This is a genomic window from Porticoccus sp. GXU_MW_L64 (assembly GCF_052983295.1).
Genome location: NZ_JBRKJK010000018.1, coordinates 1 through 55762, shown reverse-complemented (window position 1 = coordinate 55762; position 55762 = coordinate 1). Strand labels below are relative to the sequence as shown.

General features: G+C 54.1%; 49 protein-coding genes, 1 tRNA gene, 1 other RNA gene and 1 riboswitch. Of the genes, 32 read left to right on the top strand and 19 right to left on the bottom strand.

Annotated features, from left to right (window positions below; translation table 11 throughout):
* Positions 1–193: 193 nt before the first annotated feature.
* The 5 genes from gatC (at position 194) to ACVBEJ_RS13165 (ending at position 5352) form a co-directional block, all read left to right on the top strand.
* Positions 194–481: an Asp-tRNA(Asn)/Glu-tRNA(Gln) amidotransferase subunit GatC gene (gene gatC / locus ACVBEJ_RS13185; RefSeq protein WP_447130105.1), complete on the top strand. Its 288-nt coding sequence runs from the start codon at positions 194–196 to the stop codon at positions 479–481.
* 2 nt (positions 482–483) lie between these two features.
* Entirely contained in the window at positions 484–1998 is a 1515-nt protein-coding gene (gatA, locus tag ACVBEJ_RS13180; protein WP_447130104.1) for an Asp-tRNA(Asn)/Glu-tRNA(Gln) amidotransferase subunit GatA, read from the top strand.
* Positions 1995–3443, top strand: coding sequence for an Asp-tRNA(Asn)/Glu-tRNA(Gln) amidotransferase subunit GatB (gene gatB, locus ACVBEJ_RS13175; RefSeq protein WP_447130103.1), 1449 nt, complete (start codon positions 1995–1997; stop codon positions 3441–3443). Before gatA ends, gatB begins: the two co-directional genes overlap by 4 nt.
* Positions 3444–3822: 379 nt before the next feature.
* Positions 3823–4656 carry a class I SAM-dependent methyltransferase gene (locus ACVBEJ_RS13170; RefSeq protein ID WP_447130102.1) on the top strand — a complete coding sequence of 278 codons (834 nt, stop codon included), beginning with the start codon at positions 3823–3825 and terminating at the stop codon, positions 4654–4656.
* 197 nt (positions 4657–4853) lie between these two features.
* A riboswitch (SAM-I-IV-variant riboswitch) is annotated at positions 4854–4983 on the top strand.
* A gap of 27 nt (positions 4984–5010) precedes the next feature.
* Positions 5011–5352 (top strand): hypothetical protein, encoded by a 342-nt coding sequence (locus ACVBEJ_RS13165; protein WP_447130101.1) that lies wholly within the window; start codon positions 5011–5013, stop codon positions 5350–5352.
* A 2-nt stretch (positions 5353–5354) separates the two neighbouring features.
* Here ACVBEJ_RS13165 and ACVBEJ_RS13160 read toward each other — a convergent pair whose 3' ends face one another.
* The 4 genes from ACVBEJ_RS13160 to ACVBEJ_RS13145 are packed head-to-tail and all read right to left on the bottom strand — an operon-like array spanning position 5355 to position 10834.
* Positions 5355–6494, bottom strand: coding sequence for an HD domain-containing phosphohydrolase (locus tag ACVBEJ_RS13160; protein ID WP_447130100.1), 1140 nt, complete (start codon positions 6492–6494; stop codon positions 5355–5357).
* 1 nt (position 6495) lies between these two features.
* Positions 6496–7656: an HDOD domain-containing protein gene (locus ACVBEJ_RS13155; RefSeq protein ID WP_447130099.1), complete on the bottom strand. Its 1161-nt coding sequence runs from the start codon at positions 7654–7656 to the stop codon at positions 6496–6498.
* Positions 7657–7679: 23 nt separating this feature from the next.
* Positions 7680–9878 carry an ATP-binding protein gene (locus tag ACVBEJ_RS13150; RefSeq protein ID WP_447130098.1) on the bottom strand — a complete coding sequence of 733 codons (2199 nt, stop codon included), beginning with the start codon at positions 9876–9878 and terminating at the stop codon, positions 7680–7682.
* Complete coding sequence (locus tag ACVBEJ_RS13145; protein ID WP_447130097.1) at positions 9875–10834, bottom strand: cytochrome-c peroxidase; 960 nt, start codon at positions 10832–10834, stop codon at positions 9875–9877. The genes ACVBEJ_RS13150 and ACVBEJ_RS13145 overlap by 4 nt, the downstream gene beginning before the upstream one ends.
* Positions 10835–11273: 439 nt before the next feature.
* On the opposite strand from ACVBEJ_RS13145, the gene ACVBEJ_RS13140 reads away from it, so the two are divergent.
* Entirely contained in the window at positions 11274–12521 is a 1248-nt protein-coding gene (locus ACVBEJ_RS13140) for a two-component system sensor histidine kinase NtrB (RefSeq protein ID WP_447130096.1), read from the top strand.
* 248 nt (positions 12522–12769) lie between these two features.
* Here the strand turns inward: ACVBEJ_RS13140 and ACVBEJ_RS13135 are convergent, their stop codons facing one another.
* Together ACVBEJ_RS13135 and ACVBEJ_RS13130 are read right to left on the bottom strand one after the other, a co-directional pair.
* Positions 12770–13258: a TlpA family protein disulfide reductase gene (locus ACVBEJ_RS13135; RefSeq protein ID WP_447130095.1), complete on the bottom strand. Its 489-nt coding sequence runs from the start codon at positions 13256–13258 to the stop codon at positions 12770–12772.
* 108 nt (positions 13259–13366) lie between these two features.
* Positions 13367–14722, bottom strand: coding sequence for a sodium-dependent transporter (locus ACVBEJ_RS13130; RefSeq protein ID WP_447130094.1), 1356 nt, complete (start codon positions 14720–14722; stop codon positions 13367–13369).
* A gap of 214 nt (positions 14723–14936) precedes the next feature.
* Here ACVBEJ_RS13130 and ACVBEJ_RS13125 point away from each other — a divergent pair, with 214 nt between their 5' ends.
* Complete coding sequence (locus ACVBEJ_RS13125; RefSeq protein WP_447130093.1) at positions 14937–15992, top strand: thioredoxin family protein; 1056 nt, start codon at positions 14937–14939, stop codon at positions 15990–15992.
* 56 nt (positions 15993–16048) lie between these two features.
* On the opposite strand, the gene hutG is transcribed toward ACVBEJ_RS13125, so the two are convergent.
* From hutG to ACVBEJ_RS13110, 3 genes are all read right to left on the bottom strand, one after another.
* On the bottom strand, positions 16049–16843 hold the full coding sequence (gene hutG / locus ACVBEJ_RS13120) for an N-formylglutamate deformylase (protein WP_447130092.1): 795 nt from the start codon (positions 16841–16843) through the stop codon (positions 16049–16051).
* A 61-nt stretch (positions 16844–16904) separates the two neighbouring features.
* Positions 16905–18431, bottom strand: coding sequence for a histidine ammonia-lyase (hutH, locus tag ACVBEJ_RS13115; RefSeq protein WP_447130091.1), 1527 nt, complete (start codon positions 18429–18431; stop codon positions 16905–16907).
* Between the two features lie 102 nt (positions 18432–18533).
* Positions 18534–19901: a formimidoylglutamate deiminase gene (locus ACVBEJ_RS13110; RefSeq protein WP_447130090.1), complete on the bottom strand. Its 1368-nt coding sequence runs from the start codon at positions 19899–19901 to the stop codon at positions 18534–18536.
* A gap of 73 nt (positions 19902–19974) precedes the next feature.
* Here ACVBEJ_RS13110 and hutI point away from each other — a divergent pair, with 73 nt between their 5' ends.
* The 6 genes from hutI to ACVBEJ_RS13080 all read left to right on the top strand — a co-directional run bounded on the left by hutI (position 19975) and on the right by ACVBEJ_RS13080 (position 26540).
* On the top strand, positions 19975–21228 hold the full coding sequence (hutI, locus tag ACVBEJ_RS13105) for an imidazolonepropionase (RefSeq protein WP_447130089.1): 1254 nt from the start codon (positions 19975–19977) through the stop codon (positions 21226–21228).
* Positions 21225–21971 carry a histidine utilization repressor gene (gene hutC, locus ACVBEJ_RS13100; RefSeq protein WP_447130088.1) on the top strand — a complete coding sequence of 249 codons (747 nt, stop codon included), beginning with the start codon at positions 21225–21227 and terminating at the stop codon, positions 21969–21971. The genes hutI and hutC overlap by 4 nt, the downstream gene beginning before the upstream one ends.
* 240 nt (positions 21972–22211) lie before the next feature.
* Positions 22212–23897, top strand: a complete 1686-nt coding sequence (hutU, locus tag ACVBEJ_RS13095) for a urocanate hydratase (RefSeq protein WP_447130087.1) — start codon at positions 22212–22214, stop codon at positions 23895–23897.
* Positions 23898–24097: 200 nt separating this feature from the next.
* Positions 24098–25147: a 3-deoxy-7-phosphoheptulonate synthase gene (locus ACVBEJ_RS13090; protein WP_447130086.1), complete on the top strand. Its 1050-nt coding sequence runs from the start codon at positions 24098–24100 to the stop codon at positions 25145–25147.
* A 3-nt stretch (positions 25148–25150) separates the two neighbouring features.
* Positions 25151–25744: a tRNA (pseudouridine(54)-N(1))-methyltransferase TrmY gene (gene trmY / locus ACVBEJ_RS13085; RefSeq protein ID WP_447130085.1), complete on the top strand. Its 594-nt coding sequence runs from the start codon at positions 25151–25153 to the stop codon at positions 25742–25744.
* A 103-nt stretch (positions 25745–25847) separates the two neighbouring features.
* Positions 25848–26540 carry a VV20781 family protein gene (locus ACVBEJ_RS13080; RefSeq protein ID WP_447130084.1) on the top strand — a complete coding sequence of 231 codons (693 nt, stop codon included), beginning with the start codon at positions 25848–25850 and terminating at the stop codon, positions 26538–26540.
* A gap of 52 nt (positions 26541–26592) precedes the next feature.
* On the opposite strand, the gene epmA is transcribed toward ACVBEJ_RS13080, so the two are convergent.
* Both epmA and efp read right to left on the bottom strand, forming a co-directional pair.
* The gene (gene epmA, locus ACVBEJ_RS13075) at positions 26593–27537 is read right to left on the bottom strand and encodes an EF-P lysine aminoacylase EpmA (RefSeq protein ID WP_447130083.1); all 945 of its coding nucleotides are present in this window, start codon (positions 27535–27537) and stop codon (positions 26593–26595) included.
* A 145-nt stretch (positions 27538–27682) separates the two neighbouring features.
* The gene (gene efp / locus ACVBEJ_RS13070; RefSeq protein WP_447130082.1) at positions 27683–28255 is read right to left on the bottom strand and encodes an elongation factor P; all 573 of its coding nucleotides are present in this window, start codon (positions 28253–28255) and stop codon (positions 27683–27685) included.
* A 48-nt stretch (positions 28256–28303) separates the two neighbouring features.
* Here efp and epmB point away from each other — a divergent pair, with 48 nt between their 5' ends.
* The 7 genes from epmB (at position 28304) to ACVBEJ_RS13035 (ending at position 37414) form a co-directional block, all read left to right on the top strand.
* Positions 28304–29320, top strand: a complete 1017-nt coding sequence (gene epmB / locus ACVBEJ_RS13065) for an EF-P beta-lysylation protein EpmB (protein ID WP_447130081.1) — start codon at positions 28304–28306, stop codon at positions 29318–29320.
* Positions 29321–29456: 136 nt separating this feature from the next.
* Entirely contained in the window at positions 29457–31178 is a 1722-nt protein-coding gene (locus ACVBEJ_RS13060) for a hypothetical protein (protein ID WP_447130080.1), read from the top strand.
* A gap of 62 nt (positions 31179–31240) precedes the next feature.
* On the top strand, positions 31241–33373 hold the full coding sequence (locus ACVBEJ_RS13055) for an EAL domain-containing response regulator (RefSeq protein WP_447130079.1): 2133 nt from the start codon (positions 31241–31243) through the stop codon (positions 33371–33373).
* A gap of 468 nt (positions 33374–33841) precedes the next feature.
* Positions 33842–36118: a catalase/peroxidase HPI gene (gene katG / locus ACVBEJ_RS13050; RefSeq protein ID WP_447130078.1), complete on the top strand. Its 2277-nt coding sequence runs from the start codon at positions 33842–33844 to the stop codon at positions 36116–36118.
* Positions 36119–36256: 138 nt separating this feature from the next.
* Positions 36257–36607, top strand: coding sequence for a type II toxin-antitoxin system RelE/ParE family toxin (locus ACVBEJ_RS13045; RefSeq protein WP_447130077.1), 351 nt, complete (start codon positions 36257–36259; stop codon positions 36605–36607).
* On the top strand, positions 36604–36891 hold the full coding sequence (locus ACVBEJ_RS13040) for a helix-turn-helix domain-containing protein (protein WP_447130076.1): 288 nt from the start codon (positions 36604–36606) through the stop codon (positions 36889–36891). Before ACVBEJ_RS13045 ends, ACVBEJ_RS13040 begins: the two co-directional genes overlap by 4 nt.
* A gap of 151 nt (positions 36892–37042) precedes the next feature.
* Complete coding sequence (locus tag ACVBEJ_RS13035; protein ID WP_447130075.1) at positions 37043–37414, top strand: VOC family protein; 372 nt, start codon at positions 37043–37045, stop codon at positions 37412–37414.
* A 473-nt stretch (positions 37415–37887) separates the two neighbouring features.
* On the opposite strand, the gene ssrA is transcribed toward ACVBEJ_RS13035, so the two are convergent.
* Positions 37888–38241: a transfer-messenger RNA gene (gene ssrA / locus ACVBEJ_RS13030) on the bottom strand.
* A 308-nt stretch (positions 38242–38549) separates the two neighbouring features.
* Between ssrA and ACVBEJ_RS13025 the strand changes: the two genes are divergently transcribed.
* A complete protein-coding gene (locus ACVBEJ_RS13025; protein ID WP_447130074.1) occupies positions 38550–40094 on the top strand; it encodes an AbgT family transporter in 1545 nt (514 codons plus the stop codon).
* Positions 40095–40202: 108 nt separating this feature from the next.
* The gene (locus tag ACVBEJ_RS13020; RefSeq protein WP_447130073.1) at positions 40203–40994 is read left to right on the top strand and encodes a universal stress protein; all 792 of its coding nucleotides are present in this window, start codon (positions 40203–40205) and stop codon (positions 40992–40994) included.
* Positions 40995–41032: 38 nt separating this feature from the next.
* On the opposite strand, the gene ACVBEJ_RS13015 is transcribed toward ACVBEJ_RS13020, so the two are convergent.
* The gene (locus ACVBEJ_RS13015) at positions 41033–41584 is read right to left on the bottom strand and encodes a GNAT family N-acetyltransferase (protein ID WP_447130072.1); all 552 of its coding nucleotides are present in this window, start codon (positions 41582–41584) and stop codon (positions 41033–41035) included.
* Positions 41585–41650: 66 nt separating this feature from the next.
* Here ACVBEJ_RS13015 and ACVBEJ_RS13010 point away from each other — a divergent pair, with 66 nt between their 5' ends.
* The 8 genes from ACVBEJ_RS13010 to ACVBEJ_RS12975 all read left to right on the top strand — a co-directional run bounded on the left by ACVBEJ_RS13010 (position 41651) and on the right by ACVBEJ_RS12975 (position 50627).
* Positions 41651–42550: a radical SAM protein gene (locus tag ACVBEJ_RS13010; RefSeq protein WP_447130071.1), complete on the top strand. Its 900-nt coding sequence runs from the start codon at positions 41651–41653 to the stop codon at positions 42548–42550.
* Positions 42551–42805: 255 nt separating this feature from the next.
* Complete coding sequence (locus ACVBEJ_RS13005; RefSeq protein WP_447130070.1) at positions 42806–43165, top strand: hypothetical protein; 360 nt, start codon at positions 42806–42808, stop codon at positions 43163–43165.
* Positions 43166–43257: 92 nt separating this feature from the next.
* Positions 43258–45309 carry a TonB-dependent receptor gene (locus tag ACVBEJ_RS13000; RefSeq protein ID WP_447130069.1) on the top strand — a complete coding sequence of 684 codons (2052 nt, stop codon included), beginning with the start codon at positions 43258–43260 and terminating at the stop codon, positions 45307–45309.
* A gap of 183 nt (positions 45310–45492) precedes the next feature.
* Positions 45493–47595 (top strand): AsmA family protein, encoded by a 2103-nt coding sequence (locus ACVBEJ_RS12995; RefSeq protein ID WP_447130068.1) that lies wholly within the window; start codon positions 45493–45495, stop codon positions 47593–47595.
* Positions 47596–47764: 169 nt separating this feature from the next.
* Positions 47765–48817, top strand: a complete 1053-nt coding sequence (gene mutY / locus ACVBEJ_RS12990; protein WP_447130067.1) for an A/G-specific adenine glycosylase — start codon at positions 47765–47767, stop codon at positions 48815–48817.
* Positions 48814–49086: an oxidative damage protection protein gene (locus tag ACVBEJ_RS12985; RefSeq protein ID WP_447130066.1), complete on the top strand. Its 273-nt coding sequence runs from the start codon at positions 48814–48816 to the stop codon at positions 49084–49086. The genes mutY and ACVBEJ_RS12985 overlap by 4 nt, the downstream gene beginning before the upstream one ends.
* Positions 49087–49173: 87 nt before the next feature.
* Positions 49174–49249 (top strand) — tRNA-Phe (locus ACVBEJ_RS12980).
* Between the two features lie 175 nt (positions 49250–49424).
* Positions 49425–50627, top strand: a complete 1203-nt coding sequence (locus ACVBEJ_RS12975) for a tyrosine-type recombinase/integrase (RefSeq protein WP_447130065.1) — start codon at positions 49425–49427, stop codon at positions 50625–50627.
* 6 nt (positions 50628–50633) lie between these two features.
* Here ACVBEJ_RS12975 and ACVBEJ_RS12970 read toward each other — a convergent pair whose 3' ends face one another.
* The gene (locus ACVBEJ_RS12970; RefSeq protein ID WP_447130064.1) at positions 50634–50816 is read right to left on the bottom strand and encodes a helix-turn-helix transcriptional regulator; all 183 of its coding nucleotides are present in this window, start codon (positions 50814–50816) and stop codon (positions 50634–50636) included.
* 400 nt (positions 50817–51216) lie between these two features.
* On the opposite strand from ACVBEJ_RS12970, the gene ACVBEJ_RS12965 reads away from it, so the two are divergent.
* Together ACVBEJ_RS12965 and ACVBEJ_RS12960 are read left to right on the top strand one after the other, a co-directional pair.
* Positions 51217–52296 (top strand): integrase core domain-containing protein, encoded by a 1080-nt coding sequence (locus ACVBEJ_RS12965; protein ID WP_447130063.1) that lies wholly within the window; start codon positions 51217–51219, stop codon positions 52294–52296.
* A gap of 155 nt (positions 52297–52451) precedes the next feature.
* Positions 52452–52751 (top strand): integrase core domain-containing protein, encoded by a 300-nt coding sequence (locus ACVBEJ_RS12960; protein ID WP_447130062.1) that lies wholly within the window; start codon positions 52452–52454, stop codon positions 52749–52751.
* 103 nt (positions 52752–52854) lie between these two features.
* Here the strand turns inward: ACVBEJ_RS12960 and ACVBEJ_RS12955 are convergent, their stop codons facing one another.
* The 5 genes from ACVBEJ_RS12955 to ACVBEJ_RS12935 form a co-directional block, all read right to left on the bottom strand.
* A complete protein-coding gene (locus ACVBEJ_RS12955) occupies positions 52855–53190 on the bottom strand; it encodes a hypothetical protein (protein ID WP_447130061.1) in 336 nt (111 codons plus the stop codon).
* Positions 53190–54278, bottom strand: a complete 1089-nt coding sequence (locus ACVBEJ_RS12950) for an RHS repeat-associated core domain-containing protein (RefSeq protein ID WP_447130060.1) — start codon at positions 54276–54278, stop codon at positions 53190–53192. The genes ACVBEJ_RS12955 and ACVBEJ_RS12950 overlap by 1 nt, the downstream gene beginning before the upstream one ends.
* A gap of 91 nt (positions 54279–54369) precedes the next feature.
* Entirely contained in the window at positions 54370–54966 is a 597-nt protein-coding gene (locus ACVBEJ_RS12945; protein WP_447130059.1) for a hypothetical protein, read from the bottom strand.
* A 6-nt stretch (positions 54967–54972) separates the two neighbouring features.
* Entirely contained in the window at positions 54973–55269 is a 297-nt protein-coding gene (locus ACVBEJ_RS12940; RefSeq protein ID WP_447130058.1) for a hypothetical protein, read from the bottom strand.
* 182 nt (positions 55270–55451) lie between these two features.
* Positions 55452–55628, bottom strand: a complete 177-nt coding sequence (locus ACVBEJ_RS12935) for a tyrosine-type recombinase/integrase (protein WP_447130106.1) — start codon at positions 55626–55628, stop codon at positions 55452–55454.
* Between the last annotated feature and the right edge of the window lie 134 nt (positions 55629–55762).

Below are 55762 nucleotides of genomic sequence, written 5' to 3'. Positions count from 1 at the left end.
ACATCAAAAAACGATTCGAGCTCTGTCGGTAAGGCCATAATGGACGACTCCTCTGCAAAAGTAGCAGACTTATCGTCACAAGTGGCTGATTTGTTAGAAATTTAGATGAGGTGACCCTGGTGCGATTGCCAGTGGATTTGTGATAACTTACGCCGCCTCGATAAACGCACTCCCACAGAGGCATCAGCCCACCATGAGTATTGAGCAGCAAGACATTGCCAAGGTAGCCAACCTGTCCCGCCTGGCGATCTCGCAAACAGAGGTCGCCGATACCACCGAGCGCATCAACAAAGTGTTGAACCTGGTGGACCAACTGCAAGCGGCCAACACCAGCGGCATAGCACCCATGGCTCACCCGCTGGACGCGGTGCAGCGGCTGCGCCCCGACAGCGTCACCGAAACAAACAACCGCGATGCTTTCCAGGCCGTTGCCCCGGCCACCGAAGATGGCCTTTATCTGGTTCCCAAAGTAATTGACTGATTATGCCTAACACGTTCCCTGACAACATAAGTCCTGACAACACAAGTCCTGACACCACCACTATTAGCGAACTGGCGGCGAGCTTGCGCGCCGGAGAGTTCACCAGCGTCGAGTTGACCCAGCACTACCTGGATCGCATTCAACAGCTGGACAACCGCTACAACAGCTACATTACCGTTACCCCGGAGCTGGCTCTGCAACAGGCCGCCGCCGCCGACCAGCGCCTGGCAGCAGGGGACGCACCCCTGCTGTGCGGCATTCCCATCGCCCATAAAGACCTGTTTTGCACTGCGGGTATTAAAACCACCTGTGGCTCGAAAATGCTCGACAACTTTGTGCCCCCCTACAGCGCCACCATTGTGGAAAATTACCAGCGCGACGGCGCGGTGATGCTGGGCAAGCTGAATATGGACGAGTTCGCCATGGGCTCCTCCAACGAGAACAGCTACTACGGCCCGGTGAAAAACCCCTGGGACACCGAGCGCGTGCCCGGCGGCTCCTCTGGCGGTTCCGCCGCTGCGGTGGCCGCTGGATTGGCAGTGGCTACTACCGCCTCGGACACCGGCGGTTCCATTCGCCAGCCGGCATCCCTGTGCGGGCTGACTGGCATCAAACCCACTTACGGCCGGGTGTCCCGCTACGGCATGGTGGCCTTTGCCTCCAGCCTGGATCAGGCGGGAGTGATTACGCGTAGCGCCGAAGACGCAGCGATTATGCTCAACACCCTGGCCAGCCACGACCCCAGGGACTCCACCTCCATCGACCGCGAGGTACCCGAGTATCACAGCACGTTGAATGAGGGTATCAATGGTCTGAAGATCGGCGTACCCAAAGAATACTTTGAAGCAGGTCTGGACGCCGATACAGAAAAAGCCGTGCGCGCCGCCCTGATGGAATACGAGAAACTAGGGGCTGAACTGATAGAAATCACTCTCCCCCACAGCCACCTGGCAGTACCCGCCTACTACGTCATCGCCCCGGCGGAAGCCTCCGCCAACCTGTCCCGCTTTGACGGCGTGCGCTACGGCCACCGCTGTGAAGACCCACAAGACCTGATGGACCTGTACACCCGCAGCCGCGCCGAAGGCTTTGGCCAGGAAGTGAAACAGCGGATCATGGTAGGCGCCTACGCCCTCAGCGCCGGTTACTACGACGCCTACTACAAAAAAGCCCAACAGGTTCGCCGCCTGATCAAGCAGGATTTTGTCGACGCTTTCGAGCAAGTGGATGTGATTATGGGGCCAACCTGCCCCAACCCGGCCTTTAAACTGGGAGAAAAAACGGCTGATCCGGTGGCCATGTACCTGGAAGATATTTACACCATTTCCACCAATCTGGCGGGGCTGCCCGGCATGTCGATACCAGCGGGCTTTAGCAATGGTTTGCCGGTTGGACTGCAAATCACCGGCAATTATTTTGACGAAGCACGCATGCTCAATATCGCCCATCGCTTTCAGCAGGTGACCGATTGGCACAAGTGCTCTCCACAAGGAAAGCCAGCGGAGGTACAGCCATGAGCTGGGAAACCGTTATCGGCCTGGAAGTGCACGTTCAACTGGCCACCCAAAGCAAGATTTTTTCCGCCAGCAGCACCGCCTTTGGTGCTGCCCCCAACACCCAGGCCAGCGCCGTTGACCTGGCCATGCCAGGCACCTTGCCGGTACCCAACGAAGCCGCCTTCAAATACGCGGTGATGTTTGGCCTGGCCATTGACGCGGACATTGGCAAAGAGTCCGTGTTTGAACGCAAAAACTACTTTTACCCGGATTTGCCCAAGGGCTACCAGACCACGCAACTGGAAAAGCCCATTGTCGGCCCCGGCCATGTGGAAATCACCCTGGATAATGGCAACACCAAGAATGTTCGCATTCACCACGCTCATCTGGAAGAAGATGCCGGCAAGTCACTGCACGAATCCTTTGGCCACGGCATGTCGGGGATCGACCTCAACCGCGCCGGCACACCACTGATTGAGGTGGTTACCGAACCGGACATGTCCAACGCCGCCGAAGCGGTGGCCATGGCCAAAAAGCTGCACAGCATTGTCACCTCACTGGGCATTTGCGACGGCAATATGTCTCAGGGTTCCATGCGTTTTGATGTCAATATTTCCGTGCGCCGCCCCGGTGAGCCCTTGGGCACCCGCACCGAAACCAAAAACCTCAACTCGTTCAAATTTATGGAGGAGTGCATCGTTCGCGAAGTGCAACGGCAGATTGACGTGATCGAGGACGGCGGTCAGGTGGTGCAGGAAACCCGCCTCTACGACGGTGCCACAAAACAATCCCGCTCCATGCGTAGCAAGGAAGAAGCCAACGATTACCGCTACTTCCCCTGCCCGGATTTATTGCCGGTAATCATTGAAGACGATTACATCGAAGCGTTGCGCAAAACCCTGCCGGAACTGCCGGATGCTCGCAGCACGCGCTTCCAAAGCGACTATGGTTTGTCCGCCTACGACGCCAACCTGTTGTCGGCAGACGCACAAACTGCCAGTTACTTTGAAAGCGCCGCCCAACAAAGCGATGCCAAACTGGTGGCCAACTGGATGATGGGGGAAATGGCCGCGCGGCTGAATACGGAAGAAAAAGAGTTCGCCGACAACCCTGTTGCCGCAGAGCAACTGGCGGTTCTGGTGGCGCGAATCTCCGATGGCACCCTGTCCAATAAAATGGCGCGCCAGGTCTTTGATCATCTCTGGCAGGGTGAAAGCGGAGTGGACGAAATCATCGAAAAATACGGGCTCAAACAGGTATCCGACAGCGGTGCTATTGAAGCTCTGGTGGACGAAGTTATTGCCAATTCACCGCAACAAGTGGACAACTACATTAAAGCGGACGACGCCAAACGACCGAAGATGTTGGGTTATTTTGTCGGCCAGATTATGAAAGCCTCGAAAGGTCAGGCCAATCCGCAACAGGTGAATGAGGTATTGAATAAAAAGCTCGGCGCACTACTATAGCATTGTTATTTACTACTACTCCTCATACTCAATGCAAACAAGATATTAAGCTGCCGAGCCTGTATCCGGGGTGACTTGCTGTGACACGCAGCAAGTCACCCCGGATACATACTAAGGAGTTCACAAGATAGGCGACATGGGCTTTTCAAGACCGTCAGCGGCAGGGATGCCGCTGCCGAGCGTACAGGGAGGTATTTACAGCGTGTCTTGAAAAGACCATGTTGCCTATCCAGCGTACGATTTAGCATCTTCGATCTTTTCGAAACCGTATTGGTTTTTACATTTTTTTACCCGGCAGAGCCTGATATTTCGCTGCCAATCTCATTAAATAGAAGCCCCGGCCAATTTCGGTTCGGGGCTTTTTATTTTGGAGGGAAATATGAAACTTGCATTCGCACTGACGGTGGCCATGTTGTCACCGGCATTAATGGCAGACGATTCTGCCCTGAGAAAAGCCATTAACGGCGACCACCGGATTGCCGAGCACAGAGCCCGGGACAAATATCGCAATCCAGCGGAAACATTGACATTCTTCCAGGTTGAGCCGGGCCAGACCGTGGTAGAAATTTACCCGGGCTCCTGGCAGTGGTACACCGAAATCCTGGCTCCCTATCTGGGCAAAAAAGGCACACTTTACGCCGCCGCTGCTCGCACAGAAAACCTCGCACCATCGAAGGAACAGCTCGCCCAGTTGACAAAAGAGCAGCGCAAGCAGGCGATTGAGGCAAGCAAACAAAAGCTCCCTATTGTGCAAAAATTTGAAAGATACCCCCGGGTATTCGCCAACACCAAACTGGTGAAGTTCAGCCCCACGGAAAATATCCTCGATGTGCCCGCCGGCGTTGCCGACCGGGTGCTGACCTTTCGCAATGTACACAGCTGGACCCGCCACCCCGGTGGCGGCGAAAACGCCTTTGTGTTGTTTGCCAAAGCCCTCAAGCCCGGCGGCCTGCTGGGTGTGGTTGAGCATCGCGCCGACCGCGAAAGCGGCAAGGGTTATGTGACGGTAAGCGATACCGTAAGGCTGGCAGAGCAAGCCGGCTTGCGCCTGATTGCCACCAGCGAAATCAACGCCAACCCCAAAGACAGCAAAGATTACGAACGGGGTGTATGGGCATTGCCGCCACGACTCTGGGCCAATGACGGCCAAGACGAAAAGTACAAAGCCATCGGTGAAAGTGACCGCATGACGTTGTTGTTTGAGAAGTTGTAAAAGTATCGTCATCGCGAGCGCAGCGCGGCGATCTCCAGCAGCGCACTCCGGTCAGGAGATTGCCGCGGTCGCTACGCTTCCTCGCAATGACGCTGAATCATCACGCCTTCGCAGAGACAACCTGTTGCTCTAAAAGCTTACGTGGACAGCATTGCAGCAAAATGCTCGACTTGTTTGTTATCAACGACTAAAATCCCCACCTTCATCAAGAGATATGGCTGACGCCATCGCCAACCTGCCCGCTTGGGCAAGGTGGCTTCCCGGAAAGCACGGGAGATGAGGCTCAGAGGCTGGCATTGTTAGCTTCGGGCAATCATTCAAGCGAACGTCAGCCTCCTTTACGGAGGTTTTTTTATGTCTGTTATTTGCCGCACAGCCGCTCCGGGAAACCGGGATCGCACCACACACTACAGCACCGAATATCTGGTGTTGCCCCAGGACCCGATTCTGGGCATTCGGGAGCAGCACATTTCACCCGCCATCGATATTCACAACTGGCGCCACAAAGGTTTTGTGGTTCAGCAGGAGGATGAAAAACTGTATGTGTATATCGCCCAGGGAGAAGTGACAAAGCTCAATCGCAAGGTTTTTTGCCCAACCGGGTATTCACCGGGCAGGAAAAGAATCCTCTGGCGTCACCAATTTGCAACGCCAGAGGAGGCGGTTTCCTGGGTCAATGGACAAACACAATTCTGAGATTATGTATTCACCAACACATCCACTTTTTCAGGTGCGGTGCCGTTGCTGCAGAAATTGATCAGGCGGGTAATCATGGACGAAGATATTGCCTGCCCCTTGCCCACCAGCAGGGTGCCGGAAGATGTGACGATATCACTGGCGACAATCATGCCTTCCATCAGTTGGGCAACGTTTATTTCCTTGATCACGGTTTCCGTTGACACACTGACAACCTGCTCCAGAGCTGTCAGCACCTGGGGATCGTAGCGGTGACCTTGCGCTTTGACCCTGGCAAACGCATCTGCGGCGGACAAACCTCTGGCTTCTCCGGCGATCATATCTATTATCGGCTTCAGCAACCGGGCCCCCAGGGGAATCTGCTCTCCGGATACGTCATCGTTGGGCAATCCGCTGCCGTCAAAATGTTTATTCTGGTAGCGAATGGCACGGGATATTCCTTCCAGACGGGGAATATTGTTAATCAGTTTGGCTCCCGCCTCCGGGTACTGGTCGTACACCTGCTGCTCGTCTTCATCCAGTGGCGAGCCCCTGAGCGTACGGTCGACAACACTGTCCGATAGCGTCACCTTGCCCACCTGCCCCAGCAGCGCCGTCGCCTCCAAATCCCAGGTTAGAGTAATGCCCATTTTGCTGGCGCATTTGGCAACGTAGTCGCTGATCACGGAAGCATGACCAAAAATCTTCGGGCTGACCAGTGAAAGAATTTCCACCAGGGCATCGATGCTTCCCTTCACGGTGTTTTCCAACAACTCTTGCTCCATTTTGAGCAATTTGTAGTGGTCGAGAGCAGTATTGATCGCCTCCGCCATTTGGTCGGGCGGGCAGGGTTTGTTCAAAAAACGGTACACATCGCTGGTATTGATGGCGGACACTGCGGTTTGCTGATCGGCATTTCCGGTAAGCATCAGGCGCACGGTATCCGGGTAACGTTCCTTTACCTCACAGAGAAACTCCACACCGTTCATTTCCGGCATATTCATATCCGATACCACTACAGGTATCGGGCCTTCGGCTTCCAGTATCCTGAGTGCCTCTTTTCCCCCCAGCGCCGTCACTACGGTAAAACGTTTTCTCAAAGTGCGTCGGTACGCTTCCAGAATGCTGGACTCGTCGTCAACGAATAATACTTTTTCCGTCATATCAACTGTCTGCCTGATCGCAAAATTCTTCAGTAATACGCAGCCATCGCTGCAGTGTGCCTGCATCAACGACAGATTTCAGGTACTCCATATCCAGTTTGTCGTTATCGAGGTCAATTCCGGCCCCCTCCGCCTGTGCTGTTAACATGGCCCAGGCAAAATGGATCACCGCCAGAGGAGACAGCTCTGCAATTTGGCTGTCCGCCGGATGACGATGCCAGCGCACCGCCTCAACAACCGGGAATGGCATTGCCCATATTCCCAGCAAGTAGCTGCCAACGTGCGGCAGGTCGGATTCACCGCCACTCCAGCTGGCCATTTCAGCAGGATAAACCAAAGCAATCAACTCACCCAAATTGCACATCATTCCCGCTATTTGCCCGTGATCGATACCTCTGGCTGGCAAGCTGCTGGCCTTGCCAATTTTGCCACACAACACCCCCACCCTCTGACTGGTTATATTGAGGCGTTCAATCTGCTCAATGCTGCTTTGGTCAGATTTAAAGCTGGAAAATACACTGGTGGACAGCGCCAGGTTTTTCAGCGTATCCATTCCCAGTATAGAGGCTGCTTGACTGGGTGATTCGATGTGTCTCACCAGAGCAAAAAACGCCGAGTTGACAATTTTAAGCACATTGGCAGAAAGGCCAACATCCCGAGAAATTATTTCCCCCACCTGCTCCAGAGAAGAATCATCGGAACAGGTTTCCCGCATCAGCTCATCGTAAACCGCCGGCAGTGTGGGGAGAGAACCAATAGACCCCATCAAAGCCTTGAGGCCACTTTCCTCCAGTGATTCCTGCAAATGCAATGCGCGATTGATCGACTTGGTAATTTTTTCGCTGTCCGCCGGTTTGGAAATAAACTGATGGGTGGCGTGCAAGCTCTCAAGAATCATTTCTTCGTTGGCGTACCCGGAGAGCACAATCCTCAGCGTGGAAGGTGACAACTCCTTTACTTTGGCAAGCAACTCCCCACCATTCATATGAGGCATGCGCATATCGCTGACAATGATATCGAAGGAATGGTCATCCAGCTCCGACAAAAACTCATCTCCAGACAGATAGAAACTCATGTCCCACTCTTTGCGATTGCAACGCAGCATTCTCCGCAATCCATCCAACACATTTTTATCGTCGTCAACAAAGGCGATCCGTTTCATAACTGCATCCTTTGATAGTGGAATTATTTGGGTTGAGATATTGGCAACAAAATACGGAAAGTAGTGCCCTCGCCGGGCTCACTCTCTACATCTATTTTGCCGTTGTGGTTTTCGGTGATCAGTCGGTAGGCAATACTGAGTCCCTGCCCGGTACCCTTGCCCACCTCTTTGGTGGTAAAAAACTGATCGAATATGCGGCTTTTCACCGACTCTGGCATGCCGGCACCGTTGTCGCTGATTTCGATACTCACTTGCTCATCGAGCGCTCTGGTCCGAACGGTAATAAGGCCGCCCAGGTCATCCGGGTCATCAAATTTGTCGACGATTGCATGAGCGGCATTGACGATGATATTCAGCACCACCTGATTGACATCTCCCACCACACATTCAACCATGGGCAGGTTTTCATCAAAGTCTGTTTCCAGTTTGGAAAAGTATTTCCATTCAGATTTGGAAACGATAATGGTACTTTGCAGCGCTGCGTTGAGATCGGCAAACTCAAAAGAATCGCCGGGGTGGGAGTAATCTTTCATCGCCCGCACAATGGTCGCCACCCGCTCTATTCCTCCGGCCGACTGTTTCAATGCCTGGGGCACTTCGTCGGCCAGGTACTCCACATCCGCTTCGTCCAGAAGTTCTTTCACCGTCTGCTTTGTGGGCTCGTCCGTACTCTTGTCTACTGCTGCCTCAATATCCTTAATCAAATCCAGCAACTCTCCTGCCGACTCTTGCAGGAACACTAGATTATCGGAAATAAATTGGGCGGGGGTATTGATTTCATGGGCCACACCAGCAGCGAGCTGCCCCACGGATTCCATTTTTTGGGCGTGGTGCAGTTCTTCCTGAATGCGCCTGTTGTCTTCGCCCGCCTTTTTGAATTCGTGGATATCCGATACCAGGCAAACAATGGATTTCACGTGATCGTCTTCAATAATGGGTACGCCCACCTCTCTTACCCAGCGTTCATCTCCGGATTTTTGCACCACCCGATATTCTACGTTAATTGGCGAGCGATCCTCTCTGGCTTTATCAAAAACAGCGCAGGTGGATTCCTTGTCTTGTGGGTGAATCTGTCGCCTCAAATCGTCCTGCGTGGACATCTCCCGGTGACTGACACCCCAAATTTCTTTCGCCCCCCGGCTCATGTAGGTCACGGAATCATTGATCACATCGTACTCGTACACACAGCCGTGAAGGTTGTTAATAATGGCATCCAGCATTTCCCTGGAGTCTTTTAATTCCACCAGTGCTTTTTCCCGCTCCTTCTGTTCCGCCTGCAAACTGTCTTTGGCAAGTTCCAGATTTTCAGTGCGCTTGGCAATCATATGCTCAAGGCTTTCATTATGTTTCAGTAGCTGGCTCGCCAAACGGCCTGATTTTCTCGCCTGAAATATTCCAAACAAAAGAATAGCCATAGCCACTGCGCCAAAACCATAACGGTACATGGAGGCATTCTGGCTGTGCTGTTGATAGACGTTATCCAGCTCGTATTCAAAAGCATTCAGCTTTTGCTCAAAATCGCCCGACAGTGCTACTTCTTCTCTGACCAGCTGGCTGATAACTGATTCACGGGTATTGATAATTTTGAAGTGGTCAATAATAAAACCCAGGGAGTCATCAATATCGTCGAAAGACCCTTTGTGACGCTGGCGGATTTCCTCCAGGCTGGCGATAATTTCGTCGTAGTTGTCACCAATCCGATTTTCAATCGCTCTTAGAGCATCGAGCTCCAGAATATCCAGATCCTGATTAAGTCGTTGATGATCCGGGTAAAGCTGCCGGATATCCTCAATAAGTTGAAAAATAATCAGACGGGAATTTCGGAATACCGAAAAGTTGGATTTAAAATCCTCAACCAGCTGCGTACGGCTGGAGATACAACCTTCCAATTGTGTGAAGGAAAGATCAATCTTTTCCTGCCTGGAGAACCAGCCAGAAGATTTTTTCTCTGGCTCACCCACCGACAGTGCAGACAGTAATTGATTGAAGCGCGATACCTTTTTCACCAGGCCGTCGTAGTCCACCACAAACCCGCCGCGCACTTCCAAAAGCCGGGAATGCAGCTGCTGGGAAGACAGTCGGATTTCTGACAATACGTCTTTCTGGTGTTCATAACTGGCACTGTATTTATCGATGCTCAGCAGGGAAAAAGTCACCAGCAGCGCAAAAAAGACACCAATAATTACTTTGGCATAGACAGAAAGAATATTTTTTTCGCTCATCGCAAATCCTCCCTCACCGGAGCAGACAACGAGGTTAAAAACGCTTCCAGCGCTTTAACCTGTTTATCACTGATCCCCCGTCCCAATTGATAGCGCGCCATCACCCGTATGGCCTCCCCCAGGGTTTGCGCGCTGCCATCGTGAAAATAAGGTGCTGTCTGGGCCACATTGCGCAAGCCCGGCACTTTGAAAATATAACGGTCACTCTCCTTTCCGGTAACATTGAAGCGACCATAATCTGCCTCTGTAATCTCGCCCCGGTCGCGAAAATAATCCCCCATAATGCCAAACTGCTGGAACATATTGCCCCCCACGTTTTGCCCCTGATGGCAGGACACACAGCCCATCTGAACAAACAGGCGATAACCCTCTTTGGCCTGATCACCAATGGCGTTTTTCTCGCCTTGCAGATAGCGGTCAAAGGGGGAATTGGGGGTTACCAAGGCGCTTTCGTAAGTGGCAATAGCGCGGGAGATATTGGCGGCGGTAATACCGTCCGGGTAAATTTTCCGGAATGCATCTTGCCAGGATTGGTCTGCCGACAACCTGGCAATCACCTCCTCCCAGGAACTGCCCATTTCCAATGGGTTGTGTATGGGCCCCTCTACCTGTTGTTCCAGTGTACCGGCCCGACCGTCCCAAAACTGAACGGCATTGAGACCACTGTTAAGCACGGTAGGGGAATTAATGGGCCCGACTTGTCCGTCGACACCTATTGAATACCGCAGGCCATCATCACCACCACTGTCTACTGCGTGGCACGACGCACAGGAAATTGTGTTATCCCGCGACAATTCAGTACTGTGAAACAAGCGTTTACCCAACTGAATCTCATTCTCATTCAGGTTATCGGGAAACTGTATTGGGGTGATGGGTTCGCTTTGAGATGGCAGTGAAAACAGAACAAACAAGGCTACCAGCAGCTTTGCGCTGCCGCACTGTACTAGACATTTCATTACTACTCTCCTTGATGTAGTAAACTACACTAGGGCCTGTTAACACTAATTGAATCGTCACTGTTGTGACTAAAAAAGCGCCAATCAAGGCGCGAGGAGTGCGGTTTGGTCATTCCAAATGAGCGACGAGCAACACCGAGTGGCGCTTTTTTAGCCGCAACCCGAAGGGCTGGGGCCATTTTTCCACCCAGCTGCGTTATCAGTCGCTCATGTAGAATGACTACACAGCACTCCTTCTGCCTTGCTGGGCGAAAAAATGGCTCCCAGCAGTGATGACTCAATTAGTGTTAACAGGCCCGAGCACTTCCTATATTTCCGGATTTATCACATTTATTTTTCTACAAGCATATTGATATCGGCATACCACCAATACCCTTTAACTTTTTGCGGGAATTATTTCAAGTAGTTTTTCCCCACAGCTAAAAAAAGCAGGACCGCAGTGAACCAACACACCGACATGCCCGAAGACAAGGACACCCTGTTAGCCATTATTGAAAGCCTTAATGAGGGCTTTGTGGTGTGCGACATGGGAGGCAACTTCACCCATTTCAACAAAGCCGCCGAAAACATCCTTGGTGTCGGCGCTTCCTCCGGCGGACCTGAGAGCTGGAGTGACACATACCGCATATTCAAGACAGACCGCCATACCCGCTTCCCCAGCAAAGACTTGCCCCTGGCCCGCGCCATGGCTGGCGAAACCACCCACAATATCACCATGTACGTCCAGCAGCCCGCACCGCATAAAAAAATGAGGCTTATCGATGTGAGTGGAGCGCCGGTAATATCAAACACAGGGCAGCAAATTGGTGCAGTGGCGGTGTTTCAGGATGTGGAGGACAAATCCCAGCTGCAACAGCAGTTGTTACAGGCTCAAAAACTGGAGGCCATTGGTCAATTGGCGGCGGGCATCGCCCACGAAATCAACACCCCGGTGCAATTTGTTCACAATAATCTGGAATTTCTCCAGCGCTCATTCAATGAACTCATGGAGTTACTGCAAAGAATCCAGTCATTGTTACAAGAGGCCCCAAAACCTCTGGCCGAAAAAATTGCGCAACTGCTGGAAGAAGGTGACATGGATTTTTTGGCGCAAGAAATACCCGACGCACTGCAACAATCTTGTGGCGGCATGAAAAATATCGCAGAGATTGTCTCCGCCATGAAAGGCTTCTCACACCCAGGCACCAACAATAAGCAGCCGGTAGACATCAACTGCGCCATAGAGAGCACGCTTGTTGTCGCGCGCAGTGAATGCAAAGACCGTATTGACTTTGAAACCAGTCTGGATAGCACACTACCCAAAGTAATGGGCTTTCCAGCCGACCTGAATCAGGTATTGATCAATATAATTGTCAACGGGATACAGGCTATTTCAGGTCAACCGAACAGGGCAGAGCCTGTGGAGGGCCTGATTACCATTACCACGGAAAAGAACAGGAAAAATCAGGTTATCATTCGCATATCAGACACAGGGCCGGGGATTCCGAACGATATTCAACACAAAATTTTTGAGCCGTTTTTTACCACCAAGGAGGTGGGCCAGGGAACAGGCCAGGGGCTGGCAATTGCCCATTCAATAATAGTTGGCAAGCACAAGGGCTCTATCGACGTAGACAGCGCTCCCGGCACAGGTGCTACTTTTACCATCAAGCTGCCCATTGAAGAAGCCGATAAAGAGCAGCCGTAACCCCAGTAGTGCAACAGGTTATTAAACCGGCAACCTTATAGGTTGCGTTTGATAACGCGGCACAGGGATGTGCCGCCGCTGGCGCAGCCAGCGCGAGCTCAATAAAATCAAGCACTTCCGCGCAAGTGCGTCACTTTCTTTTATGTGAAAGTTATTGAGCGCGCAACACAAAAGGCAGGACGCCTTTTGTGTTGCCGGGTTAATAGTTTTGCCAGGTGCAGTGAACTCGACAAAATCAAATTGAAAGGCTACTGGTGCGCCGCACCAATATGCTTTTCAACCGTAGTTTTGAAATTACCATCACTGGGCATGGGCAGCTCGCCATCCACCACTTCACCGTTGGGACCAAACAGAACAAAACGGGGAATGGCGTAAATATCGAGTTTGATGGCCAGATCGTGGTCAAAGTTATCTTCACAGATCACCTGCAAGCCCATGGGTTCGTCTTCATCCATGGCATCGACCCAGGCATCGGCGTCGTCATCCATGGAAATTCCCATTAGCACCAGATTGTCATAGTGATTTTCGGTTTCAAAGGTTTTCAGATGCGGGATTTGCTTGCGACAGGGCACACACCAGGACGCCCAAAAATCCACCAGTACATATTTGCCTTTGTGATCGGACAGGCCGTGCATGTCGCCATCCCGATCAGGGAATGAAAACTCAATGGGCTCTGCACTGGAAACCGCCGGCAATAGCAAAGCAAAGGCAACTAAAGGAGCTAACAGCTTTTTCATAACATACCTCCAAAATAGCGGTGGGTAGTTTGCCGCAGCATGCGTACCAGCGCTGCCCATTTCACATTTCTTGACACTGTTACCGCAAAAGACAGCAAACAGCGTTGATTATTCGGTGATGCCTTTAAACAAAATAACCAACACCGCCAGCGGTGCCACAAAGCGAATAAAGAAGAGCCACGCCTGGTAAGCTATCGGGTTCTGAATATCCAGTTCTTCCATACTGGATTTGCGGCTGATAAACCAACCGGCAAACAGGGCGATAAACAACCCGCCCAGTGGCAACAACAAGCGGCTGGAGAACACATCCATTAAATCGCCGAAGGTATGGCCAAACAGCGTCCAGGTCATTTTCCCGCCAAACGCCAGAATAGACAGCACACTAATAGCCGCTGTAATCAAGGTAATAATGACGGCACTTTTTTGGCGGCTGGTATTCTTGCGCTCCTCCGCCCAGGAAATCAGCGGCTCCAGCAAACCGACCATGGAAGTAATCGCTGCCACCGACAGCAGCATAAAGAAGACGATGCTCACCCCGTAACCACCGGGCATTTGTGCGAACGCCACCGGCAGGGTTTTGAAAATCAGGCCGGGACCACCTTGTGGGTCCAGGCCGTTGACAAACACCGCCGGAAAGATGGCAAAACCCGCGAGCAGGGCCACAAAAGTATCCGCCAGAACAATAATCAGAACGGACTTGCCAATAGAGATAGATTTGGGCAGATAGGCGCCAAAGGTCATCATACCCGCCATACCCACACCCACAGAAAAGAACGCCTGACCGATGGCCGCCAGCCACACAGAGCCGGTGATTTTGCTAAAGTCCGCGCTAAACAGGTAGTCCACCGCCTGCGGAAAACCACCGGCAAACATATGGTAAATAACCAGTGCCACCAACAGCAAAAAGAGTGTGGGCATCAGCACCTTGACGGCCTTTTCAATACCGTCCTGCACACCCCTGTAAATAATAAAACCAGTCACAGCAAGGGCGATGGCCGTCCACAACAACATGCCGGGCACATCCTGTACCGTGGCCGTAAACGTTGACTCTGCAACAGAGGCATCTATGCCCACAAAGCCGGTATTCAGGGCTTTCCAAAAGTAACTCAACACCCAGCCGGCAATAACACAGTAAAACACCTGAATAGTCAGGGCGGTCAGCAGGTTCATACCACCGGCCAGGCCCCACACCCGGCTCGACCCTTCCTGCTCGGCAACCACCGTCATAGAACCCGGAGGCGACAGTTTGCCACGGCGACCGATCATTACCTCGGCCATCAAAATCGGCACACCAATGGCAAAGGCACAAACCAGATAAACCAGTACAAAAGCGGCGCCGCCGTTTTCACCGGTCATATAAGGAAAGCGCCAGATATTACCAAGACCGACGGCAAAACCCACCGACGCCATTAAAAAACCGAAACGGGATGACCAGTTTTCGTGTTGCCCGGCAACAGCTGCCATCAGAACCTCCTACCTTGTCTGTTTATGATTGTGTGAACCCACTTGCCGAGCCACTGTATCAGCAATCCCCAAAGGAAACAAAACTGTCAGGCTTTGGAACAAAATTCCACAAATATCGCTATTTTAAAACGTATAAACTTTTTAACAATTCTTTACGGGACATATGAGCAGCCGTCAGACATAATCGCCACCTTAATCAAATCAGGAGGCCACCATGTTGAAAGCTATTTCCAAAACCCTGTGTTCCGTTGCTGTAATGGCTATTGCTGGCAGTGCGCTGGCAGCAAAACCCGAGCCCTGGATCACCAACATGGATCAGGCGCAAAAAACCGCCGCCGCCGAAGGTAAAGACATCTTTGTTTACTTCACCGGCTCCGACTGGTGCGGCTGGTGCATCAAACTGGATGAAGAAGTTCTGTCCAAGCCGGCATTTGTCGACTACGCCAAGGAAAATCTGGTACTGGTGGAGCTGGATTTCCCCAACGACGAAGAACTGATCAGCGAAGAACAGCTGGAACACAACGAAGAATGGCAAGAAACCTTTCAGCCCAAAGGCTTCCCCACTATTTATCTCACAGACGCCAACGCCAAAAGTTATGCAGTTACCGGCTATAAATCCGGCGGCCCTGAAAACTACATCGCCAACCTGAAAGCCATGCGCGAAGGCAAACAGGCCATTGCCAAATTGCAGGCACAAATTGCCAATGCCAGCGGCCTGGAACGCGCACGCCTGTTGGACCAACTGCTCGACACTGACGGAGCCATCATCGAAGACCGCGAAGGCAAGGTAACTGAGATTACCGAGCTGGCCAAAGGCAAAGACGCTGACCTGTACAACAAATACAACGCCATTCTGCTGGGGCAGAAAATTAACAGCGACATGCGCGCCATTGGCCGGGATGTAAGCGGCGACGAAAAGCTGGAAAAAGTACTGGCCGTATTTAACAAGTACAGCCACCTGAAACAAGGCCCCGACCTGGAAACCCTGCTTGCCAAACTGGGCGACTCCTTTATCGGTGCCGACCAGGGCAAAGATGGTGTCGCCTTTATGGATAGCGTGATTACCGACACCACATTCTCTGACAGCATGCGTCAGTCTGCCGCGCTGTTTAAAGGCATTATTAACGCCAACACCACCGGTGGAACCCAGGAAGCATCACTGAAATACTTTGACGCCGCCATCGCCATGGACCCGGACAGCTCACAGGGCCAGCGCGCAAAGAGTTTCAAAAAGAGAACAATGGAAACTGAAGCGGGCGACGACGCTTAAAGCCCCTTACAGCACAGTACAACAAGCCCCGACTTCACTGCGAAGTCGGGGCTTTTTTATGCGGGCTGCCAGCTCAACAGCACAGCAAACAACTGTTGTAACACTGCCGCCAGCTTACCCGCCTTATGCGGACAATAGCGGTTGCTGCTGTCTTCCAGCATATAGGCACTTTGCGCCAGCTCCATCTGTACGGCGTGCACGCCATTGGAGGGTTCGCCATAGTTGCGGGTAATATAGCCACCCACAAAACGGCCATTGGCTACCCAGGAAAATTCACTTTGTTGCTCTAGCAGCGTTTCAAGGCGATTCTGCAAATCACCACTGCAACTCTGCCCTTGTGCGGTTCCTACATTCAGCACCGGCAACTCACCAGCAAACAAGCGGGGAACCTGAGAGCGGATGGAATGGGCATCGTAGAGCAAACAATAACCGTGAATTGCTTTTAGTCGTTGGATTTCCGCCATCAGAACCGAGTGATAAGGCCGCCAGTAAGTCTCGATACGGCCCGCAAGTTCACCGTCGTCAAATTCGCAACCAGGCAGGTACAGCGGCTCACCGGAAAAAGTTGTCTCTGGGCAGGTGCCGGTAGTGGCCTGCCCCGGATACAAACTCTCACCCCCCGCCGGGCGATTCAGGTCTACCACGTAGCGACTGACATTTGCCTTGATAACAGTCGCGCTCAACGACTCAGCAAAATCGTACAACCGGGGAATATGCCAGTCGGTATCCACCAGGTTTTTCGCCACCGGCGTCATGCGTGCGGCAAGGTCGGCGGGTAACTCCAGGCCAGAGTGCGGCATGGAGACGACCAGCGGCGAGGTGCCGCGAGTTAGTTCGTAGATGGGGGGCATGGGTACTCCGCAATTAGTTGTTCTGGACGCACGACGTGCGACCACAGATTATCCTCTTGGCTTACCCCCCTAAATAAGCCCCAATCCGATCCCCAAACAGACCGTCATCTATCAACGCCGTCACCGCATCAATATCCGGCTTGAAGTAGCGATCCTGATCCCATTCCGCCGCTACGTTACGAATTTTTGCGTAGAAACTTTCCAGCTGAGTATTGGACTTCAGCGGGCGGCGCAGGCTGATGCCCTGGGCGGCGGACAGCAATTCGATAGCGACAATATGGCTCACATTGCGGTTCATAATGCCCAGCCGCCGGGCACCGTAGGTGGCCATTGAAACGTGGTCTTCCTGGTTGGCGGAGGTGGGCAGGCTGTCCACGGATGAGGGGTGTGCGTGGGATTTGTTTTCGCTGGCCAGCGCCGCTGCGGTCACATGGGCGATCATAAACCCGGAGTTCAAGCCGGCATCCCTGACCAGAAACGGCGGCAGCTGGCTCATGGCGGCATCGATCAACATCGCCACCCGGCGCTCGGACAGTGCGCCAATTTCGGCGATGGCAATGGCCAGATTATCGGCGGCCATGGCCACCGGTTCGGCGTGGAAGTTACCACCGGAAATCACCCCCACGTCCTCGTCAAACACCAGCGGGTTGTCTGTAACGCCGTTGGCTTCGGTGACCAGAGTGGTGGCGGCAAAGCGCATCTGGTCAAGAATGGCGCCCATCACCTGTGGTTGGCAGCGCAGGCAGTAGGGGTCCTGCACTTTGGCGCAATCGCTGTGAGACTGGTTTATTTCGCTGTCGGTCAACAGCTCGCGGTATTGGCGCGCCGTTTCTATCTGACCTGGCTGGCCACGCACCTTGTGGATTTCCTGTACGTGCGGAGAGCGCGCGGACAAGCTGGCCTCGGTGCTCATGGCCCCGGCGGTAACAGCGGCATTAAAGTTGACTTCCGCTTCAAACAGGCCTTTTAGCGCCAGCGCGGTGGACGTCTGGGTGCCGTTCATCAACGCCAGGCCTTCTTTGGCGGCCAGCTCAACCGGCTGTAAACCGGCATTGGCCAGTGCCTCGGCAGAGGCCATCAGCACACCATCAACAATTACCTCGCCCTCGCCAATCAACGGCATACTCATATGGGCCAGCGGCGCCAGGTCACCGGAAGCACCCACCGAGCCCTGGCTGGGAATGGCAGCGACAATGCCGTTGTTGATCATATTGATCATCAGCTCGACCACTTCCCGGCGAATACCGGAGTAACCCTGCATCAGCGAGCCGATTTTCATTACTGTCATCAGGCGAGCAGTGGCCTCACACAGGTTTTCGCCAACACCGGTGGCGTGGGACAGCACCAGATTGCGTTGCAAAGTGCCCAACTGGTCGCGGCCGATGGTGGTTTGCGCCAGGCGGCCAAAACCGGTGTTGATGCCATACACCGTTTCGCCGCTGTCGATGGTATCGATCACCCGCTGGCGGGATTTTTCAACGATCCCCCAGTGGCTATCTTCCACCACGATAGTGGTTTTATGACGAAAGATATTGCGCAGGTCGGAGAGCGTCAGCTCACCCGGGTTCAGGCATAATTCAAAAAACATGGAACTTTTTCCTCAAATTTTACGACTCCGTCATTGCGAGGAGCGCAGCGACGCGGCAATCCAGCGGCTTGAAAGCCATGGCTTCGGATCGCCACGCTACGCTCAGGATGACATCATTAATTCAGTCATCGCAGACTTAAAACCTTCCTCAACCTGCTGTTCAGAAACGTGCACACCGGCAACAACCACCTGCTCGCCGCCCACAAACACATCCCGCACCGGATTGTGGTCACAGCCGAAAATCCAGCTGTCCAGCAAATCATCACCGCTGCGCCCGAACAGGCGCGGGTGGTTGTTATCCAGCACAAGCAGGTCAGCCCGGCAGCCCACCTCCAGCTTGCCGATGTTGCGCCCGCAAGCCTGGGCACCACCGGCCAAAGCGCCATCAAACAGGGAGCGGCCGGTGCTGGCACCGGAGCCTGTGGCCAGCACATTGCGGCCATTACTGGTCAGGCGCTGAGCGTATTCCAGCCAGCGCAATTCCTCGGCGGGGTTGATGCAAACCTGACTGTCGGAGCCGATACCGAACACACCACCCCGCTGCAAATAACTGGCGGCCGGGAAAATACCATCCCCCAAATTGGCTTCGGTGGTGGGGCAGATACCGGCCACCGCACCGCTGCTGGCAAGATTGTCGATTTCAGGACTGGTCAAGTGAGTGGCGTGAACCAGGCACCAGCGACTGTCCACAGCAAAGTTATCCAGCAGCCATTCAACCGGCCTTTTGCCACTCCACTCCCGGCAGGCATCCACTTCGGGAATCTGCTCGGCGATATGCATATGTACCGGACCCTGCCTGAAGCTGCTTAGCACCTCTTGCACTAACTCCGACGTTACTGCCCGCAGGGAATGGGGCGCGATGCCCACAGTCGCATTGGCATGACCGGCAGTGGCCTTTTGCAACTCGGCGGCAATATTTAAAAACCTATCGGCGTCATTTAAAAAGCGGCTTTGACCCGGCAATGGCTGCTGGCCTCCAAAGCCCGCGTAGCGATACAACACCGGTAACAATGTGGTGCCAATACCCGCATCCTGCGCCGCCTGTAAACAGCGCAGCGACATCTCGGCGGGGTTGGTGTAGGGCTGGCCACTTTGGTCGTGATGCAGGTACTGAAATTCCGCCACATTGGTGTAGCCAAACTTGAGCATCTCCACATACAACTGCGCCGCCACCGCCTGCAATTGTTGCGGCTGCATTTTGCCCAGGTAGGCGTACATGGCCTCGCGCCAGGTCCAGAAGCTGTCTTTCGATGCACCGGCCTTTTCCGCCAACCCCACCATGGCCCGCTGATGAGCGTGGGAGTGCAGATTGGGTATACCGGGCACCGCAACACCGCGCAATTGTTCGGCGCTCGAGGCAACCACACCCCGGCGCAGCGCACTGATGTCACCATTGCTGTCGATATCAATCTCAACATCAGCGGCCCAGCCATCGGGCAAAAGAATCTCGCTGGCAAACAATGTTTTCATCGACAAGCCTTGAATCTGAAAGGCAGAGAGTCTAGCATAGTTTAGACATGTATATACAACCTGACTTTTTGCTATGACAACACCCCAACCAGGCACCCTTTGGAACCACCTCTGGATCAATGCCCGCCTCGCTACCATGAATAACTGTGGCGAATACAGCGGCGAGCCCTACGGCATGATCGACAATGGTGCTGTCGGTATTCAGGGCGACCGCATTGTCTGGTTGGGCGCCATGGCAGACCTGCCCGGCGAACCCGGTGCACTGGCGCAACAGGTAACCGACTGCCACGGCCAGCTGGTGACCCCCGGTCTGATCGATTGCCACACTCACCTGGTGTACGGCGGCGACCGCTCCAGCGAATTTGAAATGCGCCTTAACGGTGCCAGCTACGAGGAGATTGCCCGCGCCGGAGGCGGCATTATCGCCACCGTAACAGCCACCCGCGCCGCCAGCGAAGATCAGCTGTACCAACAGGCACTGCCCCGCCTTGAACGCCTGATGGCGGATGGCGTCACCACCGTGGAAATCAAATCCGGTTACGGCCTGGCGCTGGAGCACGAAGCCAAACAACTGCGGGTTGCCCGCCGCTTTGGTAACGAACTTCCGGTTTCTGTAAAAACCACCTTTCTCGGCGCACACGCCTTGCCCCCCGAGTACAAAGGTCGGGGCGATGACTACATCGATGTGGTGTGCAACGAGATGCTGCCCGCCATTCACACCGCAGGCCTGGCGGATTGCGTGGATGCTTTCTGCGAAGGAATTGGCTTCTCCGTTGAACAAACCGAGCGCGTCTTCAACGCCGCCCAAAAGCACGGCCTGCAGGTAAAACTGCACGCCGAACAACTCTCCGACCTGGGAGGCTCCGGTCTGGCGGCCAAGCACAACGCCCTGTCTGCCGACCATCTGGAATACCTGAACAACGACGATATCGCCGCCATGAAAGCCAGCGGCACCGTCGCCGTATTGCTGCCCGGCGCCTTCTATTGCCTGCGGGAAACCAGGCTGCCCCCCATTCAGGCACTGCGCGATGCCGGCGTGCCCATTGCCCTGGCCACCGACTGCAACCCCGGCTCCTCGCCGGTGCTGTCGTTGTTGTTGATGCTCAGTATGGGCTGCACCCTGTTTCACCTGACCCCGGAAGAAACTCTGGCTGGCGTTACCCGCAATGCCGCCAAAGCGCTGGGAATCCTCAATGAAGTGGGCACGTTGCAAGTGGGCAAGCGCGCCGACCTGGTGTTGTGGCGCGCCAAAAGCCCGGCGCAGTTAAGTTACCTGGTGGCGGACACACCCTGTCAGCAAGTATTGTTTGGGGGGAAAATTCGATGACACAAGCGAGCAATCTGAAAGCCCTGCCCCGCAACAGCGCAGTGCCCTTATATCAGCAAATTCAGGACACCATTGCCGACAAAATCCGCTCCGGCACCTGGGCCAAGGGGGAAAAGATTCCCTCTGAAAATGCCCTGGTAGAAGACCTGAAGGTCAGCCGCATGACCATTAACCGGGCATTGCGGGAACTGACTCAACAGGGCTACCTGGAGCGGGTTCACGGCCTCGGCACCTTTGTGGCGGAGCCACCGCGCCACGCCAGCCTGATTGAAATTCAGGACATCGCCGAAGAAATCCGCGCCCAGGGCAAAACCCACCGCGCCGATATCTGGCATCTGCAGGCAGAACAGGCCGATGCGGAAATTGCACAACGCATGGAAGTGCCCGCAGGCACCACCCTGTTCCATATTGTGATGCTGCATTTCCAGAACGATGTGCCCATTCAATTGGAGGAACGCTGGGTCAACCCGCAACTGGCACCGGAATTTCTGGCCGCAGATTTTGCCGCCATCACCCCCACCCAATACCTGATCAGCCTGTACCGCCCGGAGGAAATGGAACACATCGTGCGCGCCATTTTGCCGGACGAAGAAACTCGCGACATGCTCGCCATCCCCCCTGACGAACCCTGTCTGAAACTCAGCCGCCGCACCTGGAAAAACAGTGCCGTGGTGACGCTGGCGGACTTTACCTACCCAAGTACGAGGTATGACCTGGGAGCGCGGTACGCAACGAATAATTAATTTTTCGGAGTAAATTGCTGATTCGCAGCAGGGTCGCACGTCTGACATTGCACGTTGCACGCTAAACCCAACGAGTATCAGCTGATCTACCGAGAGCGCTGGCTATTTACTGCTCCGAACCGTCAGGGCTTTGCTTGCGCAATCGAAGCTCTGAGCCGCTTTTAGCGTGCAACGTCAGACGTGCGACCGCCCAGAAAACACACCACTGTTTAATGATTAGCACTAATAGAGATGACTACAATGACCAACACCATCGGCACCCGCCACGACCCAAGCCGCACCATCGCCGCCCCCACCGGCACCGAACTGACCTGCAAAAGCTGGCTCACCGAAGCGCCCTTCCGCATGCTGCAAAACAACCTGCACCCGGATGTGGCGGAACGCCCGGAAGACCTGGTGGTGTACGGCGGCATTGGCCGCGCGGCACGCAACTGGGAGTGCTACGACAAGATTATCGAAGCCCTTAAAGAACTGAATGACGACGAATCCCTGCTGGTGCAATCCGGCAAACCGGTGGGGGTTTTCAAAACCCACAAAGACGCCCCCCGGGTGCTGATTGCCAACTCCAATCTGGTGCCGGAGTGGGCCAACTGGAAACACTTTAACGAGCTGGATCGCAAGGGCCTGATGATGTACGGCCAAATGACCGCCGGCTCCTGGATTTATATTGGCTCTCAGGGCATTGTCCAGGGCACTTACGAAACCTTTGTGGAAGCCGGTCGCCAACACTTCGCTGGAAACACCCAAGGAAAATGGATTCTCACCGGCGGTCTCGGCGGCATGGGCGGTGCCCAACCCCTGGCCGGTGCCATGGCGGGCTACTGCATGATTGCCGTGGAGTGCGACGAGACCCGTATCGACTTCCGCCTGCGCACCCGCTACATCGACAAAAAAGCCTACAGCCTGGACGAGGCCATGGACATGCTCAACGACGCATTAGCCAAAGGCGAGGCCATCTCCATCGGCCTGCTGGGTAACGCTGCGGAAATCTTCCCGGAAATGGTCGCCAAAGGCATCAAGCCGGACCTGGTCACCGACCAAACCTCCGCCCACGACCCGGTGAACGGCTATCTGCCCATCGGCTGGACCGTGGCGGAGTGGCGCGAACGCGCCCACAGCCACCCGGAAATGGTGGCCGCCGAAGCGCGCAAATCCATGGCGGTGCAGGTGCAGGCCATGCTGGACTTCTGTCACGCCGGCATTCCCACTGTGGACTACGGCAACAACATCCGCCAGGAAGCCTATAACGAAGGCATTAAAGACGCCTTCGATTTCCCCGGCTTTGTGCCCGCCTACATTCGCCCGCTGTTCTGCCGCGGCGTTGGCCCGTTCCGTTGGGCCGCCCTGTCTGGCGACCCGGAAGATATTTACAAGACGGATCAGAAAGTCAAAGAAATCATCGCCGACGACCCACACCTGCACAACTGGCTGGATATGGCCCGCGAGCGCATCGAATTCCAGGGCCTGCCAGCGCGCATCTGCTGGGTGGGCCTGGGCCTGCGCCACAAGCTGGGCCTGGCGTTCAATGACATGGTGAAAAACGGCGAGCTGAAAGCGCCGGTAGTGATTGGCCGCGACCACCTGGACTCCGGCTCCGTCTCCAGCCCCAACCGGGAAACCGAATCCATGATGGACGGCTCCGATGCGGTATCCGACTGGCCCCTGCTCAACGCCATGCTCAACGTAGCCGGCGGCGCCACCTGGGTATCCCTGCACCACGGCGGCGGCGTTGGCATGGGCTATTCGCAACACTCCGGCGTGGTGATCTGCTGTGACGGCAGCGACGAAGCCGCCGCCCGCATCGAACGGGTACTGTGGAACGACCCGGCCACCGGTGTTATGCGCCACGCGGATGCCGGCTACGTTATCGCCAAGCAGTGTGCCAAGGAACACGGTTTGAATCTGCCGGCTATTGATTTGGGGTAAAATTCACACCCTTCACCATCATCCTGAGCGCAGCGAAGGATCTCATACTTGCAGCAAACACTGAGATCCTTCGCTGCGCTCAGGATGACACTTACGCCCGACCTGCTCGCAGCTCGTAACACGAAGCTCGCAGCCGCTTACAAGCGGCTAAGCCCCAGTGCTACAATCCCCGCCTTTATCCAAACCACCGGATCAGCACCATGCCCACCCGCACCGACGACCTGCGTATCCGCCACAGCCAGCCGCTGTTGGCTCCAGCCATTCTCAACAGCGAGCTGCCATTGCCCGTAGACAGCGCTCACTTTATTGCCGAGTCCCGCACCACCATCGAAAACATCCTCAGCGGCAAAGACAAACGTCTGTTGGTGGTGGTGGGGCCCTGCTCCATTCACGACCCGGCAGCGGCCATGGACTACGCCCGGCAACTTAAAGCAGCTTCGCAAAAATACAGCGACAAGCTGTTTATCGTGCTGCGGGTTTACTTTGAAAAACCCCGCACCGTAGTGGGCTGGAAAGGGCTGATCAACGACCCGGATCTGGACGGCAGTTTCCAGATCAACAAAGGGCTGAAAATTGCCCGCCAACTGCTGCTGGACGTGGCCGAGCTGGGCCTGCCCGCGGCCTCGGAATTTCTCGACACCACCATCGGCCAGTACTACGCCGACCTGGTGAGCTTCGCCGCTATTGGCGCGCGCACGGTGGAAAGCCAGGTGCACCGGGAGCTGGCCTCCGGCCTGTCCATGCCGGTGGGCTTTAAAAACCGCACTGATGGCGATGTGCAAGTGGCGGTAGACGCCATTCGCTCCGCCAGCCACGGCCACTGGTTTCCGTCACTGACCAAAGAGGGCTCTCCGGCGATTCTGGAAACCAGAGGCAATCCCCACTGCTACCTGATCCTGCGCGGCGGCAACGTCAGCGGCCCCAACTACGACGCCAACGCCGTGGCAGCGGCAAAAGCGGTGATGGAAAAAGGTGGCCTGACCCCAAATCTGGTGATTGATTGCAGCCACGGCAACAGCAACAAAGACCCGCAAAACCAACCACTGGTGGCCGATGCCATCGCCAAACAGATCAGCGCAGGCGAAACCGCTGTTCGTGGCCTGATGCTGGAAAGCCATTTGGTGGCCGGCAACCAGAAACAAGTGGCTGGGCAAGCGCTGGTTTATGGACAGAGCATTACCGATGGCTGCTTATCGCTGGCGGATACCCTGCCGGTGCTGGAAAAACTGGCCAACGCAATTTCCAACTAAGCCATGCGTACCTTTGTCCTGCGCGCCCGCGCCGCCCCTACCGACAGCGAAAAATTGCTGGCCGGTGTGGGTGGCGATGCCCACAGCGAGATTCTCGCTCACACCCTGATGAACGCCATCTTTGTGGCCCAGTCACACCGTTCCAATGTGGTGGTGCACCTGGTACTGGAAAGCACTCGCGACTTCTCCCGCACCATTACTTTTGTCGCCGACCAACTGGAAAATATCGGTGGTTTTCACGAACAGGCGTGGCTGGCAAAAATCGCAGCAGCATTGGATGCATCCCAAGGCATGAGTAAAGAACAGAAGAAAAACGTTGAACCGGGTATTACCGTGCGCACCCTCAGTTTTGAAAAACTGGTACAGGCTTTGGCGGAAGATCACCAGCTTTATGTGATGGACAAAAAAGGGCCGGCAGCCAGTGAAACGGAATTAGGCGACAACCCCTGCTTTTTGCTCACCGACCATATCCCCATGCCGAAGAAAAGTTTTAACAGCCTGAAACGCCTGGGGGCGGAAAAAATCAGTTTGGGATCAACCATGTTGTTCGCATCACAGTGCGTGGTGTTGATTCATCATCATCTGGATAACCCGTAAAAATAATCTGTATGTGACCCCAGTCGCATCCTGACACTGGCATCCCTGCTAACGTGAACAGGCTCTGATAAATAGGACAAAAACACATACAGGAATCACAATAATGCATAAGAGTATTCTTTTGGTAGCTGTGCTGGCCCTGGCCGGATGCGGTGCCAGCATCGGTCAAATCAAGGTACCTGACACTCTCGCACAACAGGAAAAAATGATTCTCGAAACCGAGGGCGAATTTTGGGGTCTCGGTCGCAAAGGAACATTTACACTTTCCAACCAATACAGCGGAAGCTACGACCGCGAAGCCTCAGGCATTTCCATATTGGGCGACCTGGTGAAAAGCGATAAAGGTGCGATGGCAGCAGAAGTTGTTAACAATGTCACAGGCGAGCGCTGGAAGCTGGCCTGCCACGGCCGCGATACCAGCGTTAATGTCGGCGTGCTGTCTCTGGGTGGCGACAACCCCTACGGATGCACCATTTTTCAAAATGAAAAAAGCGTGGGTACTTTTGAGCTGAAAAAAAGTGGTGGTGTTCTGGATTTTGGCCCTGCCGGAAAAGTTGAAGGCTCGGTAAAACTGGGGGACACAAACTACACTATTGCCTCAGTACACAAAGCGGAAGGCTCTGTTATTTCACTGGAGCAACCTCTGGGTTATTACGTGTACACCAACAAACAGGAGGTTGCCGCAATACAGGTAAATGGAGTCATCAGCTTGCAACACCTGCCCTTAAAATCCCAACAGGAGCGCGATTTGCTGGCCGTTACAACGGTTGCCAGTGCCCTGAGCTGGAGACAGTAATTCCGTTATCCGTAAACACAGGCCACAAAACCTATTTCCAGGTTTTGTGGCGTCACAAACGGGGAAAAGGAAAGCTCATTACCTCACCAATATCGGTCTTGTCCTGCAACAACATCAGCAATCGATCCACTCCCAGGGCGACACCGGCACAATCTGGCAGGCCGTATTCCAATGCGGCCAGAAATTTTGCATCCACGTCAATATCCACCTTTCCCGCTTGCCCACGCTGCTGACGATCACTTTCAAAACGGTGTGCCTGCTCCTTTGCGCAAGTGAGTTCGCAATAGCCGTTGGCCAATTCCATACCGTTTAAAAAGCCCTCAAAACGGCGAGCGATCTGCTGTCCGTCAGAGTCTGTTTCAATACGAGCCAAAGCGGATTGGCAGGCGGGGTAGTCGTGAACCAATACCAACCCGGCGGGCAGTTTTGGCTCTATGAACAGACTGAAAATCACATCCAGGCAGGTTGAACGAGGCTCGTCAAAATTCCTGGCATTGGCAGTTTCTGCGGCAAGCTGTTGCAGTGTTTTTAGATCAGCGGCGTGGGGATTGAGGCCGGTATGTTGCACAAATAAATCGCCGTAAGCCATTTTGGTAACCGGTGTTTGCGGCAACAATTCCACGACCAATTCTGCCACCTCATCCATCAAACGGTGTTCGCACCAACCCACCCGGTACCATTCCAGCAGGGTAAATTCCGGGTTGTGGCGGGAACCAGTCTCGCCATCCCGAAAGGCCTTGCCCAGGCAATAAATATCACCACTGCCCGCTGCCAGCAGGCGCTTCATAAAATATTCCGGGGACGATTGCAGATACAACTGACCGCTATTGCAGCGGGCTTCTATAGAGTCGATATGCAGATCGGTGACCGCGCTGGCACCCAGCACCGGCACATCTACTTCAAAGGCATTGCGTTGATCAAAAAACTGGCGGACTTGTGCCAGTAACCAAGCGCGAGCGTGCAGAATATCGATGGTTGCCGAGGGTCGCCAATTCATGGAGGACATGTCATCCTGAGCGCAGCGAAGGGCAAATACGAGATTGGCTCGGGCCGTCCTTGCCCTCGGGCTGCGCCCGTCTTCGCTACGCTGCGACGCCCAAATTTGCTGTCCTGCAAATTTGTCACCGGTCCCCGGCTCATATCTAGTCCGCCTTCGCGCGGCCTTGATATTCGCCGGTGCGAGTATCCACTTTCACCACTTCACCAATGTTCAAAAACAGCGGCACTTTTACAACAGCACCGGTGCTGAGGGTGGCGGGTTTGTTGCCGCCCTGGGCGGTATCGCCGCGCAGACCGGGGTCGGTTTCCACAATTTCCAGTTCGACATGGTTGGGGGGGGTTACTGACAAGGGCGAGCCGTTGTACAAGGTAACAATGCAAGTATCCTGCTCTTTCAACCATTGGGCGGCATCGCCCACTGCTTTTTCATCCGCCTGGTGCTGCTCGAAGGTGTTGGGCTCCATAAAGTGCCACATTTCACCGTCGTTATAGAGGTACTGCATATCCGTGTCCATCACGTCAGCACCTTCCAGCTGCTCGCCGGATTTAAAAGTGCGCTCCCACACCCGGCCACTTTTCAGGTTGCGCAGCTTTACCCGATTGAATGCCTGGCCTTTGCCGGGCTTGACGAATTCATTTTCCACGATGGAACAAGGGTCGCCGTCCAACATTACTTTCAGACCGCTGCGGAATTCGTTGGTAGAATAGTTTGCCATTATTGCCTCTAAATTTATTTATCTCTGGAATTACCCCAAAAGGCGCCTATGATACCTCGAACTCTGTCTGTATTGGAGCCTCTTTCCTGGCAACAGGAGCTGTCCAACTGCATCACCGACCCGGAAACACTGTTCGCTGCGCTGCAACTGCCCCCCGAACAGCTGGATGCCGCCCGCGCCGCCTGTCGAGACTTCCCCCTGCGAGTGCCCCACCCGTACCTGCGGCGTATTGCCAAAGGCGACCTCAACGATCCGCTGCTGAAACAAATAATGCCCCTGGGTGACGAGCTACTTGCGGCTCCCGGCTACAGCGGCGACCCGGTGGGCGAAAGTCAAAGCAACCCGGCTCCGGGGTTAATTCACAAATACCGGGGCCGGGTGCTGCTGATCCTCAGCCCCGCCTGTGCCATCAATTGCCGCTACTGCTTTCGCCGCCACTTCCCCTACGAAGACAACAAACCGAGCCGGGCGCAATGGCAACAGGCGCTGGAATACATCGCTGCCGATGCCTCCATAGAAGAAGTCATTTACAGCGGCGGCGACCCTCTGGCGGCGCCTGATCGTCAGTTGGCCTGGCTGACCGGGCAGATCGCCGCTATCCCCCACGTCAAACGCATCCGCGTTCACACCCGCCTGCCAGTGGTGATTCCCCAGCGAATTACCGCAGAATGCCTGGATTGGCTGACCAACCACCGCCTGCAATCGGTGATGGTGATTCACAGCAACCACAGCAACGAGATAGACAGCGCCGTTGCCAGCGCCCTGGCTTGTTTGAAAGAGTCCGGCGTGACCTTGCTCAATCAGGCGGTGCTGCTGAGGGGCATTAACGACAACAGCGACACCCTTGCCGAACTCAGCCAACGCTTGTTCGACGTTGGCGTACTGCCCTACTACCTGCATTTGCTGGACAAAGTGCAAGGCGCCGCCCACTTTGCCGTTGCAGAAGAACACGCCCGCCGGCTGGCAACGGACCTGCTCGCCCGTCTGCCGGGCTACCTGGTGCCGAAACTGGTGCGTGAAGATGCCGGTTGCCTGTCGAAAACACCGTTGTACCCGCACATATAACTATTTCTGTTATATGTGCCCATAGCCGCCACTTACCGCTATACTGGCTGCCTGCTGATCTATCGCACGTTTTACTCGCAACAGGTCACTCGCAACTTTTCACTCGCACTTTTCACTCGCAACAAGGAGCGCGCGTTTGGATACATCACAACAGGATAAATTGCTGATTGCACTGTGTCGGCGTCTGTCTGGCCCTTCGCTGTCGCTGGACCACCTGTCCCTGTGCGATCACAACCCGGACATTATGGCGTTGTTTATAGAGCGCCTGGGTTCTGACGATCCTGCGCGTATCAGCAATACCCTCTACAGCCTGGTGAAAGAGCTATCGGCGCTCAATGTGCCGGCCCTGCAAAAACTGACCCTGCTCAACCTGGTATACCCGTTGGTGTTGCAGTGCTCCGACGCCCTGAGCAAGACCCGCCTGACCCCCAAAACCGCCCAGGCCATCGCCACCTCCCAGGCATTGCTAAAGCACCTGGCAGCGGGTTTTCGCACCGTGGTTTCCGGTATCGGCCAGGAAGAAATATCCCCACTCCCGCAACAGCAATTGGTGCAGGCCATTGCCCACGCCATGGAAGTATCCGGCCTGATGTACCTGCGCGCGCTGCAGTTTTACCTGGCCACACCGCGCCACTTCTGGGCGGATGTTCACCTGCTGTATCGCATTGCCGAGCACTGCGGCATACCGCGCCACAAACACGGCCACCAGAGCGATGGCCAGAGCCTCAGCATTCGCTGCGACTACGTGCGTTTGCTGCTGGTGGCCTGCTGCAACCCGTCACAATTTCCCGCCAGCGATTTGCAACGGCTGTTCAAAGGGCTGCCCCTGTGGGTAGACACGGCGCGTCTGGAGGACAACGACAACAGCAGCCTGTTTGTGATTGACAGCGATGCCGACCTGCCACCCTTTTACCGCTCGCAGCTGGAGCCGGACAAACAGCCCGAGGTGCGCGCCTTCAACCTGGAGCGCCTGGTCAACTACCTGGATGGCAAACTCTATAACAACCCGGACGCCGCCCTGGTGGACAATTTTGCCCGCCGCCTGGTCACCAACCTGTGTCAATCCTGGAGCGTGGAAAGCTCCCGCCAGTCGGAACGCAGCAGCGAACAAAATACTCAGGCAGAGCTGGTGTACGGTCTGTCCTACAGCCACAACGCCCTGGCAGAGACCAACTTCGAGCAATTCCTGAGTTCCATCAGCTCCATGCAAGAGCCCTCCAAAGACAAATTTCAGCTGCAGCAAACCAATGACGCACCCGGCCAGCGGGTAGCGCCCCGGGGTGGTGATGTGTGGCGCAATGCACCGGATGTGGCACGGCAAAAAAACGAGATCGCCCCCTCTGCCACAGCCATGAGCCTGTCCGGGGCAGCCAGTAGCGAGCACAGCAGCGAGCGCGACAACCTGCGCGCCCAACTGGTCAACCGCAGCGACCAGGGGGCTTGCCTGGAATTCCCCCGTGGCCAGCACCCCAAAGTATTGCCCGGCGAAGTGGTGTGCTGCCGCTATCAGGAAGACAAACCCTGGCAACTGGGCCTGATTCGCTGGAAGCGCATTACCCCACACCTGCAAATGCAGCTGGGTGTTGAATTGCTAACCATGAAACCACACCCCAGAGCGGCGCGCATTCTCCGCGAAAACAAGGCCGCCGGCCCTTACCTGCCAGCCCTGTTACTCACTTCCAACGAAGGTACGATGCAACCGCCCCAGGTATTGTTGCCGGTAATGCCATTCAAGCAGGGCGACCGGGTTCACCTGCTGGGGGGCAAGCGCGGCGCAGTGGCCACGCTGTCGGTGCCTTTGGATGCCACCAGTCATGTGAGTCGCTTTACCCTGGAAAATACCGGGCGCCAGGAATAAAGAGCCCCATAAAGTGACCGATAACAACTATTCCCAATCCGTAATTGATTAAGCTGCAAGCCATGCAACCACAAGACACCACTCTGAAAACCCTGTTTATTCACGACCAAGTGGAGGAAGCAGACCGGCTCGCCAGCCTGCTGCGCAACGCCGGCTACACGGTGTCACCCAAACACGTGGAAGCGGAAGCGGACCTGCCACAACTGCTGCAGAACAACCACTGGGACCTGATTCTTGCCCAGTACGAGTGCACCACCCTGAGCATGCAGGCGATTTTCCACAACACCCGCCGCCTCAACCGCGATATTCCAGTGATTACCATTACCGAAAGCCCGGATACCAAGCGTGTGGAAGGCCTGCGCCTGGGGGCTTCTGATGTTGTCGGCATAGACGATGATCAACACCTGTTGCTGGTGGTGTCGCGGGCGCTGTACAACCTCGGGCAACGGCGCCGCCTGCGCCACTGGAAACGCCGCTATTCAGAGGCGGAGACCCGCTGCCTGCAATTGCTGGACAACTCCCGGGACGCCATTGCCGTGATCAAGGAAGGCACCTACATCTACAGCAACGACAGCTACGCCCAGCTGTTCGGCTATATGGATCGGGACGAAATGCTGTGCCTGCCGGTGATCGACACCATCGCCCCCCAGGACCAGGAACAGATCAAAGCGCTGCTGAAAACCCAATACAGCGATGAAACCTGGGAGAGCAGCGAACGCCAGTTCCAGGGCATGCGCAGCGACGACCTGCCCATCGACCTCACCGTGGCGGTATCGCAAATTGAATACGAAGACGAAGCGGCGCTGCAGTTCTGCATCAACCACAATTTCTTTGCCGCCGGAGGGCAACAACAGGCCCTGGACAGCGCTCATAACGTGCCCGGAATGCCTGTGGCACCCCAGCCAGAAGCCAGCGGCGGCTATACCGAAATTCGCCTGCACAAACTGATCGAACACATCAACGGCGCCATTCGCAGGGCCGCGCAGATGAGTAAGGACTCACTGCTGATGCTGGTTAAACTGGATCAGTTCGACAACTTGCGGGCCGAGAATGGCATCAAACTCACCGAAGACCTGCTTCATCGGGTAGCGGAGCTGGTGGAAACACACACCCCGGACCAACACAGCTTGAGCCGTTTTCAGGAAGACAGCTTTATCATGCTGCTGCCGGACACCGATGCCGACAACGGCCTGCGTCTGGCAGAGAACCTCTGTGATCAGCTGGCCCAGGAAATTATCACCATCGAACAGTTAACCTTTGCCGCCACCCTGAGTATCGGCCTGACGGTGATCTCAGAAACCGTCACTACCGTAGAGAGCGCCATTGGCCGCTGTGTGGACGCCATCGGCAAGCTGCGCGACGAACAGGGCGGCGGTCAACTGGGCAACGGCGCCCGCCTCTACGAGCTGGAATTCTCCCCATCCATCGAGGAAATTGGCGCCAACACCGAAACCATGGGTCGCCGTTTGCTGGGCAACGAGCAATACGAACTGCTGTTCCAGCCCATTATCGGCCTGCAAGGGGAAAATCTGCCCATCTACGAAGTGCTGATTCACATCAAGCCGGAAGCCAACCCCAAAGATTACCCGGTGGACTTTATTGCCCAGATATTCAAAACCGACGCCGGTGCCGACATCGACCGCTGGGTGATTCGCCAGGCACTGATAGAACTCAAGGAAAAACAGGTGAGCACACCGGAGGCACGCCTGTTTATCAACATCAGCCGCGCCAGCTTCTGTGACCCGGCGTTTGGAAACTGGATAAAAGAAACCATTGAACAAGCTGGCATTCCTTCCAGCTCGCTAATCTTCCAGCTGCGAGAGCTGGACATCAGCCGCTACCTGAACCAGGCAACCGAGGTTTGCCAGGGCTTGAGAGAACTGGGCAGCCAGGTGTCCCTGTCCCACTTTGGACTCTCTCTGGACCCGGTCACCATACTGGAACGCCTGTCGGTGGACTACGTCAAACTGGACAGAATGCTGGTGGACAAAGCCCAGGAAGGGGACTCTGGCCAGGAAGCCATCGAAGAAGTCATCAACCGCCTGCGCGCCAGCGACGAGTGCATCATAGTGCCCTTTATCGAAAACCCCACCATGATGCCCACCCTGTGGAAAATGGGGGTTCACTATATCCAAGGCCACTACCTGCAAGCGCCGCAGCCCCATATGAATTACGACTTTAGTGGCGATCAGTAAAAACGATTAACCCGCGCTATTAAACGCAACCAATAAAGCTGCCAGTTTAATAGCCTCTGTCATCCTGAGCGCAGCGAAGGATCTCTTATCCACAGTCAACCATGGGTAGGATATATCCTACAAAAAAATCAGCTTTTTACCGATATTCACCGTCGCCAAACTGTGGAATGATAGCCCCCATCGCAGGAAGCGTCGGGAATAAAGGATCGGCAACCAGGACGGTTGTGGGAAACGACAGGACGCCACCAGGGACGATTGTTAAGGACAACATTTTACCGAAACGGCCATCTATTCAGGTGGCCGTTTCTTTTTATCGCCCAAAATCCTCTATTGCTCCCACTCCGATAAAACAAACCTATCCGTCGGATAAATAAAATCGATTTTATTTATCGACAGCACAATTCAATACTGGGATCACGCCGCAAAACCTTGCAGCTCTTATTAAATACCCAAATAGGAGGTAGTCCCATGTTGTTTAAAGCCAAGCCACTCGCCCTTGCTTTGGCGGTAGCCCTGACGCCACTCACCGCCATCGCCGATGGTCATTCCCACTCTGCAAAACCCCACACCACCAAATCCCACTCCCTTACACCCCTCTCTACCAAACCAAAGTCCAACCAATTCTGGTGGCCCAACCAGGTGGACCTGAATCCCCTGCGCCAGCACGGTATTGAATCCAACCCCTACGGCGAGCAATTCGACTACGCCGCCGCCTTCAAGCAACTGGACTTGAATGCGGTAAAAGCCGATATCGAAAAACTGATGACCACCTCCCAGGATTGGTGGCCCGCCGATTATGGTCACTACGGCCCGTTCTTTATCCGTATGGCCTGGCACAGTGCCGGTGTGTACCGGGTAGCTGACGGTCGCGGTGGCGCCGCCGGCGGTCAGCAGCGTTTTGAGCCCCTGAACAGCTGGCCCGACAACGCCAACCTGGACAAAGCCCGCCGCCTGTTGTGGCCCATCAAGCAAAAGTACGGCCGCAGTATCTCCTGGGCCGATCTGATGGTGCTTACCGGCAACGTAGCGCTGGAGTCCATGGGTTTTAAAACCTTTGGTTTTGCCGGTGGCCGCGAAGACGACTGGGAAGCGGACCTGGTGTACTGGGGCCCGGAAAACGAATTTCTGGCGGATGAACGTTACAGTGGAGATAGAAAACTGGAAAAACCCCTGGCCGCCGTACAAATGGGTCTGATCTACGTAAACCCGGAAGGCCCCAATGGTGTGCCTGACCCGCAACTGTCCGCCAACGACATTCGCGAAACCTTTGGCCGCATGGCCATGAACGACGAAGAAACCGTAGCCCTGATCGCCGGCGGCCACACCTTCGGCAAAGCCCACGGCGCCGCCAAACCCGAGGGCAAAGTGGGCCCGGAACCCGCCGCCGCGGATATTGAAGAACAGGGTTTTGGCTGGACCAGCAAATACAAAAGTGGCAACGCCGAACACACCATCACCAGTGGCCTGGAAGGTGCCTGGACGGTAAGCCCTGCCCAGTGGACCCACAATTTCCTGCAAAACCTGTTCGGTTTTGAATGGGAAAAAACCCGCAGCCCCGCCGGTGCTATTCAGTGGATTCCCAAAGACGGCCAGGCGTCCAACCTGGTACCGGACGCCCACATCCCCGGCAAACGCCACGCCCCTATCATGCTCACCAGCGACCTCGCGCTGAAAGTGGACCCGAGCTACCGCAAAATCGCCAAACGCTTTCTGGATAACCCCAAAGAGTTCGAACTGGCGTTTGCCAAAGCCTGGTTCAAACTCACCCACCGCGACATGGGCCCCCGCAGCCGCTACCTGGGCAGCGATGTACCCAGCGAAGCACTGCTGTGGCAAGACCCGATTCCCGCTGTAGAGCACGCTTTGGTCAATGCCGGCGATGTGAAAAAACTGAAGGCCAAGGTGCTGAAATCCGGCATCGACACATCCGCACTGGTGCGCACTGCATGGTCATCCGCAGCCAGCTTCCGTGGCACCGACTTGCGCGGTGGCGCTAACGGCGCACGGGTTCGTCTGGCACCGCAAAAAGACTGGGCCGCCAACAATCCGGCGGAGCTGAAAGGCGTGCTGGCCAAACTGGAGAAAATCCAGAAAGACTTCAACCGCAAATCCAAAAGCCGCAAAATCTCCCTGGCGGATTTGATTGTGCTGGCCGGTGGTGCCGCGGTTGAACAGGCGGCCAAAGACGCGGGCCATAAAGTCAGCGTACCGTTCACACCGGGCCGGGCCGATGCCTCGCAGCAACAAACCGATGTGTCGTCCTTCGGCGTACTGGAACCGAAAGCCGATGGCTTCCGCAACTACTACGCCAGCGGCAATAGCCACTCGCCCACCAACATGCTGATCGACAGGGCCAACCTGCTGAACCTCAGCGTGCCGGAAATGACCGCACTGGTCGGCGGCCTGCGGGCGTTGGATGCCAATACTGGCGGATCAAAACACGGGGTTTTCACCAACAAACCCGGCACCTTGAGCAATGACTTTTTCGTCAACTTGCTGGACATGTCTACCCACTGGAAAAAGTCCAAAAAAGCCGCCGGGGTTTACGAAGGCCGCGACCGCAAAACCGGCCAGGTGAAATGGACAGCAACTCCCGTTGACCTGCTGTTCGGCTCCCACGCTGAACTGCGCGCCATCGCCGAGGTATACGCCGCCAACGATGGGGAACAAAAATTCCTCAACGACTTTGTGGCCGCCTGGAGCAAAGTGATGATGCTGGATCGGTTTGATGTAGCGGAGAGGTAAACGCCTCTGTCATCCTGAGCGAAGCGAAGGATCTCACACTTGCCCAAACCAAAGCCCCGTCCGTAAGGGTGGGGCTTTTTTAATATCTCGATATAAGCATCTGTTGCATTTTGTATAATATTTTATACAATCACTTTTATGGAAAGGACTCTAAAGCCAATTTATTGGGAGGGAACCAGCAAATCCGATTTGCTTGGTTTCCCAAACGATGCCAAGCAGACTGCGGGCTATCAGCTTCATCGTCTCCAGCAAGGGAACGACCCGCTGGACTGGAAGCCACTGAAGAATTTGGGCAAAGGCATTAGCGGTGTTTATGAAATACGGATTTGGTCAGACGATGGGACTTATCGGGTCGCCTATGTCACAAAGCTGAAAGACGGAATAACCGTATTACACTGCTGGCAAAAAACAACACAAGCCACCGCCAAGCCAGACATCAAGACCATTATTGATCGCTACAAAGCAGCCAAACAGAGGCTGAAAATATGACAAATGAAGTAACTAAAACAGTAACCACAGGCAGCATTTTCGACGACCTTGATTTCGACCCAGGTGAAGCTGAACAGCTAAAACTGAAAGCAGCCCTGTTCAACACCATTGTCGATTACATGAAAGAAAACAGCCTAACCCAACAACAAACCGCTGATGCGATGGGTGTGCAACGCTCTCGGATTGGTGACATCTGCCGAGGTAAAACAGCTGGATTCACTATTGATGCCTTAGTAGCTATGGCGGCTCGTGTCGGGCTTCAACCCCTGCAAATTGCTGCTTAACGGCTCCAAAACTTCATCACTCACGCATCTGCGCACACCTTTTTTGCAACGCTGCGGAGAATTCACCGCTCACACCTGTCTATACTGATCTATTTATCGACCCACTCTGAAACTAATACCAACAACAAGCACCAACACATGAGGAATCACCATGCTGGGATACACAACCATTGGCAGCAAAGACCTGGCCAGAGCCACCGCCTTTTACGATGCACTACTGGAACCCATTGGCGGCAAACAACTGATGGGGCTGGACCGCATTAAATTCTACGGCGACGGCAAAGGTGGCGCTATGCTGGCGGTTTGCACCCCCTCCGACGGCGGCGAGCAAAGCTGTGGCAACGGCCAGATGATCGCCATTCCCGGCGGCTCGGAAGAAGGCGCCAACGCCCTGTACAACAAAGCCATCGAACTGGGCGCCAGCTGCGAAGGCAAACCCGGCTGGCGTACCGACTTTTTCTACGGTGGCTATGTGCGCGATCTGGACGGCAACAAGATTTCGTTTTATCACATGACGCTGTAAAGGGCTGTCCTCAAGCCGTCATTGTGAGGGAGCCTTTCCTTATTAAAGAAAAGCGACTGCGGCAATCCAGCGACTTTGACCTAAAGACACTGGATTGCCACGCTGCGCTCGCGTTGACAGCCGTAGAGCGGCCCTGCCCTGCTAACATCCCAGGGCAATCGGGCTTAAAACCGCCTGACCCGTCATTCCCGTGCAGGCGGGAATCCAGAAACCACCGCATTGCAAAGTTTTGGTGCCATTAAACAGCAGACGTGAATTTGTTTTTATGGAGCAGTGCTGTTCTCTGGTCATGGACTTTGGCGGTTCGAGATAGGGAGAGGCGCAGAGAGTATTCGGCAATTCAGAGAATATTCACCTCTGATACTCCGAGATTAAGAAGGGCGCGAAGTCCGTAAACCCTTGCCACATAAGGCCTGTAGTGCGGGGTGCAGGCAATAAAAAAGGCCAACCGAGAACGGTTGACCTTCGTTATTTGGTGGAGGCGGCGGGAGTTGAACCCGCGTCCGTCAGCACTCCGCCCTCGGCTCTACATGCTTAGACCCCATTTATTAATTTAGCGTCACACAACCCAATGGGCAGGGCGTGGTCGGCGATCCTGGTTATGTTTAACAGTGGTGCCCCAGGCAAACCTCACTGCGGTCCAGTTCTATTTGACAGAAGCTTCCCGTTTACTGGCATCCAGTGGCTTCTGCTAGCGGGCTTATGCCGCCAGAGCGTAGTTGTCGTCGTTGGCAACTAATAAAATACGACTTTGGATTTACGTGATTGGTCGTCATCACGACATGCACCTTGGGTTTTGTTACCGGCGTCGAATCCAAAACGCCCCCAGGCGGAGCTATCTGGCCAACTGCGGCGTTGTCCGGCGGATTCGCTGCTCGTCACATACTTATGTATGCTCCTCGCCGCTCACCTTGGACGCCTTGCATTTGGCTCAGCTATCTCCGCCTGGCGCTCTGAATGATGAAAACCAAACAAAACCAAAGCGGAGATGCCCCACAGTGTTCGTATGTTTTCCCGGCGCCAGGCGCTTATCTCTGGGTGGGTGTCATCCACGAACGCAGGGGATTGTAGCAGAGATTTGCGTCACAACAGCCCTTCGGCTTAAATAAGCCAACTATTTGCAGAGGCGAGAATAATGACAAACGCAACCGATGCTTCCCCTACCCTGATGAATCGTGTGCTCAACAAGGTAGAGGTGATCGGCAACAAGCTGCCCGACCCCGCCATTTTGTTCTTGTACGCCCTGCTGATTGTCTGGGGGCTGTCCTGGCTGCTATCCGGGGTGGATTTTGGCATTAACCACCCCAAAACCGGCGCGCCACTTGAGGTGGTTAACCTGCTGACCGGCACCGAGATAGCCAGCTTTTTATCCAATATGGTGACAACCTTTACCAGTTTTGCTCCTCTGGGAGTGGTGCTGGTGGCCATGCTGGGGGTTGGGGTTGCCGACGAATCCAAATTTATCAACACCGGTTTGAAGTTGATGCTGCGCCGCACGCCAACCGAACTGCTGACGCCCATGGTAATTTTGATTGGCCTGCTCAGCCACAGCGCCATCGACGCCGGTTATGTGCTGGTGATCCCCCTGGGCGGTATTATCTTTTACGCCGCTGGCCGTCATCCGCTGGCAGGAATCGCGGCGGCGTTTGCCGGCGTATCCGGTGGCTTTAGTGCCAACCCCGCACCTTCCGCATTGGACCCGTTACTACAGGGCTTTACCCAGCCGGCTGCGCAAATTATCGACCCCAGCGTTGAAGTGAATCCGCTGGGCAATTACTTTTTTACCGCTGTTTCCAGTGTGCTGGTGATAGCCTTGGGTTGGTTTCTTACCGATAAGGTCATCGAACCGCGCCTGCAAAAAACCGCTGCACTGAACGATGATATTGAGCCGGCAGAAGATTTAAGCACTGTGACAGCACAGGAAAAGAAAGCATTTTTGGCCGCCACCCTGACCATGCTGGCGGGCTTCGCACTGTTGATTCTGACCATGCTACCCGCCGACTCCCCACTGCGGGATGCAGAGGGCTCGCTGAACTCCTTTAGCGCCCCCATTATGAAATCCATTGTGCCGCTGATTTTGCTGCTGTTTTTAATCCCCGGCGTGGTGTATGGCCGCATGGCGGGCACCTTTAAAAGCGGCAAAGACGTGATCGACGCCATGAGCAAATCCATGTCGAGCATGGGCTACTACATCGTAATGGCGTTTTTCTGCGCCCTGTTTGTAAAGGCCTTTGCGGATTCCAATATCGGTGCGCTGCTGGCAGTAAAAGGGGCGGATGTCTTAAAAGAGCTGGCATTGCCCGGTGGAGTCACCCTGTTTGGCATTATTCTGCTGGTGGGCTTTGTGAATATCTTTGTGGGCTCCGCCTCGGCAAAATGGGCGCTGCTGGCACCGATTTTTGTGCCCATGCTGATGCAGTTGGGTTTTTCACCGGAATTAACCCAGGCCGCCTATCGGGTAGGGGATTCATCCACCAATATCATCACCCCGTTGATGCCCTACTTCCCGCTGGTGGTGGTGTATTGCCAGCGCTATGTGAAGCAAACTGGCATCGGTAATCTGGTGTCCATGATGCTGCCCTACTCACTGGTGCTCCTGGTGTGCTGGTCGCTGTTTTTGATGGCTTACTGGGGTCTGGGTATACCTCTGGGGTTTGGAGCCAGCTATAGCTACCCGTAATGTATAGAAGGTCACAAAAACTCCAGCGGTTTAACTGATCCAGATCAGTTTCGGTGGTTTGGCGATTCCTATAATGACGCCAACTTTTACCCCACTGGAGTGACCGCCATGTCTGCCCAAGAAACTGTACTGGTCGTTGTCGACCCTCAACAAGACACCCACCCGGCGATGGACCGCGCCATTGCCAACGCCAAAATCCGTAAGCCGGAAGAGCGTTCCCGGCTGGTGATTCTGGTTACCCCGGATACCGACGACCTGGCCAAACAACCGGTCACCAAGGGCCAGGCCTGGCTCAGCGGTTTGATGTCCATGGCGTTTCAGGACAAGGTGGAATACCAGCTGGAATTGGGCTGGGGAGCCTCCCTGCCACAGGTGCTGCACAACGCCGTGGAAAAGTACCAAGCCAATCTGGTGATGTTGCCGCTCTACAAAAACGGCAACGACAAAGTACTGAACGACGACCGCTGGAACTTCCTGCGCAACGCCCAAACCCCAGTGCTGTTGATTCGCCCGGAAAACAATCGCCCCCGCAAAAAGCTGCTGGCGGCCATTAAAGTGCAAGACAGCAAATACCAGCAGCTTAACCAAACCGTGGCATCCCGCGGCCAATGGGCGGCACAGCGCTACAACGCCGACTTGCATCTGGTGAACTGCTACAGTGACTCCATGCGCTTCCCCGACCGCAGCGCCATCGCTCGCCTGGCGGATGTGCCCAACGAGCGCATTCACATACAGCAAGGCGACCCGGACCAGGTGATCCCCCGCGTAGCCAACGACATCGACGCCGATATGATTTTGATGGGCACCCAACGCCGTACCGGACTTAAAGGTGCGTTGCGTGGCAACACCATTGAGAAGATTATTCGCGACCTGCCTCAGGACGTGATGATGTTGGTGTAAAGACGGCAGCGGGCCTCTTGCGGCTGGCTGCCCGAGTATTATCCCCGCTCAGGCGGGGATACATTCAATGTTTTCCGCATAACCCGATGCGACAGGCCAACCTCCATAAAAATTTCGCCGGAAGCACTGAACCCCAGTTTTTTATAAAAACCCTCGGCGCTGGTGCGGGCGTGCAACACAATTTCACTGCAGTCATGGTCACCGGCCCATTTCTCAGCGGCCTGAACCAGCTGGCTGCCAATGGTGCAGCCGCGATATTCGGGCGCCACAGCCATTTGCCTTAACTTGACACCATCCTGCTCCCAGGGCGCCAGTACCAAACAACCCACAATCTTGCCAGCCAACTCACAAACCAGGTGGCCAGAATCCGCTTCAGCCTCAAGCTCGGCATCGCTAAACCCCAAACCCTGGGGCTTGCGCAGCACTTCGTAACGCAGCTGTACCGCGCTGTTGTAGGCCTCGCTGCCGTGTTCAACAGAATAACAATGGCCATTGCCTTTATGTTCATTTCGCTTTCTCTGCTCGCCGCCTTTGCTCATCAGGGTCAATCCGGGGTTTACCTTTAAACTGTATTCATATACAGTGCACATCAACTGTACACAAATACAGTATTAACTGCCTTTAAAAGCAGCAACAGAAAGTCAGGAGAGCACGCCATGTTTATCAGCCATCGGAGTACCCCCAAACACAGCGGATTTCTGCGTCAGTTGTTTGGCCCCACTAGCGCACCGACCATGGCACAGCCATTCACCTCTCCCCGGCTTCAGCAGCAAGCCCAGCTCTGTGATACCACTCAAATCAAACAGTCGGTGCGCCATCACTGCCACAACCCGGTGAATGCCTTGCTGGACAAAAGCCAACCACAACAGCGCCTGGCCCGTGAGCTGAACCGCCCTGGCTACCACCCAACGCCCATTACCCTGGGCTTAAAGAGCGATCCTTACCGGGTAAACGACAACCAGTTGGCCACTACCCGGCAGATACTTGAACTACTACTGGCTCACAAACACCCGGTACACATCATCACCAAGAGCCACCTGATTGTAAAAGACCTGGATATCCTCACTCAGTTGGCAAAACAACGTTTGTGCACCGTTGAGCTATGCCTGCACACCATGGATAGCCAGCTGAGTCGCAAAATTGAGCCACGCACTTCATCGCCAGCGGCACGCCTGAAAACCATCGGCCGATTATCCGCTGTCGGCATTCCTGTAGCTGCCATGGTTGCGCCGCTGATTCCCGTGGTCAACGACGCCGAGATGGAGGCTCTGCTCACCGCCGCCCAACAAGCTGGCGCCATCGCCGCTGGCTACGAATACCTTAACCTGCCCACAGACTTGTCGGGAGAGTTTGATCTATGGCTGCAGCGCCACTACCCAGAACAAGCAGAGCGCATTTTCCATCTCAGCCAGGCTAACCTCAGCAGCAGCGCCCAGGAATTCGCCCGTATGGTGCAACAGCGCTTCCAGTTGTGCTGCCATAAGCTCGGCCTGAGCCATGGCGGTTTGCCGGCGTTAGATACCACGCGCTTTCAGGCAGCTCGCACTCCCGGTTAAGCCACAATCCCGAATAAGCCTCAACGCCATAATCGATCCAGTACCCCTGCTCGGCAATTCCACCCATTCCCAAAAATATCAAATGTTATGATATAACATTTGATATTTTTGGGTGTTCGTGCACAATAACCGCCCCGTTAAAGCGCCCCCCGGCACTCCCCCTGCAAGCAACCGACCATCGTGAACAGCAACTTTCAACATGCAACAACACGCAAATCTGCGAGAACGCTCCAGGTAAAGCCCTGGAAAGCGGGTGTGTTGTGGCTGTTCACCGGCCTGTTAACGCTCAACAGTATCGCCTCCGCCAGCCATATCCACATCGCAGACGAACACCACTGCACCGGCCACCATACAATCGACCAGCATGTAAGCGGCCAGTATTTGAGCGGCCAGCACTGCCCAGGCAATCAGGGCTCTGCAGCCACAGACCACAACCCGGCCAACGCACACTGCTCGCTGTGCCTTATGGCGGATATGGGCAAGTGCTACCTGGCAGTGACAGACATTACATGTCACCAACTCATCACAACGCCAACTGCCAGCCTATTCAGAACCCGGCGACTGAATCCTTTCCAGGCCAATTTTGAGGCCAGAGGGCCGCCCCTTCCTGCCTGATTTTGTCCATTTCTGTATCAATTTGACGGCCAATCCGTCGTTCGCCTGTCCCTTAACGGTCAGGCCACACCATTTATTATCAGGGCTGCACCATGAAACAAACTATTCTTGCCAACAAATCACTATTGGCTCTGGCCGTAGGCGCCACCATACCCGGTCAGGTATTCGCACAGAACATTCAACAACCACAATTCAGTATCGACGAAGAAGTCATCATCACCGCATCCCCGGTACACGGCGACGAAGACAAAGTGATCCAGGGTATTTCCGTACTTAGCGGTGACGAACTGCGCGAGCAAGCCGCCGCCACTTTGGGGGAAACCCTGCAGGGCGAGCTGGGTATCAGCTCCGCCTCCTTTGGCCCCGGTGTCGGCTTACCGGTGATTCGCGGCCAGAGCGCCAACCGGGTCAAGGTTCTGCAAAACAGCATCGACACCCTGGATGTTTCCAGCACCAGCCCGGACCACGCCAATGGCACCGAGGCACTGCTGGCCGAGCGCATCGAAGTGCTGCGCGGCCCATCCACCCTGCGTTTTGGCAACGGCGCCATTGGCGGTGTGGTGAATGTTATCGACAACCGCATTCCCGAATCGGTACCGGAATCCACAGAAGCCGCCATCGAACTGCGCCACAACAGCGCCAACAGTGGTGACAACCTGGTGTTCAAGGTAGACGGCGGCGAAGGCAATATTGCCTGGCACCTGGACGGCCTGTATCGCAGCAGCAACAACCTGGAAATCGACGGCCCAGCCCTGCGCGAGGAAGAAGAACACGAAGAAGGTGAGGAGGAAGAAGAAACCACCATCGGTTTTGTAGACAACTCCGACGCCAGCACCAGCAGCGTCACCGGCGGCCTCTCCTGGGTGGGCGAAAACAGCTTTGTAGGCTTTAGCATCAGCCGCCTGGAAAACAACTACGGCATTCCCCCCGGCGCCCACGGCCACGAAGAGGAAGAAGGCGAAGAAGAGGAAGAGGAGGAAGAAGAAATCATCCGCATCGACCTGGAGCAGACCCGCTACAGCCTGAAAGCCGGCGTCAACAATCCCTGGAGCAGTGTTGAAGAACTCAGCTTCAGCTTCGCCTACAACGACTATCAACACATTGAGTTGGAAGGTGAAGAAACCGGCACCGTATTTGACAACGAGGGCTTTGAAGGCCGCCTGGAATTGGTACACAAGCCCTGGGGCGACTGGAAAGGCGCCGTTGGCCTGCAATTCAAGCAGACGGATTTTGCCGCCGTGGGCGACGAAGCCTTTGTCGCACCTGCCGATATCAGCAACTACGGCCTGTTCTGGCTGGAGGACCTGCAGCGGGATGATTGGCATTTCGAGCTGGGGCTGCGCGCCGAACGTCAGGAAATTGATTCCGACACCGGCGTCACCGCCTCGCACACCACCACAACCGCTTCTGCCGCCAGCCAATGGCTGTTTACCGACAACCAGCACCTGAGCTTTAGCCTGACCCGCGCCGAGCGCGGCCCCAGCGTGGAAGAACTGTTTTCCAGCGACGAGGTTCCTCACCTGGCCACCGGCGTGTTTGAATCGGGCAACCCCAACCTGACTGAAGAAGCCAGCCTGAACTACGAGCTGGGTTACCACTATCACAGCGATGCGGTCACGCTGCGGGCCTTCCTGTTCTACAACGACATCAGCGACTTTATCTTCCTGAGCGACAGCGGCATCGTTATGGACGAACTGCCGGTGTTTAACTACCTGCAGCAAGACGCCACCTTCCAGGGCGCCGAAGCCGAGCTGAACATTGCCCTCAATGAACAACTGACCCTGAATCTGTTTGGCGACTACGTGCGCGCCGAGCTGGATGCCGGCGGCGACATTCCCCGCATCACCCCGGCCCGCATAGGCACAGAGCTGGCGTACGACGCCAACAACTGGAAAGCCAAACTCAGCTGGACCGAAGTGCAAGACCAGGACCGCCCCGGTGAAGGCGAAGAAGCCACCGCAGGCTACAGCCGCGTGGACACCAGCTTGAGCTACCTGATCGATGGCAGTAACGCCAGCTACACCCTGTTCCTGCGGGGCAGCAACCTGCTGGATGAAGACATTCGCGATGCCACTTCATTCCTCAGGGAATTTGCACCCCAGGCTGGCCGCAGCTTTGAGTTGGGAGTGAGAATAGAGTTTTGATCCCTCGCCATTCTGTCTGACCCCCGCGAAGGATCTCGTACCTCAAACCGGTGTAGAGATTCTTCGCTGCACTCAGAATGACAAATTTGACAGCCACGGCACCCCAATATCCCCACCCTGCAAAACTTTCACACTGTCAGCGCATCCAATTGGTTACACTCACGCCATTGATGGGAGAACCTTGTGAAAGCACTTTTTAAATGGCTACTTGGCCTGGTACTGGGCCTTGCGACCCTGGCAGTGATCGGCGTTGCCATACTGCTGTTTGTGGTCGACCCCAATCAATACAAACCGCAGCTGCAGCAACTGGCCAAAGACAACCAGATAGAGCTGAATATTGACGGCGACCTGAGCTGGCAGCTGTGGCCGGATGTGGCCATCAGTGCCGCTGACACCCGCATTGGCGGCATAGATATTCCCGATATTCAGGTCGCCCAGGCAGACCTGGCACTGGAATTGGCCAGCCTTGTAAAAGGTGAACTGGTGGTGCAAAAAGTCACCATCGACGAGCCACTGATTCGCCTTGAACTAACCGACAGCAACGCCAGTCAGCAGGCAGGAGCCATCGCCTCCGCCCCTATTGCCTCTGCCTCCACCACAACAGATAACAACAACTCCGGCAGCCCGTTTGCCATTCACAGCTTACGCATCAATAACGGCACCCTGGAGCTGCTGGAAAACGGCGTACTGCAACAGCGCATTGGCAACCTGAACATCAGCGGCCAGCAGGTCAACCTGGTTAACCGGCCATTTCCCTTTGACCTGGCATTCACCACCGCATTACCGGGGATAGCGGAAAAGCTGAAATTGCAATTCAGCGGCCAGGTAAGCAACGACAACCTGCAACAGATCGCATTGAATGGTGGCAAAATCAACCTGCACCTCACCAGCCAGGCCTATGGCGACCACCAGCTGAGCGGAGCATTCAATGCCCAGCTCAACCTGCGCGAAGATCAACTCTCCCTGCCCGACCTGAAACTGGAACTGGACGGCATTCCCCTGTCCCTGTCCGCAGTTATCGAACAGCTGAGCCAGACACCACAGATCGCAGGCACCCTCAATCTGCCCCCGTTTAACCCAGGCCCACTACTGGACAGTCTGTCTACCGACAGCCCCACAACCAATATCAAACACCTGGGACTAAGCAGTGACTTCCGCATTGCCGCAAACCAATATCAGCTGGATAACCTTGTTCTCACCCTAGACGATTTCGCCCTCACCGGCAGCCTGAATACCACACTCGCCCAACAGCGCCATATAAAAGCTCTGCTCAAAGGCACCACTCTCAATCTGGACAACTACATCGACAGTGACGACGGTACCGACCAGGCAGCCAACCCAGCACTGTTCGCGCCCCTGGTCGCACCTTTGGCGCTACTGCAAGGTGGTCGCGGGCAAATAGAAATCGCCCTGGACAAGCTGATCGCCCAGGGTATTGAGCTGGACAACCTGCAAATCAACAGCTTTGGCAACGGCCAGGTACTGGAAGTAGCCAACGCCTCCGCCAACGGTTTTGGCGGCACCCTGCAGGCCAATGCCCGCATTGACCTTTCCCGGCCACAGCCACAACTGACCTTTGCCATAGACACCAAAGACGTGGATATGGAAACCGCCCTCACGTCAGTGGCGGACTTCAATGAACTCAGTGGCCGTGGTGACCTGCAATTCAGCGGCTCCAGCCAGGGCAACAGCGGCGAGGCCCTAAGCGCCAACCTGCGAGGCAATGGCCGCTTTGTACTCAACGACTCACACTACAGCGCCACCAACATCGAGCAGCAGTTGTGCGCCGTGGCCGGTGACAAAAACCAGCAGCCGCAGAGCTGGCCCCAAGGCACGCGCTTCAACACCACCGCTGGGCGCTTTGCCCTCAACGGCGACACCCTCACCCTGAACAGCGTTACCAGCGGCGTTGGCAATGTGGCGCTGCGCGGCCAGGGCGACCTGCACATGCAGCAAGGGTTAATGGACATGCGTCTGGTGTTCAACATCAACGGTGCCACCTCCAGCGAACAGGGCTGCGTGCTGCGCAGCAAGTCCATCCAGAACCGCGATATCCCCCTGCACCTGAAGGGCCCTGTGGATAACATCAACGGAGTTGTCAGCAACGCACTGGTAGACCTGATGGCGCGCACACTGATCGAAAGCAAAAAAAGCCGCCTGCTGGATAAACTGCTGGGCACAGACGAACAACACCCAGAGGGCGAACAGGCCCGCGAAGATACACCCCCCAAAGACACTAAAGACCAGCTCAAAGACTTGCTGAAAGGCCTGCTGAAAAAGCGCTAACGCAAACAGCGCAACGAACCTGTCTTCCTGAGCACAACAAACCCGTTGCCCTGAGCGCAGCGACCCCATCACCCTGACCACAACAAACCTGTCATCCTGAGCGCAGCGAAGGATCTCTATTGAGATACAATCCAGAATTCTTCGCTACGCAAAGAATAACAACCAGCCTATGCCGACATGCCCATTCGCCCAACGCCTGCTCACCTGGTTCGACCAGCACGGACGCCACGACCTGCCCTGGCAGCAGAACATTACTCCCTACCGGGTGTGGATATCGGAAATCATGCTGCAACAAACTCAGGTAGCCACGGTTATCCCCTACTACCAGCGTTTTATGGCGCGTTTCCCGGATGTGCACTCACTGGCCGCTGCACCCCAGGACGACGTACTGCACCACTGGACCGGCCTCGGCTACTACGCCCGCGCCCGCAACCTGCACAAAGCCGCGCAACAGGTGGTGGCAGAACAGGGCGGCGAATTCCCCGACACAGTAGAACAACTGTCGGAGCTGCCAGGCATTGGTCGTTCCACCGCTGGCGCCATTCGTGCTATCGCCTTTAAAAAACGGGCGGTGATTCTGGATGGCAACGTCAAACGGGTGCTCACCCGCTATCGCGCCATTGCCGGCTACCCTGGTACCACCACAGTGGCCAACCAGCTGTGGCAACTGGCAGACAAGCTCACCCCACAAAAACGCGTGGCGGACTATACCCAGGCGATAATGGATTTGGGTGCCACTCTCTGCACCCGCAGCAAGCCCGCCTGCCTGCTGTGCCCCATGCAAAGCGATTGCACCGCCTACGCCGGCGGCAACCCCAGCCAATACCCCCACCGCAAAGCCAAGAAAGAAAAACCGGTCAGGGAGGTTTGCTTGTTAATCCTGCAAAACAACGCCGGCGACATTCTGCTGGAAAAACGCCCGTCAACAGGAATTTGGGGCGGCTTGTGGAGCCTGCCAGAATGCGAAACCACCGCAGACATCGGCAGCGTCTGCGCCCGCTACCAATGTCAGCCCCTGGACTGGGAGGCGACAGAACCCCAACGCCACACCTTCAGCCACTACCACCTGGATTACACCCCCATCCATGTGCAGGTAACCGCAACCCCTCAGGTCATGGAAGCGCAGCGGCAGGTCTGGTATAACCCTGCCACAGAACTCACCCTGGGCACCGCCGCACCCATTGCCCGACTGCTGAACCAACTTCAAAAGGTAACCCCATGAGCCGCACTGTACACTGCCGCAAGCACAATCAGGAACTGCAAGGGCTGGACGCCCTGCCCTTCCCCGGCCCCAAAGGGCAAGACATCTACGACCACGTATCCAAGCAGGCGTGGCAGGAATGGCTCAACCACCAGACCATGCTGATCAATGAAAAGCACCTCAACATGATGGACAAGGAATCCCGCAACTACCTGGCGGAGCAGCGCGACCGCTTCCTCTCCGGCCAGAATTACGACGCCGCCGAAGGCTACATACCGCCCTCTGAATAAGCGCAAAAAATTCTTCCCCTGCCGCTTGACGACCGAGAGATGAGCGGGTTTAATACGCGCCTTCTCGCAGTGCGGGACACCATCCAAGCCCAGATAGCTCAGTCGGTAGAGCAGAGGATTGAAAATCCTCGTGTCGGCAGTTCGATTCTGTCTCTGGGCACCAAACAAGATTCTTAAAACATCCAGAATCGTCTTGAAAGCCCCGCACTGCGGGGCTTTTTAGTTTATACTCAGTCCATAGCAATCCAGCTTAATGCCCCCAAATCCAACCCATTCTGGGGGCATGGACAGGGGCACAATCACCAGCCAAATAAGATATGCCCCCAATTGGAGGCAACATGGCGCTCACCAACATAGCCATCCAGAAGGCCAAGGCGAAAGAAAAAATCTACCGTTTGAGTGACGAAAAGGGCCTATACCTTGAAATTCACCCTAACGGCTCCCGCTATTGGCGACACAAGTACCGCTTCAACGGTAAAGAAAAACGGCTGGCCTATGGCGTCTACCCGGAAGTTAGCCTGAAAGAAGCCCGCGAAAAGCGCGATAATGCCCGAAAGCTGTTAGCTGATACCATCGACCCCAGCGCTGTAAAACGCACCCAGAAACTTCTCAAGAACAATTCAGATAACGACAGCTTCCAAGCAGTTGCCTTGGAATGGTATGCCAAACAACTACCAACCTGGGCGGAGACGACTGCCAAGAAGCGGCTCGCATTATTAGAGAACGACCTATTCCCGTGGCTCGGCTCTACCCCCATAGCGGATATTACCGCTTTAGATCTATTGGCCACTTTGCAGCGTGTTGAAAATAGAGGTGCCAAGGAAACCGCCCACCATGGACGGCAAGTAGCAGGGCAAATTTTCCGTTATGCCCGCCTTACACAGCGCTGTAAACATGATCCGGCTCAGGATTTACGAGGCGCGCTGGCCCCCAAGGCGACAAACCATCGCCCGGCGATTACGGAGCCTGCCAAGCTCGCCGAGCTATTGGTGTTAATTGACCAATACAAAGGCACCCATATAGTCCGTTCACTATTGGCACTTTGCCCCATGCTGTTTCAGCGACCTGGCGAGATGATTTCTATGGAATGGGAAGAAATAGACTTGGAAAATGCAGAATGGCATCTGCCTGCCGACAGAATGAAGATGAGGCTGGCTCATATAGTGCCACTGCCGCACCAGGCAGTCGCAATCCTCAAAGACCTGCACCCTTTAACCGGAAATTTCAAATACGTCTTTCCCAGCCAAAGCAAACGGCGTACACATCATGCGAGTAACGGCACGATCAACAAAGCATTACAGAATATGGGAATCAACACCAAAAGTGTGCATTGCGCCCACGGCTTTCGAGCTACTGCCCGAACAATTTTGGACGAGCAGCTTGGGTATCGTGTGGAATGGATAGAGCACCAATTGGCCCATCAAGTAAAAGACGCATTGGGCCGCGCATACAACCGCACTAAGCATCTACCACAGAGGCAAGAAATGATGCAGGGCTGGGCGAACTACCTTGACCAGCTTCGGGAGAAACAGCGAAGGTAATTTTTATCAGGCCTTCTGCCTTGATTCAATCCAATCAATAATTGAACTTTCATGCCAACCAACAGAACGAGAGCCGGTCAGCTTCACTTGCTTTGGGAAATTGCCTTTACCTATTTCCAAGTAAATCGTTGATCGGGAAAGGCCTGTCATCTGCTGCACATCTTTCAATCTCAAAATTCGGTAACTCATGGTGACTCCATAATTACATTAAGAGACCTTATGCTGCCCAATTGAGCCTAAACAAACATCATTGAATAAACCTGAATGTGAAGAAAGAAAATATAGGCAAATATCCAGCGCTAAAAACCTACAAACAGAAAACCATTCGTGCCTTTTGACCTAACTGGCTATTTTCTGAAAGAAAAACCGATGACTCATGCGCAACTTCGGCACACGACCAGCTGGTTAAAAGCCCACCAAAAACATCTTAAATCATTGTTTTTATTAACTTTAAAGTGGAATCGCTCGTTGCAATTTACACTACGGAGTGTAACCAAGCATTACTCATCCCGGCAAAAATCCGGCAGTTAATCGAATCTCTAATACTCTCCCATTGAATCAGCAAGATCTGCCAGTTAGGCTTTCTGCCGTGAAGAATGTACTAACATTACTATTTCAACTGCTGGGAATGCTTGTTCGTTTGGCCAGACCAAATGGCTATCAAACCCTCGTAGCCGAAAACCTGCTGCTAAAACAGCAATTGTTGATTCATCGCAGAACTCAGCAAAGAGCACCAAATCTTTCAACAATAGACCGAGGCCTACTGGGCTTCTTGGCATCGTTTTTAAGCCACAGACGGTTGGCAAGGGCTTCCATAGTCATCCGGCCTGCAACCCTTTTGAAGTTTCATAAAGCCCTAGTACAACGCAAATACCATTTACTCTTCTCCAACCAACGTAACATACAGAAACCCGGCCCCAAAGGCCCTGACCAAAATCTGATACAAGCCATCATTGACATCAAACTGCGTAATCCCCGCTTTGGCTGCCCACGTATTGCCCAGCAGATCAATCTGGCATTTGGGCTGAGTATTGATAAAGACGTGGTACGCCGGATACTGACCAAACATTACAAGTCTGACCCAAAAAACAAAGGCCCATCTTGGTTAACGACACTCGGCCACACCAAAGACAGCCTGTGGAGCCTGGATTTGTTTCGATGTGAATCCATTCATCTGAAAAGCCATTGGGTATTGGTGGTGATGGATCAGTGCACCCGCCGTATTGTTGGTTTCGCCGCCCACCAAGGTAGTCCAGATGGCCCGGCCCTATGCCGACTGTTTAACCGAATTGCTTCAGGAAAAAATCTGCCTCAGCGGTTGAGCTCGGATAACGACCCGTTGTTTCAATATCATCAATGGAAAGCCAACCTCCGAATACGAGACATTGTAGAAATCAAATCCATTCCTTACGCACCCATGTCGCACCCATTTGTGGAACGGCTGATTGGCAGTGTTCGGCGGGAGCTTCTGGATCAGACATTCTTCTGGAATGTGCATGACCTTGAGAATAAGTTGGCGGATTATCAGCAGTATTACAACCTGCACCGTGCTCACGATTCATTAAACGGGAAAACGCCCGTTACCACGACGTTCAACCGCTCCAGCTTGGACGGTTTTGAGTGGAAAAGTTATTGTCGAGGGCTTTTTCAATTGCCAACTTCGTCTTGAATTAGTAATTCGCCAGGGACAGGTAATCCCCTGCCAGCAACAAACCAAAAATAACACCCCGGCAGATCACTGGCGGGGTGTTGGGTGGGATTTTCTCAGTGATAAAAACAATAAAAACAAGGCAGCGGATATATTAAAGGGCTCTGACCCCTTTAATGCGTATACGGGATATTGAAGAAATCAAATCCATTCCTTACGCACCGATGTCGCATCCTTTTGTGGAGCGGTTAATTGGCAGTGTTCGAAGAGAGTTGCTCGATCACACCTTCTTCTGGAATGTACATGACCTTGAGAGAAAGCTGGCAGATTATCAGGATTACTACAACCTGCACCGTGCTCACGATTCATTAAACGGGAAAACGCCCGTTACCACGACGTTCAACCGCTCCAGCTTGGACGGCTTTGAGTGGAAAGGTTATTGTCGAGGGCTTTTTCAATTGCCAACTTCGTCTTGAATTAGTAATTCGCCAGGGACACGACAAACTGACAACAGACTAGCAGGATTTCCGCAATAAATAAATCTGTCCCCTTTTCGGGCAGTCCCCTTTTCGGTCCCCTTCAAGAAGGATTCTTTTTAAGAGTCCCCAAAAAATCACAGATATCATCTGAAGTTTTTAATTCGCCATCCCCGTCAGAATCAAAGACTATAGTCGTTCCTAGAAGATCATCAAATTCTAAAAAAACCAAGACTTCATTTATAGCACACGACCAGCGACTAGAATCAGGCCCATCATTTTTGCTCAAAAATTTAGTTGCAAAATTATTGACAACTTCGTTACTTATTTTTTCAAAAAATCCCCACGACTCTGATTCCTGTATGTCTTTAATACCTTCCCCCCAGCCTAAAACCGATATCTTTATTTTCCCGCCTGACAACCTTTTTTTATATCGCACTATTCTATTCCAAAAATTTTGTTCACATTCGCATTAGGAGTTTGAGCTGACCTAATAACATCTCTCCATAAATCATCGCCACGCAACCCTTTTTCGTACTTTCTACGGACTATATCCGCAAGTGACGGCATTTCTGGGAGAGTCCTCGCAAGCTCCCTATCCCTCATAAGCATTCGAGCTGTCGTACGAACATCGGTTCTCATTTGGTAGGCCTCTAGAGCTTGCTCTACCGTAGATGCATTTTTATTTATTCTATTTCCAATTTCACGGACATTTTTAACATACCAATCCCTTACTTCCTTATTGCTTAATAGGCGAGGCACTGGTGCCTCGTCTATAGTGCGTAGAGCTTTATTTAAAGTAGATCTAGATGAATTTCTTAGCGTACTTGTTATAAATACAGCCTCTCGACCAGCGAACGTAGAACCCACCATCATCATCTCAACAATGGCTTTTTGATTCTCTACAGACATTTCTCGAATCCGACGATCTTCCATCGGTCCGTCTTGCCATATGTCGCGATTTTCTACTGGTTCTCTCGCAGCGGCCCTTTCAAAACCTTCTCTTCCTGGGGCACCTAATACATCTATAATTTTTTGCCACCAAGGAACTTCGGTTTCAGAACTGGGTTGTTCCGTATAACCCCAAGAAACGGTGATCGTACCATTCGCATACTTACCTCCAGTTTCTTCAGAATAACTTCCTGCCTCTGATTTATCCGATGCAGAACCTTGTCCTTGAATATACAGAATATTGTATTCATCTGAAGGTGTAAAAATCCGGCCTATAGTTCCGAAAATCCCACTGCTGAAGGAGCCGCTTGGTAGCCCAAGAGTTCTTATGACTTGCTGAGGTATTGGAGCCTTATATGTAATATTTGCTATTGCCGTTGCTATTAAAGAGCTTATGACAAATTTCACAAACCCGCCCAATGTCACAAGTTCATAGCCACTCGGATCGATAGAATTGAGTGGATTATTCCAAACGTAAGCATATCTATTCAGGCTTTGACTATACGTCGGCTCTTGTATAAACGGATCAGCCTGCAAAAACCGCGCAATCTTCGGATCGTAAATGCGCCCATTCATATGGATGCGTACGCTTTATGATGGGTGTCTTATATCGTAAGAAACCTCCAAGAGTATTTTCTGAATAGCTACGTTTTAAAAGGTATGGTTGCTACGCAACTGCTGCTGCGATGTTTTTTAGCTGCTTGATCGGACTGGGCTTTTTCTTGACCAGAATGTCATCGTTAATTTTTAGAATGATGCTTTTAATCAATTCTGTTGTGCTACTGATATTTGAAATAGCTTTCAGCAGGCTCAGGTCTTCATAGATTTTGCGGCCTTTCAAAGACAGGCGCTTCTCTGCCTTACCAGTAGCCAACTCACTGGTCATATAGTTAGCCATGTTACGGGCTGCTTTTTCATCAGCAGCCAGCCCATGAATGTAAAACTTCATGATATATGGCACAAAGTCTGGAGATACGCCTATCTCGGCTGACGCCAAGTTCAAAATATCCAGCATGTGTGCAGGCACCCGACTCTCAATGGGTTTGCGCTGCTCTTCTAACTGCTTCTTAACGACAGGCATGGATTGGTGCGGCAAAACACTTACCTCGTCACACCGGTCGCACACACCGACCAAAACATTTTTTACCATGCCACTGCCATCACTAAACGGAACATCTCGTAAAGCAAAGGTGGCATTTTCAAGTGACCCACAGCTTTCGCAGATCGCCTTCTGGGAGTCACCGACTTTGAAAATCTTCATCATAAATCCTCAATGGTGAACACTGATAAATACACTATTGGGTTCAACAAAGTACCACTTGATATACCACTGTTCGCCGCCGTGGCGGGTTTGAACAATGTGCACATCGATATCTTCCACTTGGTGGTGGGAGCTGGACGTATAGTCGCTGCCCCTGGATCGTCCAATAATATCCGACACTTCATCAAGTGATACTTGGCCAGTGGCCAATAGGTTCTTGATATCAATATCTGCTCGCTCTTGGTGCAAAACGCTACCGCTCGCCAAGCATCCAAGAACCTGCCTTTTGGCATCTTTAAATCCCATACTCAATCCTTATTGTACGCCATTTGTCGTACACTTCCAATCCATACCTGTTCACTCAGCAGCCAGTAAGCCCGCTGATAAACTCAAAATCACTCCAGTGCCACACGAATACCTTTTAAAGGCCAAATTATACAGCGACTTAGACATAGCCGGGCAGCTCAAGTCCGCCCGGCTTATTGGTCTTAACACTGTGTCTGAGCAGCTGGGTGAGTTTGTGCATACACTTCCTTCAATCTGTTGATGGCCACATGAGTGTATATCTGCGTCGTCGAGATATCCGCATGGCCCAACATATCCTGCACCACCCGGATATCCGCGCCATTCTCATGCATCAGTGTCGCCGTGGAGTGCCTGAACAGGTTGCAGGCTCCAGGTGTTAAATTGCACCCAAATTTGACCCAGGTTTTGCATCTAAAATTGACCCACCTGGAAGGCCAGATTATGGCCTAGTTGGTTTTTCTCTTACCAGCTTTTTTCTCCTCTCGTTGATGTG

What these genes read in the sequence shown, in the direction of transcription:
- gatC (WP_447130105.1), top strand. Translation starts at nt 194, where the DNA reads ATGAGTATTGAGCAGCAAGACATTGCCAAGGTAGCCAACCTGTCCCGC.
- gatA (WP_447130104.1), top strand. Translation starts at nt 484, where the DNA reads ATGCCTAACACGTTCCCTGACAACATAAGTCCTGACAACACAAGTCCT.
- gatB (WP_447130103.1), top strand. Translation starts at nt 1,995, where the DNA reads ATGAGCTGGGAAACCGTTATCGGCCTGGAAGTGCACGTTCAACTGGCC.
- ACVBEJ_RS13170 (WP_447130102.1), top strand. Translation starts at nt 3,823, where the DNA reads ATGAAACTTGCATTCGCACTGACGGTGGCCATGTTGTCACCGGCATTA.
- ACVBEJ_RS13165 (WP_447130101.1), top strand. Translation starts at nt 5,011, where the DNA reads ATGTCTGTTATTTGCCGCACAGCCGCTCCGGGAAACCGGGATCGCACC.
- ACVBEJ_RS13160 (WP_447130100.1), bottom strand. Translation starts at nt 6,494, where the DNA reads ATGACGGAAAAAGTATTATTCGTTGACGACGAGTCCAGCATTCTGGAA.
- ACVBEJ_RS13155 (WP_447130099.1), bottom strand. Translation starts at nt 7,656, where the DNA reads ATGAAACGGATCGCCTTTGTTGACGACGATAAAAATGTGTTGGATGGA.
- ACVBEJ_RS13150 (WP_447130098.1), bottom strand. Translation starts at nt 9,878, where the DNA reads ATGAGCGAAAAAAATATTCTTTCTGTCTATGCCAAAGTAATTATTGGT.
- ACVBEJ_RS13145 (WP_447130097.1), bottom strand. Translation starts at nt 10,834, where the DNA reads ATGAAATGTCTAGTACAGTGCGGCAGCGCAAAGCTGCTGGTAGCCTTG.
- ACVBEJ_RS13135 (WP_447130095.1), bottom strand. Translation starts at nt 13,258, where the DNA reads ATGAAAAAGCTGTTAGCTCCTTTAGTTGCCTTTGCTTTGCTATTGCCG.
- ACVBEJ_RS13130 (WP_447130094.1), bottom strand. Translation starts at nt 14,722, where the DNA reads ATGGCAGCTGTTGCCGGGCAACACGAAAACTGGTCATCCCGTTTCGGT.
- ACVBEJ_RS13125 (WP_447130093.1), top strand. Translation starts at nt 14,937, where the DNA reads ATGTTGAAAGCTATTTCCAAAACCCTGTGTTCCGTTGCTGTAATGGCT.
- hutG (WP_447130092.1), bottom strand. Translation starts at nt 16,843, where the DNA reads ATGCCCCCCATCTACGAACTAACTCGCGGCACCTCGCCGCTGGTCGTC.
- hutH (WP_447130091.1), bottom strand. Translation starts at nt 18,431, where the DNA reads ATGTTTTTTGAATTATGCCTGAACCCGGGTGAGCTGACGCTCTCCGAC.
- ACVBEJ_RS13110 (WP_447130090.1), bottom strand. Translation starts at nt 19,901, where the DNA reads ATGAAAACATTGTTTGCCAGCGAGATTCTTTTGCCCGATGGCTGGGCC.
- hutI (WP_447130089.1), top strand. Translation starts at nt 19,975, where the DNA reads ATGACAACACCCCAACCAGGCACCCTTTGGAACCACCTCTGGATCAAT.
- hutC (WP_447130088.1), top strand. Translation starts at nt 21,225, where the DNA reads ATGACACAAGCGAGCAATCTGAAAGCCCTGCCCCGCAACAGCGCAGTG.
- hutU (WP_447130087.1), top strand. Translation starts at nt 22,212, where the DNA reads ATGACCAACACCATCGGCACCCGCCACGACCCAAGCCGCACCATCGCC.
- ACVBEJ_RS13090 (WP_447130086.1), top strand. Translation starts at nt 24,098, where the DNA reads ATGCCCACCCGCACCGACGACCTGCGTATCCGCCACAGCCAGCCGCTG.
- trmY (WP_447130085.1), top strand. Translation starts at nt 25,151, where the DNA reads ATGCGTACCTTTGTCCTGCGCGCCCGCGCCGCCCCTACCGACAGCGAA.
- ACVBEJ_RS13080 (WP_447130084.1), top strand. Translation starts at nt 25,848, where the DNA reads ATGCATAAGAGTATTCTTTTGGTAGCTGTGCTGGCCCTGGCCGGATGC.
- epmA (WP_447130083.1), bottom strand. Translation starts at nt 27,537, where the DNA reads ATGAATTGGCGACCCTCGGCAACCATCGATATTCTGCACGCTCGCGCT.
- efp (WP_447130082.1), bottom strand. Translation starts at nt 28,255, where the DNA reads ATGGCAAACTATTCTACCAACGAATTCCGCAGCGGTCTGAAAGTAATG.
- epmB (WP_447130081.1), top strand. Translation starts at nt 28,304, where the DNA reads ATGATACCTCGAACTCTGTCTGTATTGGAGCCTCTTTCCTGGCAACAG.
- ACVBEJ_RS13055 (WP_447130079.1), top strand. Translation starts at nt 31,241, where the DNA reads ATGCAACCACAAGACACCACTCTGAAAACCCTGTTTATTCACGACCAA.
- katG (WP_447130078.1), top strand. Translation starts at nt 33,842, where the DNA reads ATGTTGTTTAAAGCCAAGCCACTCGCCCTTGCTTTGGCGGTAGCCCTG.
- ACVBEJ_RS13045 (WP_447130077.1), top strand. Translation starts at nt 36,257, where the DNA reads ATGGAAAGGACTCTAAAGCCAATTTATTGGGAGGGAACCAGCAAATCC.
- ACVBEJ_RS13040 (WP_447130076.1), top strand. Translation starts at nt 36,604, where the DNA reads ATGACAAATGAAGTAACTAAAACAGTAACCACAGGCAGCATTTTCGAC.
- ACVBEJ_RS13035 (WP_447130075.1), top strand. Translation starts at nt 37,043, where the DNA reads ATGCTGGGATACACAACCATTGGCAGCAAAGACCTGGCCAGAGCCACC.
- ACVBEJ_RS13025 (WP_447130074.1), top strand. Translation starts at nt 38,550, where the DNA reads ATGACAAACGCAACCGATGCTTCCCCTACCCTGATGAATCGTGTGCTC.
- ACVBEJ_RS13020 (WP_447130073.1), top strand. Translation starts at nt 40,203, where the DNA reads ATGTCTGCCCAAGAAACTGTACTGGTCGTTGTCGACCCTCAACAAGAC.
- ACVBEJ_RS13015 (WP_447130072.1), bottom strand. Translation starts at nt 41,584, where the DNA reads ATGTGCACTGTATATGAATACAGTTTAAAGGTAAACCCCGGATTGACC.
- ACVBEJ_RS13010 (WP_447130071.1), top strand. Translation starts at nt 41,651, where the DNA reads ATGTTTATCAGCCATCGGAGTACCCCCAAACACAGCGGATTTCTGCGT.
- ACVBEJ_RS13000 (WP_447130069.1), top strand. Translation starts at nt 43,258, where the DNA reads ATGAAACAAACTATTCTTGCCAACAAATCACTATTGGCTCTGGCCGTA.
- mutY (WP_447130067.1), top strand. Translation starts at nt 47,765, where the DNA reads ATGCCGACATGCCCATTCGCCCAACGCCTGCTCACCTGGTTCGACCAG.
- ACVBEJ_RS12985 (WP_447130066.1), top strand. Translation starts at nt 48,814, where the DNA reads ATGAGCCGCACTGTACACTGCCGCAAGCACAATCAGGAACTGCAAGGG.
- ACVBEJ_RS12975 (WP_447130065.1), top strand. Translation starts at nt 49,425, where the DNA reads ATGGCGCTCACCAACATAGCCATCCAGAAGGCCAAGGCGAAAGAAAAA.
- ACVBEJ_RS12970 (WP_447130064.1), bottom strand. Translation starts at nt 50,816, where the DNA reads ATGAGTTACCGAATTTTGAGATTGAAAGATGTGCAGCAGATGACAGGC.
- ACVBEJ_RS12960 (WP_447130062.1), top strand. Translation starts at nt 52,452, where the DNA reads ATGCGTATACGGGATATTGAAGAAATCAAATCCATTCCTTACGCACCG.
- ACVBEJ_RS12950 (WP_447130060.1), bottom strand. Translation starts at nt 54,278, where the DNA reads ATGAATGGGCGCATTTACGATCCGAAGATTGCGCGGTTTTTGCAGGCT.
- ACVBEJ_RS12945 (WP_447130059.1), bottom strand. Translation starts at nt 54,966, where the DNA reads ATGATGAAGATTTTCAAAGTCGGTGACTCCCAGAAGGCGATCTGCGAA.
- ACVBEJ_RS12940 (WP_447130058.1), bottom strand. Translation starts at nt 55,269, where the DNA reads ATGGGATTTAAAGATGCCAAAAGGCAGGTTCTTGGATGCTTGGCGAGC.